The sequence below is a fragment of the Arthrobacter vasquezii genome (assembly GCF_029455255.1).
Lineage (GTDB): Bacteria > Actinomycetota > Actinomycetes > Actinomycetales > Micrococcaceae > Arthrobacter_D > Arthrobacter_D parietis.
The window spans coordinates 1-44,929 of record NZ_JAROKN010000025.1; the positions used below are offsets into that span (position 1 = coordinate 1).

The following is a 44,929-nucleotide window of genomic DNA, read 5'->3' on the forward strand; positions in this document are numbered from 1 at the left end:
CATGGTGGTTCTCGGATTCGAACGTCCGGCCAGCCCGCCGCCGTCCTCCCGGATCCGCCACAGCGCGGCCGCCTGTGCAGGACTGGTGATGATGCGGGAGTGGCGGGCAGTGGCAACCAGGCTCACCGCAGCAGCCCGGTCTGCAACCTCGGCTGCGTCATCACCAGAAATCTCGACGAACAGCCACGCCGCTCCGCCGGGCAGTTCAGGCACGGCCTGCGGTCCCTTCCGCGAGCGCACAACCTCGACGATGCGGGAATCCAGCCCCTCGCACGCCGTGGGTTTGAATGGCAGGACCGAGGTCACGGCGTCACCGGCCTCGCCGATGTTCTCGAATCCGAGTACCACCATGGTTTTATGCGGTGCATCCGTCACCAGCCGAACGCCGGCTTCCAGCACGACGGCGAGCGTCCCCTCGCTACCCACCAGCATCCGCCGCAGGTCGAACCCACGCTCCGGCAGCAGGTGCTCGAGTGAGTACCCGGACACCTGCCGGCCAAACCTGCCCAGTTCAGTGCGGATTGTCCCGAGATTAGCGCTCACTAGAGAGCGCAGTGCGTCTGTTTCAGCAGACGACGGCGTCTCCCCCGGTCCCAGTCTCAGCCGCGCGCCGGAGCCGGTCATCACGTCGAGGTGCGTCACGTTGTCGGCCGTCCGGCCGTAGGCGAGGGCGCGCGATCCGCACGCGTTGTTGCCGATCATTCCGCCCACTGTGCACCGCGTGTGCGTTGACGGATCTGGTCCGAAGCGCAGCCCGCTGGCAAGGGCCACCTTTTGCAGCGTGGCATGGACAGCGCCGGGTTCGACGACGGCGGTCCGGCTTTCGGCGTCGAACTCCAGGACGCGGTTGAGGTGGCGGCTGAAATCGATCACCACTCCGCGGCCGATTGCGTTGCCCGCCAAGGAGGTCCCGGCGCCGCGCGATGTGAATGGGATGCCACGTTCCCGGCAGACCTCGAGCGTGGTGAGCACCTCGTCGAGGTGGCGCGGAAAGACGACGGCGGCAGGTTGGATCCGGTAGAGCGAGGCATCGCTTGAGTAGACGGCACGCGAGGTTGCGTCGGCCCGCGCGTCCCCAACGCCACGGGAATGCAGTTCGGAGACAAGGGACCGGGGAGCTGTGAGCGTCGTCGCCATGGGTAACATGTTACTCCTCATCCCGCTCTCTTTCCGCGGCTACGCTTGGCTCATGCCTCCTGCACAGACGCCGCGACCACCGTCGCTCACTGAACGCACCATCGAAGCGGTGCGGGACGGCATCCGGAACGGCACTTTTGTGCCCGGCGAGCTGTACTCGGTGTACCAGTTGGCAGACAAGCTGAGCGTGTCCCGCAGCCCCGTCCGTGAGGCGCTGCTCCGGCTGGCCGAGACCGGAATGGTGGCGATCGAGAAGAACCGCGGCTTCCGGGTTGTCCTCCCGGGCGCCCGCGAACTGGCGGAGATCATGGCGGTGCGCGTGGCCCTTGAGGTCCCTGCGGCTGCCCAGGCCGCCCGGCGCGCCGGAGCAAGAGACCGCGCCGCCCTCGAAAGGGAACGCGAAGCCATGCAGCAGGCAGTCCGGAATGGCGACGAAGGGGCCTTCCTCCTGCACGACCAGCGCCTCCACGCGCTCCTGCTCAACCTAGCGAGCAACAGCCACACCATCCGCATTATCGAGAACCTGCGGGACGCGACGCGGCTGATCGGCATGTCCACCATCCGCACCTCCCGCTCCCTCGAGGACGTTTACGCCGAGCACCTGCCAATCCTCACCGCGGTCGAAAGCGGCGACGCGGACGCCGCAGCCCTCGCAATGCGCCGCCACCTCGAATCGACGGGGAAGCTTTTGCTGCGGGGTGCGGCCACCGAAAACGACGACGTCGATCGCCTTTGGGAGGACTACGTCGGCTGAGGGCGGCAGCGCAGCGATGGCGCCGGCACGCAGTGCACGGGTAGAACTGAGGTATGGACAGCTCGCTGGTACTCGGCCCCATGCTTCGGTATGTCGACGAAACGACGGCAAGTGTGTGGGTGGAAACGCGTGACACTGCACGGGTTCGGGTCAGCACTGCCGGCCGTGAATGGGAAGCGGGTACTTTTTCTGTGCACGGGCACCACTATGCGCTGGTTGAGGTGGAGGGGCTTGAGCCGGGATCCAGCTCGCCGTACACAGTGGCCATTGACGGCCAGCAGGTCTGGCCGGAGGAAGGGTCGCCCTTCCCTACGCCGATCATTCGAACTCTTGACCCGGAGCGACCCTTCCGGCTCGCATACGGCTCCTGCCGAACCAGCGAAGTGAACGACCTCGCAGCGCACAAGACACACGGCGTCGATTCTCTGCTGGCCTTCGCTCTGAACCTCGTCGCCCGGGATGAGGCAGTGCGGCCGGACCTCATCGCGTTCCTCGGCGACCAGGTGTACGCGGACATCCCAAGCGACGAGATGCTGCAATTGATCCAAGACGATCGCGGCATTGACACCAAACTGGACGCTGAGCTGCGCAACTACGAGGAATACACGCAGATCTACCGGTTCGCATGGTCCGGCCCTGCAATCCGCTGGCTGCTGTCCACTCTTCCCAGCGCCATGATCTTCGATGATCACGACATCCGGGATGACTGGAACTCGTCCCTGCTGTGGAAGAGGAAGGTTGCAACAATCCCCTGGTGGCGGGACCGCATTGTCTCCGGTCTGGCGTCCTACTGGGTATACCAGCACCTCGGGAACCTTTCTCCGTCAGAACGCGCGGCCGATGAAATCTGGCAAGCTATCAAGTCTCACCAAGGACCCGGCGAGCTTGAACTCAGCTCCATCGTCGAGGCGGTCGTCGAAGAGGCGGACCGGAATCCGGAACGCTACCGCTGGAGCTTCTGCAGGGACTTCGGCGATACCCGGCTCATTGTCCTGGATTCACGGGCTGCCCGCGTCCTGCAACCCGGTCAGCGCTCCATGCTGGACCGGAAGGAATTGCAGTGGCTCGACGAGCGGATTCAGGGCGACCGGCGGCATCTGCTCGTCGCCACGTCACTTCCGTTCCTGCTTCCGCGGGGGCTTCATCACATCGAGGACTGGAACGCCGTGCTCGCTGACGGCCGCTGGGGTGAACGTCTCGCGGCCGTCGGTGAGTGGGTCCGCCAGGCGATCGATCTGGAGCATTGGGCAGCGTTTCCCGAGAGCTTTCGCGCCGTCGCAACCATGGCCACGGAGGTAGCCACAGGCCAGCGCGGCGCGGCTCCGGAAACAGTGACGTTCCTGTCCGGTGACGTTCACTTTTCCTACATCGAGGAGGTGGACCAACCCATGCAGTCCCGCGTCCTGCAGGCGGTCTGCTCTCCGATCCGGAATCCGCTGCGGCCGGCACTGCGCTGGGTCGCAGCGCTTATGTCCACACGGGTGGCAGGTCCGCTCGGCGGCGTGCTGGCGCGATTTGTTCCGCAGCCGCCGTTCCACTGGTCAACGTTGAAGAAACCCTGGTTCGACAACAACCTCGCAAGCCTGGAAGTGACGGAGGAGGGGTTGAAGCTGCGGTGGGACACCGGCGTCGTCAGCGGTGGAAACCATGCCGCCCCTCAACTGAAGGAAGTCACCTCGATCACCATCGCTCCGCGGGCAGCTGAGGCTACGAACGCTCACTCCCGTTAGCACCCTGGCCACCGGGTAGCGGTTAACACCTACCGGCTGCCGCAACCCCTATCCGGTGCCCACATCACTATCGCAACGTGACCGCACCTAGGATCCCGCCGGCTCAAGCAACTTAGACGCAAGGTCAGCGAGCTGGTCCTGAGTGACGCCGTCGAGCTCGCCTTGGCTCATCGCCTGTACGTTTGCGATCACTCCGTTACCGCGCGCTGTAACTGAGAGGTTGTGGAAGACCGGCTGCCCGCCCAGCTCCTGGGTCACCCGAAGCGCGAAGGATTCTTCGCCGATCAGGTCCAGCGGCACCTCCTCCGTGATGGAGGTAATGGTGTTGCCCTGGATGGTCGCGGTCACTTCAGCACACTTCTCGAGCGCCTCGCGGCTGACGTTGAACCCCTGCTGAACTGCGTCCTCCGTTGAGCCGTCCATCACGACGACCGCCAGGTAGCCGCCCGATGAGTCAGCAGCTCCGACACCGCTGACCGCTCCAGCTGCCAGGTCCGCAGAGGCCGCAGCATTGCCGGTCGCGTGGTCCGTGCACTCGGCCGGCTGAATGTCTGCGCCCTCCATCGCGGACTGCACGATTTCAAGTCCCGCAGCGGCCTGCTCTGCAGAGACGAGCTGAAACGGATCGCCAAGCTCATCGGTCAGAGCAGTCACCCTCGCCTCAAGTTCTGCCTTATTTGGAGCCTCAACATCTACGGGTGCCGCAGCTGTCACCGAGGAGGCAGGCGCCGTCGTCGCTGCATTGGTGGGTGCCGGCGTCGCACTGTCAGAGGTTTGAGCCGAAGCCGGGGCGCTCGCGCTCGCTCGGCCGGCCTCCGGCTCGTCATCGAAGCCGCCGCTGCAGCCGGTCAACAGCAGCGCTGCTGCGAGCGTGCAGGAAGTTACCAGTGATGCCTTCATGAAGTCCCCCAAAAATCGGCCACGGCCGTTTCATCGACGGTCGAGCTGGTTCCCGATAGCAATTCGGCCATCGGATAGCGGTTGAATGCTATCGCATGGCGCAAGCGCTATCGCTGAGCGTGCCGCTGAGAAAACCGCGCAGGTAGTGGTCCAGGAATCTGCGGCCCTTGACGCTCCCGCCCGGCAGGAGTTTCGTTGACGCATGGAGTGGTTGAGCGGCGTGCTCGACGCCGAGGGGTACGAAGTGGGGCGGCAGATCCTCCAGCGCGGGGTGGCCGCCATCTACCTCCTCGCGTTCATCTCCGCCATCAACCAGTTCCCAGCTTTGCTCGGGGAAAACGGGCTGCTGCCTGCTCCCCGCTTCATTGAGCGGGCGGGGAAACGCGCCGGCCCCACGCTGTTCCGATGGCGTTACTCGGACCGGATGTTGCTTACGGTCTGCTGGGTCGGCGCTGGAATTGCGGCGCTGATCGTGATCGGAATTCCCCAAACCGGCCCGCCGTGGCTCCCCCTGCTCGCGTTTCTGGTCCTCTGGGGTTTGTACCTGTCGATCGTCAACATCGGTCAGGTGTTCTACGGCTTCGGTTGGGAGAGCTTGCTCCTCGAGGCCGGATTCCTCGTTGCCTTTCTCGGTTCCAACGAGGTAGCTCCGCCGCTGCTGGTCCTGCTGGCGATTCGCTGGCTCGTGTTTCGGCTCGAGTTCGGTGCGGGCATGATCAAGATGCGCGGCGACCGGTCCTGGCGAGACCTCACCGCTCTCTACTATCACCACGAGACCCAACCGATGCCGAATCCTGCCAGCCGCTTCTTCCACCTCCTTCCCAAGCCGCTGCACCGCATGGAAGTCGCCGGCAACCATTTCACCCAACTGGTAGTGCCGTTCTTCCTCTTCGCGCCGCAGCCGGTCGCGGGGGTCGCGGCCGTCATCATCATCGTGACTCAGGGCTGGCTGGTGATCTCCGGCAACTTCGCCTGGCTCAACTGGATCACCATCGTCCTCACCTTCGGCGCGGTGCCGGACTCCTTCTACGAAGCTGTGGGCTTCACCATCGCACCGACGTACGAAACGACGCCGATCTGGTTCGCCGCGGTCGTCGTTCTCATGGCCATCTTCATCGCCTACCTGAGTTGGCAGCCGCTGCGGAACCTCTTCGCGAAGCGGCAGCTGATGAACGCCAGTTTCAACCGCTTCCACCTCGTGAACGCGTACGGTGCGTTCGGCAGCGTCACCAAGGTGCGTTACGAGGTGATCATCGAAGGAACGAAGGACAATGTAGAGCACGACGGCGCTGCCTCCTCCCACTGGGAGGAGTATGGGTTTCGGGGCAAACCGGGCGATCCCGGCCGCATGCCGCGCCAGTACGCGCCGTACCACCTGCGCCTCGACTGGCTCATGTGGTTCCTGGCTCTCGGATCCGACGGCGGCTGGTTCACACCGCTGCTGGTGAAGCTCCTGCAAGCGGACCCGAAAATCCTCAAGCTTCTGAGACACGATCCGTTCGGCGGCGAGCCGCCCCGCTACGTGAGAGCGCGCATCTTCCGCTACCGATTCACCACGCGGGAGGAAAAGCGCACGACTGGGCTGTGGTGGATGCGCGAGGAAGCCGGAACACTCGTGGATCCGGTGTCGCTGAAGGGAGGCCAACCGCGCTGAGCGAGCACACGCCAACCCGCTGACCGGCACAGGATCCTCCTTTCGGTTGATGCCCGGACGCAGGCTCAGGACTAATCTGAAGTGCGGTTCTTTTGGTTCGACGCGCTGATCCCACCTCAACACAACGGGCCTCCCGCCACATCAGCCCACTATTCGAGGAACCGGCTTCATGCTGATCACCCTGGTCCGCTCATACCTGCGGCCCTACGCACCACTGGTTACGGCTGTCGTTGTGCTGCAGTTGGCCTCGACCATCGCCGCCCTCTTCCTGCCCAGCCTGAACGCGCAGATCATCGATGAAGGTGTAGCCGAGGGCGACACCGAGTACATCTGGAACATCGGCATGGTGATGCTCTGGGTCAGCCTCATCCAGGTGGCCGCAGCAATCGCGGCAGTCTTTTTCGGCTCCAAAGCAGCCATGGCCCTGGGCCGCGACCTCCGCAAGAGCGTGTTTCACCGAGTGTCCGGATACTCGGCGCAGGAAGTCAGCCACTTCGGGGCCCCCAGCCTCATCACGCGCGGAACCAATGACGTGCAGCAGGTGCAGATGCTCGTCCTGATGGGCCTGAACTTCATGGTTGCGGCGCCGATCATGTGCATCGGCGGCATCTTCATGGCGCTGCGTGAAGAACCGGCGCTCTCGTGGCTGGTGTGGGTGTCCGTGCCGGCGCTGTTCGTCGTCGTCGGTTTCCTGGTCTGGCGTCTGATGCCGCTGTTCCGCACCATGCAGGTCAAGATCGACAACATCAACGGTGTGCTGCGTGAGCAGATCACCGGCATCCGTGTGGTCCGCGCGTTTGTCCGTGAGCCGTACGAGGCGCAGCGGTTCGGCCGGGCAAACCGGGAACTCACGGACGTCTCGCTCGCCGTCGGCTCCCTTTTTGTCCTCATGTTCCCGGCCATCGGAATGATCCTCCACCTCGCCACTGCGGCGGTGCTGTGGTTCGGCGGCATCAGGGTCGCCGCCGGAGAAATGGAAGTGGGCGCGCTCACAGCGTTCCTGCAGTACCTGCTCCAGATCCTCGTGGCAGTCATGATGGGCACGTTCATGGCCATGATGATCCCCCGGGCGTCCGTCTGTGCCGAACGCATCGGCGAAGTCCTGGACATCGAACCTTCCATCCACGAAACGGACCGCCCGCTGCAACCCGCTTCCAAGGCCGGCGTGGTCGAATTCCGCGGCGTCACCTTCGCGTACCCGGGTGCTGAGGAGCCCGTCCTCAAGAACATCAGCTTCACTGCCCGGCCTGGGCAGACCACTGCCATTGTGGGGAGCACCGGCGCCGGAAAGAGCACGCTGATTTCCATGCTCCCCCGCCTTTTCGACGTCGGCAGCGGCCAGGTTCTGCTGGACGGCGTGCCGGTCACCGACATGGCCCGCCCGGACATCACGGACCGGGTGGCGCTGGTGCCCCAACGTCCTTATCTCTTTTCGGGCACCATTGCGCACAACCTGCGGTTTGGGAACCCCAACGCGCACGACGACGACCTCTGGGACGCGCTCACAGTCGCCCAGGCAGCCGATTTCGTCCGCGCGAAAGACCGCGGCCTGGAGGCTCCGGTCTCGCAGGGTGGCACCAACGTCTCGGGCGGGCAGCGTCAGCGGCTCTGCATCGCGCGGGCGCTGGTAGCCGAACCGAAGGTGTATCTTTTCGACGACTCGTTCTCCGCGCTCGACGTCACCACCGATTCCCGCCTGAGGGCCGCGCTGAAATCGAAAACCAGGGACGCCACGGTAATAATCGTGGCCCAACGCGTCACCACCATCACGGACGCCGACCAGATCCTCGTGATGGAGAACGGCGAGATCGTCGCCCGCGGTACGCATGAGGAGCTGCTGGAGACCTCGCCTACTTACCAGGAGATCGTTGAATCGCAGACGACGGCCGAGGAGGTGGCATGAGCACGGACAAAGATTACCGTCCCGATGAAGACCGGACCATCGACCCGGTTGTTGCCCCCACACCCGGCGCCGCGGCGGACGCCGAAGCACAGGTGCTCGACGAGGAGTTCCGGCCGTCCGAAGCTGACGGTGACATGTTCGGCGGCACCCCGGCAAAGAAGGCCAAGCATTTCTGGCCGTCCGCCAAGCGGCTCTTCAGCCTGCTGGCACCGGAAAGAACCGCCATCGTGGTGGTGCTCGCGATGGTGGTCATCGCCGTCGTACTCAATGTCATTGCACCGCGGGTGCTCGGCAGCGCCATGGATGTCATCTTCAGCGGCGTTATCAGCAGCAACCTTCCCGACGGCGCCAATCAGCAACAGGTTATTGAAGGGCTGCGGGCAGAAGGCCAGGATCAGTTCGCTGACATGCTCTCCGGTATGGAGCTGACCCCCGGCGCGGGCATCGACTTCACCCTGCTCGGCCGGCTCATTCTGCTTGTGCTCGGCATGTACCTGGTGTCTTCGGTCTTCATGTGGCTGCAGGGATACCTGCTGAACAAGGTCGTCATGCGGGTGGTCTACAACCTGCGCCGGGATGTGGAGGCCAAGCTGAACCGGCTCCCGCTGAACTACTTCGACACCCGGCAGCGCGGGGACCTGCTTTCCCGCGTAACCAACGACGTCGACAACGTCCAGCAGGCGCTGCAGCAGGCTTTCGCTCAGCTCATCATGTCGGCGCTGAGCCTGATCGGCATCACTGTGATGATGTTTGTGGTCTCGTGGCAGCTCGCGCTCATAGCGCTGGTTGCGCTGCCGTTATCGGCGCTGGGAGCGGGGCTGATCGGCGTCCGCAGCCAGAAGCTTTTCGCGGAGCAATGGAAGAACACAGGCCAGTTGAACGGGCACATCGAGGAGTCCTTCAGCGGTCATGACCTGGTTCGGGTTTTTGGCCGGGAGAAGGAATCGCTCGAGCAGTTCGACCAGAAGAACGAGGATCTTTACAAGGCGTCCTTCGGTGCGCAATTTGTTTCCGGGATGATCATGCCCGTCATGCAGTTCATCTCCTACCTGTCCTACGTGGGAATCGCAGTGGTAGGTGGACTGCGCGTCGCCTCCGGTTCGATGACCCTCGGCGAGGCGACGGCGTTCATCCAGTACTCGCGGGAGTTCAACCAGCCGCTGAGCCAGATGGCGGGCATGGCGAACATGCTGCAATCAGGAGTTGCTTCGGCTGAACGGGTGTTCGAGCTGCTCGACGCCGAGGAGCAGGACCCTGATACGGCCATAGCCTCGTTGCCGGCCCGGACAACGGGCCACGTTGAATTCGAGCAGGTGAGCTTCAGCTACACGCCGGATCGTCCGCTGATCGAAGACCTCTCCTTTGCGGCCAAACCGGGTGAGACAGTGGCGATCGTGGGTCCGACCGGCGCCGGCAAGACCACTCTGGTGAATCTCGTGATGCGCTTCTACGAACTCAATTCCGGGCGCATCACCCTGGACGGCGTGGACATCACCCGGATCAGCCGCGCGGAGCTGCGCTCCCGGGTGGGCATGGTGCTGCAGGATGCCTGGCTCTTTGGCGGGTCGATCTACGAGAACATCCGCTACGGCCATTTGGATGCCACCCACGAACAGGTGATGCACGCGGCAAAAGCCACCTTCGTGGACCGCTTCGTGCGCGCGCTGCCGGACGGCTATGACACCGTCATTGACGAGGAAGGCAACAACGTCAGTGCGGGTGAGAAACAGCTGATCACCATCGCGCGGGCATTCCTCGCCAGTCCGTCGCTGCTGATCCTTGATGAAGCCACCAGCTCGGTTGATACCCGGACGGAGCTACTGGTACAGCATGCCATGGCTGCGCTGCGGACAGACCGTACGAGCTTCGTCATCGCCCACCGCCTGTCCACCATCCGCGATGCGGACATAATCCTCGTGATGGAGGACGGCCGGATCGTGGAGCAGGGCAGCCATTCGGACCTACTTGAAGCACAGGGAGCGTACTACCGGCTCTACATGTCGCAATTCGCAGCGGCGGCTGATCCGGTTTGACGGGGTTTTCCATCTCCCTTGCGGCTGTTTGAATGGAATACGACCATTCAAGGGGGAACGTCATGACCTACACCAAACTTCTACTCACCGGCGGCACATCGCTGCTTGCCGGCTTTTTCCTATTCCTGGCCCCGCTTAGCACCATCCTTGAGGGCACAGCGGGCGGACTGGACTGGTTCCTTGCAGCTGTCGGCGCCTTTCTGCTGCTGGAGGGAATCGCAATGTTCTTCCTCGGTATGAAAGCACGCAAACGAGACCTCAGCCGCGCCCGCACCTACGGGGAAGAATCGAGTGACAAGCCGTTCAACGACGACCGCCCGCAGAACCCGCACCAATTTCCGGGAGCCGGCGTCCAGGGGCAGGTCGGAACGGGTGGAATGCCCTGAGGGCAGTCGATGAATTCCGGAAACGCCAAGTTGCCATCCTCCTGAGATAGTTCAGGTGCAGTCGACTGCAATGGCGAGCGCGGCGCAGATGTCGCGCATGCGTGAATCGGCTAAGCGCCCCATCCGCTCAACCAGCACCGCCACCGAGACGCTTTCGACTGAGTCAAGGTTGGCAGCGCAACGCCGGGGCACCGGATCTTCACCGGGCTCAAGAACAACTTCACTTGGGAGCGCCCGGATTGTGGTCGTGCAGGGCGCAACGAGAGCTCGCCCGAGACGTGGGATAGCAGTATCTCGCGATAGCACCACGACTGGACGCCGGCCAATCTTCGGCAATTCGCACCACCACACCTCTGCCCGCGCTGGCGAAGGGTTCATGAGCGGGCGGCCGACTGGCGGAAGGAAGCCAGATCGCCCCATTCGTCCGGCTCACTCAGTGGATGGTCGTCGTAAGCACGATATTTCCCATCGATCTCAGCTGACCGATGACGCACCAGCAAGGCGTGAAGAGCGGCATCAATCAGCACGGAATCAGTTACACCAGGAACTGCCTGCCGCGCATCGCTCAGCAGATCGAAGTCGACCGTGGTGCTCAACCGTGTTCGAGCCATGCCACAATGATGCCACAACTGGATGGCTTCAGCGGGAACGCGCGAATCATTAGCCATCACTGTGCGGGTTGGTCATCGCAACCACCAGGAACACCACGCCGCTGATCACCGCCTGAACAACAAGCACCGGCAGCGCAACCACGCCGAGGTACAGCGTGAGGACCACCGGCATCAGGCTCAGAACCGTCACGTCCACACCGCGCAGCAAGGCTGCCAGTTGCGCGCGAGGGACGGGGCCGAACGGCGTCTCGACCGGTGGCGCTGACCAGTCCGTCGCAGGGCGGCTGGCACCACGAACGGTACCCGCACCCATCCCGATTCCGGCGAGTGCCGACACCACGATCAACATCGGTCCAGCCGCTCCGAGGACCACCAGCACCCCGCCGAGCAGTGCCATCCACAGCACCATGGTGGCGGCTGGCATGACAGCCCGGCTGGCCCGAACCAGTGCCGGGTTCACCGGCACCAGCCCATCGAGCTCCGGCACCAGTGCCGCTCTCCGCGCTACCGTCCCAAGACCCGACGCGGCTGCGCATCCAGCGAGAACGACAGCGCCCAGCTGCACAAAGACCGGCATTCCGCCGTCCACAAGCATCACCGCAACACACGCAACCAGCCAGAGCACCGCCGTCGTCGGCGTAGGGTGCAGGCGCAGGAAGGCAACGACGTCGGCGCGCAGCAGTGCTGCGAGCGGCGCCCGCGTGGGCCGGGCAAAAAACCGGGCACCGCGGCGGTACGCGGTACGTGACTCAGCTCGGACGGCACGGAACAACTCATTCGAATCCATGAAATACAGCGATGATCCTATGTGCCCAGACACGGCTCCGGCACGGGTGAGCTCGCCGCCGGGGACAAACCCCGCGCGCGATGAAACGAGCACCAACAGTGCGCTGGCAATCACCAGTCCTACACCGAACGACCACGCTGACGGCAGCAGCACCGTGGCCAGCGCACCGGCAACCACAAGGCCTCCCGCCGCCACCTTCAACCCAACGGATTGGGGCCTCCCCTGGAGTAATGCGGCAATGCCTACCACGGCCACCACGAGAGCTCCGAACGTTGCGGCAGCATAGGCATGGCTCAGAGCAGTCCGATCCAGAGCACCCAGGACGCTGACCGGGGCGTAGGCCAGAGCCGCACCAACACCGGCAAGCACGGTCCTCCGCAGGAACGGATCCCACACCATCGGCCGCCGGTCCACGGGCAGCGAAAGCCACCACGTGCTCTCCGGACCGCCCACCGCGAGCGGTCCCAGCCTCCGGCCAAGAACGACGACGCCGGCAAGCGCCGCGAAGGTCAGCAGAACCTCCAGCGCCTGGCTGGGGAGGACGAGTACCGGGTCGGCGATGAGTCCATGGTCCGTGGTTGAGCGTTGAGCGAATTCACCACGCAGCGCGAGCACGAAGGACACCGCAAGGGCAACCGCACACCCGAGAGCAAGAACGCTGACATAAACGTCGACGAACAGGTCAGGCAGGGAGGTCCGGGACCGGTTGTAGCGGCGAGCGGACCGCCGAGTGAACCTGACGATTTCCCCGGCCCGACCGGCCGTGCCGGTCTCCGTCACCGTGCTCATCAGGCGCCCGCGATGATGGCCGCTGCCACCTCCGACGTTGCGAGGGTCACCTCGTCATCGATGACCAGGCAGGAGGTTGCCGTGTCCAGCAGGAGCTGCGGATCATGCGTGACGAGCACTACCGTTGCCCCGCCGTCCGCCAATGACCGGATGCGCCGGCCAAGCGCTTCGCGCATCACCGGGTCCAGCCGCTGTTCCGGCTCGTCGAGGATGAGCAGCGAGGCCGGCCGCATCAAACCGGCAGCGAGCAGGGTGCGGCGGCGCTGGCCCGATGAGAGCGATTCAGGCACGACGTCCGCCCGCTCCTGCAGGCCGAAGAAGCTCAACTCCTCCTCCACCTGCTCCTCAGGATCGGGGAGGGAATGCCCGCGTGCAACCAGCAGCAGGTGTTCGCGGACGGTAAGGGACGGGAAGAACAGGTCCTCGTCGAAGACGGCGGACACCTCCCGGCGGAAGGCAACGGCGTCGGGATTTGCCAGCAATCCGTGGACTTTCACTTCCCCCGAAATCGGGAGCTGCCGGCCGGCAAGCGTGCGTGCCGCCGTCGACTTCCCCGCCCCATTGAATCCGACGACGCCGAGTATCTCCCCGGCGCCGACTGCCACCGACATCTCACCGCAGACCGGCGCACCGGCGTAGCCGACAACGAGGCGCTCGGCCTCCAGGACAGTCCCCCGTGAACTCACCCTCCAACCCTAGCGGGGAGGCAGGCGGTGGCCGCGTAACGTTTCAACTCCCCCGCCGCGCGGCTCATAATCGGTTTACAGTTGATCGGGTGACTGAACTGCCTGCGCGCCAGGCCCAAACTCCCCGCTATGTACCCGGGATCAAGTACATCCTGATGCTGGGCGCCTTGGCCGCGCTGCCCGCGGTCACCACCGACATGTATCTACCCTCGCTTCCCGCGGTAGCGGAGGACCTACAGGCGAGCCAGGCGGCCGTGCAGTTCACGCTGTCCGGCATGCTGCTGGGCGGCGGTGTCGGGCAACTGGTGATCGGCCCATTGTCCGACCGCTTCGGTCGGCGGCTCCCACTCCTTGTCGGGATCACGCTGCACGTGGTCATCTCGCTGCTCTGCTCGATCGCTCCGGACATCGGCACGCTGATTGTGCTGCGGGTGCTGCAGGGCTTCTTCAACGCTGCCGCCGCCGTCGTCGCCATCGCGGTCATTCGTGACCGGTTTGTCGGGTCTGATGCGGCACGGCTCCTCTCCCGCCTCATGCTCGTGATCGGCGTTGCACCGCTCTTCGCTCCCACCATCGGGCAAGCCATCGCCGGCGTCTGGGAATGGCGCGCGGTGTTTTACGCGCTTGCGCTCATCGGCGCAGCCCTCGTGGTGATCGTCTGGCGGTTCATGCCCGAAACGCTTCCGGTTGAACGGCGCCGGCCCGCACGGCCCGCCCGGGTGGCCGGTGGCTACTGGCAGCTGCTGAGGAACGTCCGCTTCATGTCCCTCGCTGTGATTCCCGGACTGGGGCTGGGTGTGATCATGAGCTACGTGGTCGGTTCCCCCTTTGTATTTCAGGACCAATACGGCCTCAGCCAGGGCCAGTTTGCACTGGTGTTCGCGCTTAACGGCGTTGCCCTGGTGCTGTCCGCCCAGCTGAACGCGTCGCTGGTCCGCAAGGTTGCGCCGGCCAGGCTGCTGCGCACCGCGTCCGTTGCGCAACTCGTCTTCGCACTGATCCTTGTCGCCGTGGCGGCGACCGGCTTCGGCGGTGTCATCGGGCTGTGCGCAGCGCTGTGGCTGGTCCTTGGCACCCAGGGCATGATTCCGGCCAACGCATCGGTCCTTGCGCTCAACTCCTACGGGCACATGGCCGGAACGGCGGCCGCAGTCATCGGCGCGCTGCAGTCCGGGGTCGCAGGAATCGTGAGCCCGCTTGTGGGGCTGCTCGGCGGCGACGCCAGATCCATGGCGATTGTCATGCTCGGCACAGTGGCGCTCACCGTCGTCGTACTGCTCCTGGGAACCCCGGTTTTCCGCAAAGGCGGCTGGCGCGCGTTCGACGTGCCTGAGGATCAGATCTCCGGGCAGCGCTAGTCGCTGGGGCTGGTGTCCGTCGTCAGTTTCCGGTCGTCGTCCCCTTCGGTATCCTCATCCTCGGCAGGACCGGGTGCTTCATTGACGCCCTCAGCAGTGCCCTCCGCCTCACGCTCGGCTTCATCCTCGGCCGTATCTGCTGCCCGATCCTCCGCCCGCTCATCATCGGTACGCTCGGGATCCCGCGAGATGGGGCTATGCGCGTTTTGAAGACCGTCCTGAACGGGGTTCTGGTGGTCGTCCACTTCGCTGTCCATGATTTCCTCCTGCGATTTCCGCCGCCGTGGTGCATCAACGTTACCGCTCGTCGCGGGCCGGTGGGGATGAGTGGGACGAACCGGCCATCCGGCGCGCAGGCACTTGTAGGCTGAGCCCATGACAGCTCCCCAGATCTATGTCAGCTTCCCCGGTACTGCGCGTGAAGCCCTGAGCTTCTACGCCGGCGTCTTCGGCGGAGAGCTCGCCCTGTATACGCATGAGGAGTTCAGCAGGAGCGAGGGCACTCCTGATGCCATTGCCCACGGAGAGCTCAACGGCGTAGTTGCTTTGGCCGGTTCGGATGCTGGAGCCGGGGACAAGAGCGTCCGGTTCGAGGGCATGATGCTCTCTTTGCTGGGAACCGCTGAACCGGCTGTTCTCCATACCTGGTTCAACAAACTGGCCGACGGCGGCACCGTGGTCGATCCCCTCGCACCAAAACCGTGGGGCGCCTCCGACGGACAGGTCATTGACCGTCACGGGCTCCACTGGCTCATCGGCTACGAACCCGAAGTGTGAGCTGACAGACTCGACTCCATGCGCGAACTCGTGATCCTCGGCACCGCCTCCCAGGTTCCCACCCGGACCCGCAACCACAACGGGTACCTCCTGCGCTGGGACGGCGAGGGGCTGCTCTTCGATCCGGGCGAGGGCACCCAGCGCCAGATGACCTATGCCGGAGTCAGCGCGTCCAGCGTCACCCGCATCTGCCTGACCCACCTGCACGGCGACCACTGCTTCGGCCTGCCGGGCGTACTCTCGCGCATGGTGCTCGACGGCGTCACCCACCCGGTGCATCTGCACTACCCCGCGTCCGGCGAGGAAGCAGTCCGCGCCCTCGTCTCCCTCGCGACGCCGGGTCTCGACCTCCGGCTCAGCCCACACGGATCCGCCGGTGCCGTCGCCGACGGGCTTGAGGTGCAACCCTTGCGGCACCGAATTGAGGCCTACGGCTACCGGCTCAGCGAACCGGCGTCGCGGAGCCTGGTGCCGGAACGCCTGATCGCGGCAGGAATCACGGGTCCGGACGTCGGCCGCCTGCAGCGTGAGGGGCGGATCCGCGACACTTCGCTTGAGGACGTCAGCGTGCCTAGGCCGGGGCAAACCTTCGCTTTTGTCATGGACACCGCTGAGTGTGAGGGAGCCGAGGCACTCGCCGAGAACGCGGACCTTCTGGTTGCAGAGTCCACTTTCAGCGACGACGACGCCGGCCTCGCCGCCGAGTACCTGCACCTCACCGCGGGGCAGGCAGGCGCGCTGGCTGGGAACGCACACGCACGCACGCTGGTGCTCACGCACTTCTCGTCCCGCTACCCGGATGTCGGAGTGCTGAAAGATCAGGCAAGTGCCGCCGTCGTCGGTGCAAATGCCAACAGCACGTTGGTTATCGCGGCCAACGACCTCGACCGCATCCCGCTCCCCAAGCGCCGCCGGCTGACGTGACGCTTTCTCTGATCAGCGCTTGGAGAGAACCTTTCCCAGCTCCGGATGGTGCAGTTCGGCGACGTCGGGGTGGGCACGCACCCGCCCCTTGAGCACGTTCATGCCGTAGGAGGACAGCATGGGGTTGTCTGGATCATCGGAGATCCCGCGGGCTGCAGCCTGCAACTCGGGCGGAAGCGAAACGGGCTGGACCACCGCGTCAAGGCGCGGCGACCAGAAGAACGGGACGGAGTAGCGGTCCACTCCGGGCGGCGGCGCCTGCACCTGGTGAATTGTCGCTGCGAGGTAGCCTCCGGTGGCCACTTCCAGCATCTCGCCGAGATTCACCACCAGCGCCCCCGGAATGGGCTCGACCGGAATCGGGGTGTCCGTACCGGGCGGAAGCACCTCAAGTCCGCCCACCTCGTCCTGCAGGAGCAGCGTCACAAAGCCGTAGTCGGCATGGAGCCCGACGCCCTGGCTGCCGGCACCCTCCAGCCCGCCGACATAGTGCACGAGCTTGGCCATCCAGGCCGGAGTGGACTCGAAGAGGTCCGCAAAGTGCTCCTCCGGCTGGCCCAAGGCAACGGCGATCGCCGACAACAGCTCCGCACCGACCTCGGACATCAGGTCAGCCCAGCCCATCGCCTGGCTCTCGAGCTCCGGCAGGCTCTCTCCCGGCCACTGGTTGGGCCCCTGAAGCAGCCAGTACGGCTGGTCCTCCGGGTAGTCGGGAACCGGCTCGCGCTCGGGGGAAAAGTCGATCTGCTCGCGGGAGTCCGCGCGCCCGCGCGTCACCTCGGTTCCGAGCCGGGCATAGCCCCGGAAGTGCGGGGAGTTGCGGTTATCGAGTGCGAGCCGCTCCTCCACCGGTAGATCAAAGAACTGCTTCATCCCGCTGAACAGGTCATCCACCTGGGATGGAGCGGCGCCGTAGTTGATGATCTGGAAGAACCCCACGGCATGGGCGGCTTCGCGCAGCTGCTCGATGAAGTCCTGGTCGAAAGAGCCGTCGGGGCGGCGGGCTGTGCTGAGATCGAGCACGGGGATCGATCGCTGGGTATGCGTCATTGATGGAGCCTAACGCGAATACCCCTACCTGATACTTCTCTTTATGACGCAATGTTTCATTCAGGCGGGAAGGGATTGCCGGACCACTTCTGCGGCCCGGCGCAGCATAGGTTCCTGGTCCTGTGCCCAACGGCCGACGACGGCCAACGCCTTCATGCGCTCCTGTCCCGTGAGGCGTGCAACCAGTGGCCGGACGACGTCGGCCGCCAGCGGAGCGGCCAGAGATTCCGTCCGCGACTCCCGCAGAAAACCTTCAATCCTCGTCAGGTCAGTGTTCCGGAGCATGAGAACGCTCGACTGCAGAAGGACCACTGCAGCGAGCCGCCGCTCGAACACCGGCGAGTTGCCCCAGAGCTCGGAGCTGAGAAAGGCCACCTCATCGTGTGTCAGATCCCGGAACTTGCGGCGGGCATCACGAACGGCGCCCCGGATAGCGCCGACCGAAGCGCCGTAGTAAAAGAAGCCGTCTTCCAGCGAGTTCAGCGCTTCTGCCCGCTCCCACGAGGCTTCCCGCTGGAGCGCGGCATCAATGAAATCCGCTGCCTCGCTCAATGCTTAGGGGCGCGGGCCCTGGCGTTCGTCCCCCGGTCCGCCCAAATGCTTCTGGGCCTGACCGCGGGCGTTCTGGATCTTGTCCTGGTGCTTCCCCTTGGTGGCTTTGTCTGCGGCCTCGGCTACCCGATCCACAACCTTGCTGCCCATCTGCCTCGCCTGAGGGCTGTTGAGGGCTTCCCTGACCTTGGGATTACGCGCAAGTCCCATTGCGATTTTGCCGAGCGATCCAAATCCAGCCATGACCGTTTCCTTCTTTCGAGTGCGTGGGCGTCCTGCGATGACAACGTAGTTCCACAGGGAATTGTCCCCCGCGAACGGCCCGGGCGGAAAGCGGAAACTGCAACCAGACCCCTACTGCTCCAGCTTCATGGCCTTGCGTAGTGACAGCGCGCCGCCGCCCTGCATGACTGCCCGGCGGTAAATCTTCTCCCCGAGGTGCAGCAGAGCTGCCGCGGCCGCGAGCGCGATCCCCAGGGACAGGATCGGCTCCCACAGCGCGACCTCGGAGTTCAGCATGCGGATCGGCATGGCCACCGATGACACCACCGGCACGTAGGACGCCACCACCAACAGTTGCCCCGAAGCGAACAACCCCGCGCCCAGCGCGGCGAAGATCAGCGCCATCACCGGCGTCGAGCTGCTGGTCAGGTCCTCCGGCCGGCTGGCCAGCGAACCGAGTACCGCCCACATCGAGGCGAGGATCAGGAAACCGAAGAGGAAGAACACCATGAACCATCCCGACGCCGGAATGATGCTCCCCACGAGGTCCGCCGTATCAGTCAGGTTCAGGGCCAACAGTGCCGCCCCGCCGTACAGCGCGAGCTGCACCATGGCCAGGATGGTATTTCCCAGGACCTTGCCGTACAACAGCTGCCGCACGGGTATCGCAGTCGCGAGGATCTCGACGACCCGGTTCTGCTTCTCCTCCACAACCGAATTGGCGATGGCCATTCCGAAGATGATGGACGCCATGTAGAAGAGGAAGCTGAAGGCAAAACCGGCCACGTCTGCCACGGCCTGATCCTCCGCGTTCCCGTCGAGCAACGATTCCTCCAGCTCGGAACCTGCCAGTAACTCCTCTGCTGACGTTCCGGCCGCAGCTGCATTCGCTTCCAGCATGTAGGCCTCCAGCGACGCGCTGATCCCGGCACTCAGACTCCTGGGAATCTCGTTCCTGCCCGTCAGCGTCCACGCACCGTCATCGTCCCGAATGAGCGCAGCGTCGGCTTCCTCTGACCGGACTTCATCGAGTGCTGCTTCCTCCGACTCAACGACGATCGCCGTGAACGTCGTGTTGCCGTCGTCGGCCCGGCCGTCCTCGTCCGCGAGCGCGGTCACCGACTGTTCAGCCTCCGAGGTCACAGCCACCGTAAAGTCCTCACCGCGGCTGGACATGTAGGCGTTGAACACGACGCCGGCAACAATCAGTACCAGCGTCACGATGGTGGAGATCGCGAATCCGCGGTCCTTTGCCTTCACCATCACCTCACGCAGGGTGACAATCAGCCAGGCCGGCTGGGCGTTGCGATCCGACGAGGACGACGACGGCGCCCCCGGCTGCACGCGCCGCTCAGTTGTTTCGGTGCTCACTGGGATACCCCCCGGTAGATTTCGCTCAGGCTCGGCCTGATCCTGCTGAATTCATGCACGCTTCCGCGTGCCATGGCGGCGACAAGCAGCCGCTGCGCGTCGTCGTCGTTCTCCAGCTCGACGACGGCATCCCGGCCCGCGACGTCGATGACCGTCACTCCGGCTTCCTCCCGGACCCACCCGGCGTCGGGCGAGACCGTCAGCCTGTGCCGGCGGGGAGCCGTGGCGCGCAGGTCATCCCCGGTGCCGGCAGCGACCAGCCGCCCCTTTTGCAACACCACAAGGTTGTCGCAGAGGCGGTCCACCAGGTCGAGCTGGTGACTCGAGAAAAGGACCGGGACACCCTGCGCGGTGTGCTCGCGAAGCAGGTCCACCATGGAGTCCACGGCAACGGGATCGAGCCCGGAGAACGGTTCATCGAGGATGAGGACCGATGGCCTGTGCAGGAGCGACGCCGCGATCTGGACGCGCTGTTGATTGCCGAGTGAGAGGGACTCCAGCTTGTCCTTCCCGCGGTCGCCGAGCTGGAACCGCTCGAGCAGGTCCTGCGCGCGGGACCGTGCATCCGCCTGGCTCATCCGGTGCAGCTGGCCCAGGTAGACGAGCTGGTCGAGGATGGGCTGTTTCGGGTAGAGGCCGCGCTCTTCCGGCATGTATCCGAAAGTGGCGCGGTCAGCCGCCGTGACCGGGCGATCGTCCATCAGGACTGCTCCGGCATGCGCGGTGAGCACACCCATGATCATGCGCATGGTGGTGGTTTTTCCGGCGCCATTGGCACCCACGAACCCGGTCATCTTCCCCGAAGGGACTGTGAAACTGACGTCGTCGACGGCGGTGTTCTCACCGAAGCGCCGGGTCAGGTTCTGCACCTGCAGCATTGGTTTCCTCCCGATTGAGCCTTCTGTCATCAACAGTAGGCAAACAGGATGCAGGGCGGATGAGCCGTAAGGCGGAACCGTCAGTCCCCCGGACGGATGAGCCCGCTCTCATAGGCGAAGACCACGGCCTGTACCCGGTCCCGGACCTGGATCTTGGCCAGCAGGGAGGACACATGGGATTTCACGGTGGCCTCGGCGAGGAAGAGCTTCCGTGCCAGCTCGGCATTGCTCAGGCCCGCGGCCATGCACTCGAGGACTTCCTTCTCGCGCTGGGTCAGTAAGGCAAGCAGGCTCTGCTGTCGGAGCTGCCCGGCGCTTGGCTGCTTCGCCACCGGTGCCGGTGCTTCGGATTCCAGATGGTGGGCAAAGCGCTCGATCACGCGGAGGGTGACCTCAGGCGCCAGCAGCGCGTACCCGCCGGCGACTGCCTGAACCGCCGCGACAAGGTCATCCGGATCGGCATTCTTCAGGAGGAAGCCGCTTGCACCGGCGCGGATCGCGTCGAATAGGTAGTCATCGCGTTCAAAGGTGGTCAGGATGATGACCTTCCCCCGGCCCGCTGCCGTGATCTGCTCAGTGGCCCTGATTCCGTCCAGTACCGGCATCTGCACGTCCATGAGGATGATGTCGACGTCGTTGGCTGCGGCGAAGTCCACCGCCTCCTGCCCGTTGGTCACCTGGCCGACCACCTCGATGTCCTCCTCGATGGACAGGATGGTAGCGAAGCCGGCACGGACCAGCCCCTGGTCATCGGCGAGCAGCACGCGGATGGTGTTCATCACGTTCTTTCCTGAGATTTCGGTGGAGGGGGGAAGGTCGGTTGGATTCGTGGGTTGCTCACTGCAGCGGGAAGCGGGCACGTACCCGCCAGCCGCCGTCGGAACGGGGACCGATCTCAGCCGTGCCGCGGTGCAGAGCAACGCGTTCGCGGATACCCTGCAGCCCGTAACCGGAGCCGGCCGCCACGCGCTGCCGAGGCCTTCCGTTGTCCACGGTTTCCAGTTCTACCCAGCGCTGCTCGCCCGTGCGTCCGGTGCGCAGCGTCATCACCGCGGCCGAGGCTGTGGAGTGCCGGCGGACGTTCGTCAATGATTCCTGCGCTGTCCGGTACAGCGACAACGCGAGCGGTGCAGAGACCTCATCGAGTGCCCCCGGCACGTCCTCCACCCTCGAGAAGGTGACTTCGGGGCCGCCGTCCTGCTGGTTCCCGGCCAGAGCCGCGATGTCGGCGAGTCCGGGCTCCGGATGGCGACCGTCGTCGTCGTTGTGGGGGTTCTGTACTGACGTCTCGGACCGGAGCACGCCGAGCAGGTTGCGCATGTCGGTGACGGCCTGGCGGCTGGCCTGCTCGATGGTGCGCAAGGACTCGGCGGCGACCTCCGGTTTCCGGTCCATCACCCGGCGTGCGGCAGCGGCCTGCACACCGATGACCGACACGTGGTGTGCAACGACGTCGTGCAGTTCGCGGGCAATGCGCAGCCGCTCCTCGATGACCGCACGGCGTGCAAGTTCTGCTGACTGCCTGGCGATCTGCGTTGCCTGGTCGGCCAGTTGCGTCCGCTGGAGAGCATTGCGCCAGGAGGACATGCCCGCCAGGATGGCGCCGCCGAAATAGGCGAAGTTCACCATGAAGTAGTAGAGCGCCGCGGAGGTCAGTGGGTCGAAGATCCCGCGCCAGGTCTCGTCCCCCTCTGCCACCCGCTCCAACAGTCCGTCATACGTATTCGCGACCGTCAGCGAGAGGATGAGCCACAGCGTCATGGCGACCACAACAACCGTGGTTCCGAGCCACAGCACCCTGCGGTCCTTCGCCCAGGCAACCGCCGAGTACAGCGACGCGAAGTACGCCACCTGATAGGAGAGCTGCAGTGAGAGCGCCGGAATCCAGAGGCTGAGGATGATGAACAGCGCTGACATGACGAGCATGACCAGCACCGGAAAGCGCCGCCTGAACACGAGCGGGAAGATCATCAGGGCAAGAACCGCGTGCTGGAGCCAGACTGGGCTGCGCTCCTCGGCCATAGCCCCTACGCCGCGGCTCAGTTCCAGTGCGAGGGCGCTCACCAGGAAGAAAATGACGACGCCGATCACATCCCGGCGCAGGTGGTCACCGGTAGGGCCGGGCCGCTCCCACCGCCGCTCCTCGGAGTCCAACCCGAAGGTGAGCCGTTTGAGTATCTTCACCATGTTGACGTGCAGCACCCTCCGCATTGTTCCTGCGCCAGTGTAGCCAGCGGAGGCGCAGGACCGGCTCCCCCGGACGGTCTAGTTCGTTTGGATGAGGGCCTGCTGTGGATCCCGCAGCTAGCAGTAGCTCGCTTCAAGTTCGCGCTGCGCCTGGCCGGCCAACATGCGCAGGGCCATTTCATCCTCCAGGGAGAAGGCACGCGGCTTGTCATCGATGATGCAGAGGGACCCGATGCGCCACCCCTCGGGACCGGTGAGCGGATAGCCCGCGTAGAAGCGGATGTGCGGCTGTTCGAGCACCAGCGGGTTTGTCCGGAACTGCTCATGCACCAGCGCATCCCTCACCACGAGCATGCGCTCCTCCCCGATAGTCTCGTTGCAGAAGGAGATGTCCCGCGGCACGTTCTGGCCGATTGGTCCCGTCACCGACTTGATGAACTGCTGATGCTCGCCGATCAGCGCCAGGGATGCGGAACTCACGCCGAACACCCGCTGCGCTTCGCGGGTGATCCGGTCAAACCGCTCTTCCGCGGGCGTTCCGAGGAGGCCCGTCTGTGTCAGTGAGTCGAGCCGGCGCCGCTCCGCGTCAGCGCCTTCAAGATACGCGTACGACGACGTCACGAACCTTCGCAGCGCAGCATCCGTGCAGCTCTCGAAACTGCTCTCCGTGATCACCCCGGTAGCCAGGGATACGTCGTCCGTCGAGTAGGCGGCGCGCCGGGCAGGCGAACTGACGCCGTCGAGTGTCTCGTTCACGGCGTGCGACACCATGTCCCGCTGAAGTTCGTCAATCAGCGCCAGGCCGGAGAGGTAGGCCTGGAATTCCACGCGATCGCACCAACCGCCCAGGTTGGTGTAACCCGTCCATACGTCATCGAGATCGAGAGCCGTATCAGCTACCGCACGGGCGGTGAACCACTGCTGCAGATAGGGATTCATTGCCGCCTTCCAGCTATCCGTTTTACACATGCTTGGAGCCGGGTCCAGCGGACCCGGTAGAGATCCATTGTGCTACCTCGAGCGCGCTCCGTAGCCATCGGCTTCCATTGCGTGGCGCAGGCACACCAGTCCGGACTGGATACGGGACTTGGCGGTCGGAACTTTCACCTGCAGAGCTTCAGCCACTTCGGTGTAGGTGAGACCGCCGTAGTAGGCAAGCCTGATCGCTTCCGCCTGCAGGTCAGTCAGGGAGGAGAGGCAGCGTTTCACGCTCTCGCTCATGAGGGTGTGATGAACCCGCTCATCCACGGGCTCCTGAACGAAGTATTCCTTCTGCGCGTACTGCGCATCCCGTGCCACCGACCGTTGCTCGCTGCGCACACGGTCCACCGCACGCCTGTGTGCAAGCGTGAAGATCCAGGCCTCAGGGGAACCGAGCTCGGCTTTGTACCGGTCAGCAGAGACCCACAGCATCAGGAACACTTCCTGGACCACTTCGGCAGAGATCGCGTGGTTACGCACAACACGCAGCACCAGTCCATGGACCCGCTTGGAAATCTGTTCATAGAGCCCGGCGAAAGCGCTCTGGTCCCCCTCCGCCACACGAAACAGCAGATCGCTGAGCGTCTCTGTGCCTGGTCCTGCTTTGTGCATCGCTACCCCGTCTATCGCGACGACGGCGCAGGAAGCGACGTCGACCGTTCACCGCTGATGCCGCCGAGTACGAGCCGGCCGCACAGGCATCCCCCGATATGCCGTTCATCACAGAGCCTAACAACATCCGGCGTAAATCCGCGCCCCGTGTGGCGCACGGGCCATCTCGCGGCCTCCCGCGTTCCGTCCGCGTCGCAGGGTCAGTATCCTAGATTTACGTCACCGCCGGACACCCCGGCGAAAGAGAGGACCTGATCATCGTGGATCACAAACCTTCCGTCACCCGCGACACCTGGATGAGCCGGGAGGCTCTCGCCGAAGGGATGATTCCCGTCATCGGCCGCCTCTACCGCGAGAACAACGTGGTGACCAGCATCCATGGACGCAGCCTTATCAACAAGTCCACCATGGGCATTCTCAAGGCACACCGGTTCGCGCGCCGCATGAGCAAGGAAGAGCTGCTCCTCGAAGAGACCGCACCTCTGCTGCGTACGCTCGCCGACCTGGAGTTGGGAGCAGCAGCCATTGATGTCGCCCGCCTGGCCCAGAAGTACAGGTCGCATCAGGAGGAGGGCGGCACCTCCTCCTTGGAGGAATTCCTCCGTGCAGAACTCGCCGACGTCGTCGGGAAGCGCGGTGCCGACACACGGACGAGCACCGACGTCGTCCTCTATGGTTTCGGCCGGATTGGACGCCTGGTGGCCCGGCTGCTCATCGAGAAGGCAGGCGGTGGGCACGGACTGTGCCTGCGCGCGATCGTGGTCCGCAAGGGCGCCGACAATGACCTCATGAAGCGCGGAAGCCTGCTGCGCCGAGACTCGGTGCACGGCTCCTTCGAGGGCAGCATCCAGGTGGATGAGGAAACCAACACCATTACCGCCAACGGTGTGCGGATCCAGGTCATCTACTCGAATGATCCATCCACCATCGACTACGCCGCCTACGGCATCAACAACGCGCTTGTCGTCGACAACACCGGCCGCTGGCGTGATGAGGAGGGCCTCGGCCAGCACCTGCAGAGCAAGGGTGTTGCGAAGGTCCTCCTGACTGCACCGGGCAAGGGCGGCCTGAAGAACATCGTCCACGGCATCAATCACACGGACATCGCGGCCGGGGACACCATCGTCACTGCCGCATCGTGCACCACCAACGCCATTACCCCCGTACTGAAGGCGATCAACGACGAGTTCGGCGTAGTGCACGGGCATGTGGAGACGGTGCACTCCTTCACCAATGACCAGAACCTGATCGACAACTTCCACAAGGGCGACCGCCGCGGCCGTTCGGCTGCCCTGAACATGGTCATCACCGAGACGGGTGCGGCCAAAGCCGTGGCCAAGGCTCTGCCCGAACTGCAGGGCAAGCTCACGGGCAGCTCCATCCGCGTACCCACCCCGGACGTCTCCATCGCGATCCTGAACCTGTCGCTTGAGAACGTGACCACCAAGGACGACGTCAACGACTACCTCCGGGAAATGTCGCTGCACTCCGACCTGCGCAAGCAGTTGGACTACATCGATTCCCCTGACGTCGTCTCCACCGACTTCGTCGGTTCACGCCGCTCCGGCACGGTCGACGGCCTCGCAACCATCTGCAATGACAAGAACCTGGTCCTCTACGTCTGGTATGACAACGAGTTCGGCTACAGCTGCCAGGTAGTACGCGTCATGGAGGAGATGGCGGGCGTCCACCCGCCGTCGTTCCCCGCGAAGGAAGCCATCCCGACGGCGGAGCTTGCCTCCACGCGCTGACGTCCGCGCAGAAGCGCCGGTGAATAGCTCCCGTCGACGCAGAAGCGCCGGTGAGTGACACGATCGTGGGGATGTCCCCACGTTCCTGCCACGCACCGGCGCTTTTGCTGTTTCGCTGCTGTCGCGTTGCGCTGCCCTCGACCGCGGCGGCGTCTCCGTTCTAGGGTGAAAGGACGTATACCCGAACAGAATGGAGATTCACCGATGAATGACCTCAGTGAAGTTCGAGAAGGTATGGACGTCATCAATGCCGAGGGCAAGAAGATCGGCACGGTGAAGAGCGTCAAAATGGGTGATCCGCAGGCAGTCACCCCGGAAGGCCAAACGCAGGAGCGAGGCGGACTCGTCAGTTTCCTCGCAGGCGCCTTCAGCACGGAGGAGGTGGACGAGGAACGCGCGCAGCGTCTCCTTCGCCTCGGTTACATCCATGTGGATGGCACCGGCATCGGCAACAACTTCTATGAGGCCGCCGACGCCGTCGAACGAATCGACGACGCCGGCGTACACCTCAGTTCCAGCGCAGCTAGCCGGTAAAGAGCGCGGCAACCCTGGTGAGGGTGGTGAAGATCCCGTAGGCCAGGGGCACTGCAACCAGCGCCCAAACAAAAGTCAGTCGAGCGTTGCTCATTTCCATCTCATGCCTCCATTGCGGGTTCGGCGGTCTTCTTCGGTTCGTGGAATCGTGAGTCCACGGACTTGATCATCAGGTTGGCGATGAATCCGATGATCAGTAGGCCAACCATGGTCAGCAGGGCCGGCTGATAGTCGGCGGCGACAAGCTCTCCGGGGGTGCCTCGTGCATCGAGGAAACCATTCACGATCAGCGGTCCGGCAATACCGGCGGCTGACCAGGCGGTCAGGAGGCGGCCGTGGATTGCACCCACCTCAAACGTGCCGAAGAGATCGCGGAGGTACGCGGGCACCGTGGAGAAGCCGCCGCCGTAGAAGGAAATGATCACGAAGGCCAACAGCACGTAGAGCACCGTGGTGGAGGAGCCTGCGAGAGCAAGAACGGTATAGAGGACAGCGCCGACGCCCAGATAGATCATGTAAATGCGCTTGCGGCCAATGTGGTCGGACAGGGTCGACCATCCGAAGCGACCCGCCATGTTGCCGATGGACAGCAGGCCTACGAAGCCGCCCGCTACAGCCGCGGACACGGCGCTGACGCCGTCTGACTGCCGGAAGAAGTCCTGGATCATTGGGGCAGCCTGCTCAAGAATTCCGATTCCCGCGGTCACGTTGCAGAACAGCGCGATCCAGATCAGCCAGAACTGCTTGGTACGGATGGCGTTCTTCGCGGAAACATTGTCGCTGGTGACCAGTGCACTGGTCTTCCGGGTGCTCGGGTCGAAGCCGTCCGGCCGCCAGTCGGCAGCGGGAACCTTGATGGTGAAGGCTCCGAAGACCATGTAAATGAGGTAGATCACCGCGAGGGTCACGAAGAGCATGCCGACAGCCTCACCGCTGGCGACCCAACCCTCGGTACCCGACTCCGGGTCGAACATCCTCAGCAGCTGGGTGGACAGTGGGCTCGCGATCAGCGCACCGCCGCCAAAGCCCATGATCGCCATTCCGGTAGCCAGTCCCGGCCGGTCGGGGAACCATTTGATCAGTGTGGAGACAGGCGAGATGTAGCCGATACCCAGCCCGATTCCGCCAATCACGCCGTACCCGAGGTATACGAGCCAGAGCTGGTTGGTGAAGATGCCGAGGGCTCCAACGAGGAACCCGCTCACCCAGAACATGGCCGAGGTGAACATGGCCTTGCGCGGACCGTTGCGGTCCACCCACGTGCCCATCACCGCGGCGGACAGTCCGAGCATGACGATCGCTATGGAGAAGATCAGGCCTATCTCAGTCAGGCTCGCATCGAAGTGCTCCACGAGGGCAGTCTTGTAGACGCTGGTGGCGTAAGCCTGGCCGATGCACAGGTGCACCGCGAGTGCCGCGGGCGGGATCAGCCAACGGTTGAATCCGGGTGGAGCTATTGTGTGTTCCCTATCGAGCCAGCTCATGAACGGAATGCCTCTCCCTCTACTTGTGGACGCCGTCGTCCCCTTGGCCCCCACCATGGAATATTGTGCATTAGCTCACATATTGCCTGAGGCAAACAACATCGGTGTGCGGTGAACGGTCACTCTGGTGCGGTAAGCGGTAGAACCGGTTCACCGTTGAAGAGCGCGCACCAGGTCATCGAACCGCTCCAGGTCCGGCAGGTCCTCAACGAGCACGACGCCGGCCGGCCCCGCCAGCGGAACCTGCCAGTTGGGATACTGCTCGGCGGTGGTTCCCGGCTGGTTCTGCGTGCGTTCCTCGCCTACCGCGTCGGTGAGCGCCACCCCGAGCAGCACCGACGGGGTTTGCGCAATGAAGGAGTGCATTGCCTCGACTGTCTCCTGCACGGTCGCGGGCACAGAGCCGGTCGTGGACCGTACAAGCGAAAGCACCCGCTCCTGAGCCTGCCGGTCGGCGGACTTCTCTTCCTCCACAGGCCGGCCCAGCAGACCGAGCTGCTCGCGCAGTTCAACGTGCCTGCCCGCGAGATAGCCCGCGCTCGGCGGCAGGTCATGGGTGGTGACGGTGGTGAGGCACGCCGTCCGGTACTGCTCGGCAGGGCGCGGCTCGTCGTCGTCGTACTCGAACCAGAGGATGGAAGTCCCGAGCACCCCGCGCTCTGCCAGGTACTCCTGGACGCCCGGCTCGAAGACGCCCAGGTCTTCACCGACAACAACGGCACCCGCCCGCGCCGCCTCAAGGGCAAGAATGCCGATGAGCGCCTCATGGTCGTAGTACACGTAAGCGCCGTCGCCGGGCATCGAACCCTGCGGGATCCACCACAGGCGGAACAGGCCGAGGATATGGTCGATCCGGATGCCGCCCGCGTGGCGCAGGATGGTGCGCAGCATGTCTCGGTATGCGGCATAGCCGGACTCTGCGAGCCGCTCCGGGTGCCAGGGCGGCTGCGCCCAGTCCTGGCCCTGCTGATTGAACATGTCCGGCGGCGCGCCGACGCTGATGCCGGACGCCAGAACGTCACGCAGGCTCCAGGCGTCAGCACCTGCGGGGTGAACGCCCACCGCGAGATCATGCATGATGCCGAGGTTCATGCCGGCTTCCATCGCGGCCTGCTGAACGGCTTCGAGCTGCTCGTCGCACAACCACTGCAGCCAGGCGTGGAACTCAATGCGGTCCTCGAGCACGGTCCGCTGTGCCTCAAGGAACTCCGGATCGCTCCACTCCGCAGCACCTTCGGCGAGCGTTTCTGCGAGCGCGGACCACAGGGCGAAGTTCTCCAGCCCGGGACCGGCTTCGGAACGGAAGCGCTGGAACGCCTCCTCCCGCTGCGGCTGCCTTGGGACAGCGAACACGAGTTCGAGTGCCTGCAGCTTGGCAGCGTAACTGGGATCACGGTCAATGATGTCCGCGTTCTCGTTTGCGGCCCGGAACTCTGCCGCCAGATCGTGGATGGTGTGCGCCTGCGCCTCCGGTAGGTCCCCCAACTCGACGACGTTCTCCACGCGCAGGTAGATGGGATTGAAGAACCGGCGCGTTGTCGGCAGGTAGGGGGACGCCTCGACCGGCGGTTTGGGCTGGGCGGCATGAAGCGGGTTGATCAGCACGAACCCGGCGCCCTTGTCAGCTGAGATTTCCGCCAGCCTCGCAAGGTCATCGAGGTCCCCGATGCCCCACGAGGACCGTGACCGCACCGAGTACAGCTGGGCCATCAGTCCCCACGTCCGCGTCAGGGAATCGGCGGTGGTGAGCTTTCTCGGTGTCACAACGAGCGAGCAGTCGGCGGTACCGGATTCGAACCCAACCGTGAGGGTGTGCCAACCAAGCGGGAGATCGAGCGGGATCTCCACCGTGAACCGGCTGACCTCTGTCCCGTTCACCTCCCGGGTGCGTGCGGAACCCGCAGGCAGCGTCCGCTCGGTTCCGTCTTCCAGCAGGACGCGGATGGAGGGCGTGGTGCCGGCCGGCACGGTGACCGGAACTGTGGTGGCGTCACCGTCCCGGATAACGACGGCGGGAGGCAGCGTACGCAGCCACGGCGCACGTTCGGCTTCGCGGAGGGAGGCGGCGACGTCGTCGTTCGTTGCGCAGGGCACACCAAGCGCGGTGAGGACTGCAATCAGCGTTTCATCGCTCACCGTCTGGGGCGTGCCGTCCCAGCCCTTGAAGGTGATTCCGACGCGGTGCTGCTCGGCAAGTTGCTGGAGCGGTGTGAGCTGGGCCATGGTCCTAATCTATTGGCTAGCGGGGCTTGGTGCTCGCACGCCGAGGTCCCCTCCCGCACCCGCGGGAGGGGACCTCGGTTATTCGGTTGTACTCGTTCAGCTACTGCACGATGGTGTAGCCGTTCCAGCCGTTGCCGATCTGGGTACGTGATCCGGAGAAGCCGCCGGCACCATTTCCGTTGTAGAGCCACAGCACTCCGGCGGTGTCCCGCGCGATCAGGTCCCGGGTGGCCCCGGATCCAAAGGCGCCCGGTGCCGTCAGACCGGTCATGGCGTTCCAACCGGTTCCGTAGACAAGGCGGGAAAGGAATCCTCCGGTGCCGTTTCCGCGGTACAGGTAGAGCCTTCCGCTGGCATCGCGGGCAAACAGGTCTGCCCTGGCGTCACCGCTGAAGTCGCCGGTTCCGACGATGGCTGTCATGCCATTCCATCCACTGCCGGGCTGAGTGCGTGTGCCCCAGGTGCCGTTGCCGTTGCCCGGGTAGAGGAAGAGCCGTCCGGCGCCGTCACGGGCCAGCAGATCTACCCCGCCAGTGCCATTGAAGTTACCGGGCGTGACCAGTGCGGTCATCCCCTGCCACCCCTGGCCGATCTGGACGCCATTAGTGATTCTGCCGGTGCCGGTACCGGCGTAGAGCCAGAGCCGTCCGGAGGTGTCCCGGGCCATGATGTCCGAATGCCGGTCGCCGTTGAAATCACCCGGCTGCAGGATGGCGTTCATTGAACCCCACCCGGTGCCGATCAGGACCCGGGCCCCGAAACCGCCGGTGGCAGTTGAGGGGTAAAGGTACAGGCGGCCGCTGGAGTCACGAGCCACGATGTCGGGATTGCCGTCTCCGTTCATGTCCTTTTGCTCGGCGGTGCCGGCAGGAGGCGGTGGTGGCGGCGGCGTCGTTGTTGCGCCGATCCGCCAGGCGAAGGTTGCGTTCGCTCCGGTGTTACCCGCGACGTCGGTAGCCCGGACATTGAAGGTGTAGTTGCCCGCGAGCTGCTGATCGTAAGTGTGTGGCGAAGTGCACGCCCTGAATGTTGCGTTGCTCGGCAGCAGTTGGCATTCGAACGTCGCCGAGGCCTCACCGGTGAAAGTGAACGCGGGGGTTGTATCCGCACTTGGGTTTGACGGGGTACTGGTCAGTGTCGTTGCGGGGGCCGCGGTGTCCACCGTGATGGCAAGCACGCCGGAGTCGAGGGCCGGCGCCGTTTCCGTTGCCGGGATTCTAGCGGCAATCCGGTTGGGACCCGGCAGGAGTGCTGTGGTCGGCACTAGCGAGTAGCTGCCATCGGCCGCTGCGACGGTGGTCACGGTCGTAGCACTTCCGTTGACAATCAGTTGCACCGTGGAGCCAGGCGCGGCCGTACCGGTGAAGGTCGGCGTACTGACATTGGTGATGTTGTCAGTGGTCGAACGCCCGCTGTCGCTCGCCACTGCGAGGTCGGGAGTCGATGGCGCGCCGTCGACGCTCGAGTCGATAACGCCTTGAACGTTGAAGGTGCTGACCCTGAGGACATTCACGCCGGGACCGCCCGCGTTCGGGCCGACAACCTCGACGTAGTTGAAACCGGACGGAGCACCGGTGATGGGACCCGGAGTCGCGATGCTGCCGAGTGCCCCCGCGGGTGCGTTCGTCTGACGGATGAACGGCGCTGTCGTGCCGATTCCACCGTAATCACCCAAGAAGGCGGTCTTCGCTTGGTTGAAGTCGCACGGTGTACCGCAGACACCCTCGTCAATGGTGACTCTGATTTCGGTCGGACGCGCAGTGTCCGCACCCGCCCGGAAAGTGTGCACACCATAGGGATGACTGATCGTGTAGTCGGCGCCATTGACGAGCCCGGTCAACCGGAAACGCAATCGAGCGAAGGCGATCTGGGTACCAGGTGCCGCTTCCTCGCCAGTGTGGGCAGCCTCCAAAGCTGCCTCATACAGTCCGAGATTACCGCCGGCCGCTTCAGCGGCGAACCAGAACGCTTCACCGGGAAAATTTCCGGGGTAAGAGATCGGCTGATCCGGGAATGGCAGTTCAGCCAGGCACCCTTCGGCGGGATCAACGCACAGCTTCAGACGTACGTTTCCGTCCGAGTACCAATCCGGAAAGCCGTCGGCATCCGCCGCTGTGACGGGTGCGAAGGAGACGAGCTCCGCCTGCGCGGGCGCAGCGGCTAGAGGAGCCAGCGCAGTGATGAGCAGTGCGCCGGTGATAACAGATGATGTGAGACGTAGTTGGCGGCGGCCCTTCGGCGGATCCACCGCATTGTGATGGTTGGACATTTCAAAGCTCCCTTGTTGGAAACCGAAACCATGCTTACTACCGGTCTCGGTGTGCCGCCCACTGTGCGCTTCATTCCTTGGGTAATTCTTGGGAAAACATCAAAGTCGTTCTGATAACTCCATCCGTGCCGCTATGATTCGCTTTTCCTACCGGCGAGTAGCTTCTACCCTCGGCTGGATGCACCGATCCTGGGTGGCCTGGGATGCAGAAGATCCCCTCCCGTTGGAACGGAAGGGGATCCCCTGCTCTTCAGTTGGATCACCGCTTACGGTGCGATGGTGAATCCGCCCCAACCGGTGCCGATCTGGGTGCGTGCTCCGGCGAAGCTACCCGTTCCGCTGCCGTTGTAGGCGTAGAGCCTGCCAGTGCCGTCACGAGCCACCAGGTCGCTACTGGTATTTGCAGTGCCCCAGGCACCCGTGCCGGTCATAGTGAATCCGTTCCAGCCGGTTCCGATCTGGGCCCCGGCGTTGAGCCTGCCGGTTCCGGTTCCGGTGTAAAGGAACAGAGCACCACTCGAGTTGCGGGCGATGACATCGGATCGATTGTCGCCGCTGAAGTCTCCGGTGCTGAGGATGGCCGTGAAGCCACCCCATCCGGACCCTGGCTGGGTGCGGGTGCCAAAGCCACTAGCGCCGTTGCCGGGGTAGAGGTACAGCGCGCCGGTGGTGCTGCGAGCCAGCAGGTCTGCTCTGTTGTCTCCGTTGAAGTCGCCCGGTGTGATCAGAGCGTTCATACCGCTCCAGCCGGTGCCGATCAAAGCGCCGCCGTTGATCCGGCCGGTCCCCGTTCCGGTGTAGAGCCAGAGCCTTCCGGACGTGTCGCGGGCCATGATGTCGGACCGTCCGTCGCCGCTGAAGTCACCTGGCTGCAGGATGGCGTTCATTGAACCCCACCCGCTGCCGATGAGAACCCGGGTCCCGAATCCACCTGCGGCAGTCGAGGGGTAGAGGTAGAGATTGCCACCCGAATCACGTGCCACGAGGTCGGGATTGCCGTCCCCGTTCATGTCCTTCTGCTCTGCCGTGCCGGCAGGAGGCGGTGGCGGAGTGGTCGTGGCGCTACCGATCCGCCAACCGTAGGTTGCGTTCGCTCCGGTATTCCCAGCGACATCGGTAGCCCGGACATTGAACGTGAAGTTGCCGGTCAATTGCTGGTCGTAAGTGTGCGGCGATGTGCAGGCACGCCATGTCGCGTTGCTGGGGAGTAACTGGCATTCGAACGTCGCCGACGCCTCACCGGTGAAGGTGAATGCAGGGGTTGTATCGGCGCTGGGATTCGACGGGGTACTGGTTAATGTTGCGGCGGGGGCCGTCCTATCTACAGTGAGCGCCAGGGCCCCGGACACAAGCTCGGAAGTGGTTCCGGCCGCGGGGGTTCTAGCCGTGACACGATTTGCGCCATCGGCGAGTACGTTCGCTGCGTTCGTCGCATTACTCACAGTGATGCTGTAACTGCCCTCCGCCGTCGCGGTAGTGCTGCCAAGAACCCTGGTCCCCGCGAGAAGCTCGACTATGGAGCCAGGCGTGGCCGTGCCGGTGAAGGTCGGCGTATTGACGTTGGTGATGTTGTCAGTGTTCGAGCGCCCGCTGTCGCTCGCCACTGCTAGGTCCGGAGTTGAAGGTGCACCGTCCACACTGGAGTCGATGACGCCCTGGATCGCAAATGTACTCACCCTGAGCACGTTCACACCCGGGCCACCTGCGTTCGGGCCTACAACCTCGACATAGTTGAATCCGGATGGAGCACCGGTGATGGGACCCGGAGCAGCGATGCTGCCCAGGGCTCCCGCGGGTGCGTTCGTCTGACGGATGAACGGCGCTGTCGACCCGATTCCACCGTAATCACCCAAGAAGGCGGTCTTCGCTTGGTTGAAGTCACACGGCGTACCGCAGACACCCTCGTCAATAGTCATGTTGATGTCGTTGGGACGCGCGGTGTTGTGGCCGGCCCGGAAAGTGTGCACGCCGTAAGGATGACTGATCGTGTAGTCGGCGCCATTGACGAGACCGGTCAACCGGAAGCGCAGCCGGGAGAAGGCGATCTGGGTCCCCGGTGCCGCTTCCTCACCGGTGTGAGCGGCCTCCAAAGCTGCCTCATACAACCCGAGGTTTCCACCGGCCGCTTCCGCAGCGAACCAGAACGCCTCACCGGGGAAATTACCGGGATAGGAGATCGGCTGATCCGGGAAAGGCAATTCGGCCAAACAGCCCTCGGCCGCGTCGACACACAGCTTGAGACGGACATTCCCGTCTGAGTACCAGTCCGGGAAACCGTCGGAGTCGGCGGTCGTAACGGGCGCAAAGGAAACGAGTTCGGCATTCGCCGGTTGTGCTGCCAGCGGTGCAAGCGCAACGACCAGCATCGCGCCTGCCAACACCGAGGCAGTGACTTTCTTGGGATGATGCGTGCGGCGCCCCGTGGCGGGACCAGCCGCCGGTTGATGGATTGACATTGTGAGCTCCCTCGTGTGAGACCGAAACCATGCTTACTACCGGCTCGGTTCAGAAAGGTTGCGTCGTGCTCCTTGGACATTCCTTGGGAAATGATAAGGACTGTTCTTTTAACTCGGATTGTGACGGTAGGATTCCGTTTTCCTACTGGGGAGTAGCATTTACCCATGGCCGGGTTCCGGCTGGCGGAGCCTGCCGTTGAAGGGGGCTGCCATGAGCGCCGAAGCACTTCAGGACAACGTCAACGAGCGCACGTCCCGGGAGGTGGCAGAATCCGCCCGGGAAACGGAATGGAACCGGCCCAGCTTCGCAAAAGGCCTCTATCTGGGCCGCTGCGACATCTCCCTCATACACCCGCACCCCACTTCTTCACATGCTTCTTCACATGCCGACGACGACGGCGAGGAGTTCCTCGCACAGCTCACCTCGCTGCTGGCCACGATGGACGGTCAGCGAATCGAGGGGGACTCGCAAATCCCGGACGAGTACCTTCGGGACCTCGCCGGACTCGGCGTTTTCGGCATCAAGATTCCCAAGGAATACGGTGGTCTGGGCCTGTCACTGGCCTACTACGGGCGCGCACTGATGCTGCTCACCTCCGTTCACCCAAGCCTCGGTGCGCTGATCTCAGCGCACCAGTCCATCGGAGTGCCTGAACCCGTGCGTATGTTCGGCACCGACGAGCAAAAGCAGGAGTACCTCCCCCGTTGCGCAACCGGCGCAATTTCGGCCTTCCTGCTCACGGAGCCGGACGTCGGATCTGACCCCGCCCGCATGAACGCAACAGCAACCCGTAACGACGACGACGGCACCTACGTCCTCAACGGCAGCAAACTCTGGACCACCAACGGAGTGATTGCCGAGCTGATCGTGGTGATGGCGAAGGTGCCTCCGCACAGCGGCGGTCGGGGAGGCATCTCCGCTTTCGTCGTGGAGGCGGACGCCGCAGGGATCACGGTGACGCATCGGAATGCCTTCATGGGCCTGCGCGGTATCGAGAACGGTGTTACCCGGTTCGAGAACGTCAGAATCCCGATCGGGAACCGGCTGGGCAGGGAAGGCCAGGGACTCAAGATCGCACTCTCCACCCTGAACACCGGGCGGCTCTCCATTCCCGCAAACTGCGCGGCCGCGGGTAAATGGTCGCTGAAGATCGCGCGCGAATGGTCGAGCGAACGAGTCCAGTGGGGCCGGCCCATCGGCAGACACGAGGCAGTCGCACAGAAGATTTCCTTCATCGCGGCAACCGCTTTCGCCCTCGAGTCCGTCTTCGAACTATCCGCAGCACTTGCTGATTCCGGGCAAAAGGATGTTCGTATTGAAGCTGCGTTGGCGAAACTGTGGTCCAGCGAAATGGCCTACCGGATCGCTGATGAACTGATGCAGATCCGCGGCGGTCGAGGTTATGAGAGCGCAGCTTCCCTCAAGGCGCGCGGGGAACGGGCCGTCCCGGTGGAACAGCAGCTGCGGGACTTGCGCATCAACCGGATCTTCGAAGGTTCCTCGGAGATCATGCACTTGCTCATCGCCCGTGAGGCAGTCGACGCGCACCTTGCGGCGGCAGGTGACCTGGCGTCGTCGGACGCTGACCTCAAAGCGAAGGCGAAGGCGGCGGCGGGCGCCAGCAGCTTCTACGCGGGGTGGCTTCCGCACCTTCTTGCCGGGCCCGGCTTGTCGCCGCGCTCCTACTCCGATTTCGGACGGCTCGCCGGGCATGTGCGTTACGTTGAGCGGTCATCCCGGCGCCTTGCCCGCCACACCTTCCTCGGCATGGCGCGGTGGCAGGCGAAGCTTGAGCACCGGCAGGTGTTCCTCGGAAGGATTGTGGACATTGGAGCGGAACTGTTTGCGATGGCAGCTACGTGCTCCCATGCCAAGCACCTTGAGGGGCAGGGCCGTCGGGAGGCAGGCGAGCTTGCCGAGGTGTTCTGCCGGCAAGCACGGATGCGGATCGAGCAGCTTTTCACCGACCTGTGGAGGAACACTGACAACTCGGACACGCGCCTCGCGGGGAAGGTGCTCGATGGCCGCCATACGTGGCTTGAAGAGGGCGTCCTTGACCAGTCCGAAGGAACCGGCCCCTGGATTGCCGATCACCCGGTGGGCACAGCCGGCGGAGAAAATCTGCACCGGAACTACCGCTGAAAATTACCGAACCCAGTCGTGGAGGGCAGGACGCCGGGTGCTGGGGAGCGCGGTATTGATGCGCCACTCATGAATCCACTCCGGAAGCGCCATGTCCGCCGGCGGATTGCCCATCGCTTCGAAGATTTCGGCATTCGACACCGGTCCTTTTGAGCTGAGCAGGCGGGTGGCAATGTACGCGCGGGCGTAGATCTCGCCGCCATGCACCATGCGCTGCTCAAAGTAGATGGCGCGCTCATCGAAGCCCATGATCCGCGTCTCGATGGTGTAGCGCTGACCGAGCTGGAGTGACTTCCGAAAAGTGATTGTCTCGGCGTTGACCACGGGCGTCCAGCCCTTACGGCGCATGAGCTTCCAGATGCCACTTCTGATCATGAGGTCGAACCTGCCCAGGTCCATCAGGGAGAGGTACATGCCGTTGTTCACGTGCATCGCAATGTCGATGTCCGTCAATTGAACGCGTTGCGGGAGGGAGGTTGAATCCCAGATGCTCACCTTCGCCCGGCGGCGTGAGGCAAACAGAAGCCAGAGGGTCCGAAATAACAGGTGCATTGTCCTATATTACCCGCGGGTAACTTCTCTTTTTTGTGCAGAAATCACGGTGAACCAGGTCACTTTATTAGCCAAACTGGGTGCTGGCTTGGAATAGTGGGCGGCTGCACTCAGCCAGTTCCAAGAATTCTGTGAAAGGAACCCATGACTGACCAGACCTTCCAATACCTTGCCATGGCGCTCTACATGGCCGCCATGCTGGGAATCGGCTGGTACGCGTACCGGAAAACGTCCGATCTCGATGATTACATGCTCGCCGGCCGCGGCCTCAAGCCCGGGGTAGCTGCGCTCAGCGCCGGCGCCTCCGATATGTCGGGGTGGCTGCTGCTCGGACTGCCGGGCGCTATCTATCTATCAGGCCTGATTGAGGTCTGGATTGCCATTGGCCTGACCATCGGAGCCTGGCTGAACTGGAAGTTCGTGGCTCCGCGGCTGCGCAGCTACACCGAGGTGTCCAACAACTCGATCACCGTGCCGAGCTTCCTGGAAAACCGGCTTAAGGACCGCTCACGCGTTCTCCGCGTTGTCTCCGGCGTCATCATTCTGGTGTTCTTCACGTTCTACGTGTCCTCGGGCATGGTTGCAGGCGGTGTCTTCTTCGAGTCCTCCTTCAACTCCAGCTACACCCTCGGCATGATCCTGGTTGCAGCGGTCACCATCTCCTACACGCTGTTCGGCGGATTCATGGGAGCCACCTTCACTGACGTGGCGCAGGGAATCCTCATGCTCATTGCGCTGATCGTCGTTCCGATTATCGGGTTCGTTCAGGTTGGCGGATTCACCGGACTGACCGACTCCATCCGCGCCATCGATCCGTCGATGCTCGAGTTCGTAGCCGGCGGGTCCATCCTCGCCATCATCTCCGCCGCAGCGTGGGGCCTTGGCTACTTCGGCCAGCCGCACATCATCGTCCGCTTCATGGCGCTGCGTTCCCCGCAGGATGCCACGGCCGGCCGCCGGATCGGCATCAGCTGGATGATCCTCACCGTTCTCGGCGCCGTTGCCACCGCCCTTGTGGGCATCGCGTACTTCGAGCAGAACCCGCAGCTGACGCTCGAGGACCCCGAGGCCGTGTTCCTGGCGCTGTCGCAGGCGTTCTTCCACCCCTTCGTGGCAGGCATTGTCCTGGCGGCCGTCCTCGCAGCGATCATGAGCACCATCTCCTCGCAGCTCGTCGTGTGCTCTTCCGCGCTCGTTGAGGACCTCTACAACATGGTCTCGAAGCGGAACCTGACCGCCAAGCAGGGGGTCGTCCTCGGCCGTCTCGGCGTGCTGGTGGTCGCGATCGTCGCGATCGTCCTCGCCTCGGGCCGCAACGAATCGATCCTCGCGCTCGTCGCCTTCGCCTGGGCAGGCTTCGGTGCGTCCTTCGGCCCCACCGTGCTGCTCTCGCTCTTCTGGCGGAAGCTAACCATGCCGGGCGCGCTGTCCGGGATGATCGTCGGCGCCGTCGTCGTCTTCGCCTGGGGCAACTCCCCGCTGGCGGCCACGATGTATGAGATCGTGCCGGCGTTCTTCGCCAACCTGATTGTCGCCGTCGTAATCAGCCGCCTGACCTGGAAGCCGAACGCGGAGATCGAAGCCGAGTTCGACGCAGCGGTACGCGGCGTCTCCGAGCGCAAGGAACCGGTCACGGTTTCCTAGTTACCTTCGCTCGATCGCATGACCAGCGGCTCCCCGGTTGCTTCCGCTTCCGGGGAGCCGCTGCTGTTGAAGGAGCAGGCTCCAGGTCAAGCGCACGACGGCGGCGCACTCACCAACCGCTGCGCGTTGGCGTATGTCCCTTCCGGGCTTCCTCCGGCATGGACATTTCGGCCCGGAAACCAAGTAGCCGGATCGGCCGGTCGGGCTCGATCTTCGCAACAAGGTCAAACGCACCGGCAAGCACGAGGTCACGGTCGAACGTCTCGTGGATTCGCTTGGCGTACGTCTTGGTGAAAAAGGGCGCGTACCGCACCTTGAGGGTCAGCCCGATCACCGGCCGGCCCTCGGCGATGACATCCTCAAGCACATGGGCCACGAGTTCCCGTACGGCGTCATCCACCTGTGCAGGCTCGGTCAGATCCTGTTGGTAGGTCGTTTCCCTGCTGTGCCCACGGGCAACCCACGGGGTGTCATCAACCACCCGCTCGCCGTCCCCGCGTCCCAGCTGCGCGTACCAGGGACCCATCTTCGGGCCGAACTCAGGAACGAGGTCACCCGGATTGGAGGCGGCGAGCTCAGCAACCGTTGTGATGTTGAGCGTCGCGAGGCGGCGGGATACTTTCGGTCCCACGCCCCACAGGTCAATGGTTGGCCGGCTACCCATCACCTCCAGCCAGTTCTCCTTCGTGAGACGGAAGACGCCGGCGGGTTTGGCGAAACCGGTAGCAACCTTAGCCCGCACCAGAGTGTCTCCGACCCCCACGCTGCAGTGCAGCTGCGAAGCGTCCAGCACCGCCTGCTGCACCCGCCGCGCGTAGGTTTCGGGTTCATCGGTTGTCACACCGACGAAGGCTTCGTCCCACCCCAACACCTGAACGGTGGCCTCCGGTTGGGCCCGCAGCGCCGCCATAACGGTGTCGGAAGCGGCCAGATACGCCTCGGAGTCCACTGGCAGGATCACCGCTTCGGGCACTTTCCGGGCTGCGATGCGCAGGGGCATGCCGGACCCCACTCCGAACGCACGGGCTTCGTAGGACGCGGTGGAGACCACGGCCCGCTCGGTCGGATCTCCGCGGCCGCCCACGATCACCGGTTTGCCCGCCAGCTCGGGCCGCCGCAACACTTCGACGGCGGCAATGAACTGGTCCAGATCGACGTGCAGCACCCAGGTGCTGTGGCCTTGACTCACGGTCCCAGTCTGCCCTCAGGTTCCTTCCGGCACCACCGTTTCTTCCGGCCATAATCGGTCGCCGGATTGACGCATCACGGTCCCAGCTAGAAAGCTGGGAAGAAGTTGCACACCCGAACGATACGAGGAGAACATGACTGACGCAGCGGCACCAACCATAGAGCTCCTCAGCGGTGCATCCATTCCGGTGCTCGGTCTCGGCACCTGGCCGCTTGATGATGAGGAGGCGACCACCGCCGTCGAGCATGCAGTGTCCGTCGGGTATCGCCTCTTCGACACCGCGGAGAACTACGGCAACGAGGCCGGGGTCGGGGAAGGAATCCGGCGGTCCGGGATTGAGCGGGACCAGGTCTTCATCACTACCAAATTCAACAAGCAGTGGCACGGCGTGGACGGCGTCCGGAAAGCCTTCGAGCAGAGTGCGGCCCGGCTGGGCGTCGACTACATCGACCTGCTGCTGGTGCACTGGCCCAACCCGGAGCAGGACCGCTACGTGGACGCGGTCAAAGGACTCGCCGGGTTGCGGGAGGAAGGCCTGATCCGGGCCTTCGGCGTCTCCAACTTCAAGCCCGCCCATCTCGAGCGGGTCCTCGACGCGGGTCTCGTTCCGGAGGTCAACCAGATCCAGCTCGACCCGCGCCACACGCGGCCGGACTCACGGCACTTCCACTCCAAGCACGGGATCGTGACCGAGTCATGGAGCCCATTGGGCAAGGGCAGTGACCTGCTGCAGAGTACCGCCGTGGATCAGCTTGCGGACAAGTACGGCATGACTCCGGCGCAGATTGTGCTGCGCTGGCACATTCAGCTGGGACTGGTGGCCATCCCGAAGTCCGCCAATCCACTGCGCATCAAGCAGAACATCAACCTGTTCGGGTTCGAACTCACCCAGGACGAAGTCGAGTTCCTCTCGGCTCTGGACACCGGCGAGGGCGACATCACGGACTCCGACTCCTTCGGCCACTAGCGTTCAACCGGAAGTTTTGTGCACCTCCGGTGACTTCCGTCGAAGTGGAGTCACCGGAGGTGCACAAAACTTCAGGGCCAGAGGAGCTCGCGCCGCCAGCCCTCGCCGCTGCGCACGTAGAGCAGGCGGGTATGGCGTCGCTCCGGGTCCGCCTGCCAAAACTCCACCCGCTCAGGTGCCACCGTGTAGACAGTCCACGTCGCAGAGCCCTTGTCCTTGATCCCTTCCAGTTCGCGTTCGACGGCGGCGCTCACGGACTCTGAGGGCCGGATAGTTGCGCTTTGCTCGCCGGCGAGCACCAGGGCACGTGCGCTGGGATGACGACGGCGGAAGTCGGCGTCGTTCTCTGCCGCCGTTCCTGGCGTCACGGTGCCACTGACGCGGACCTGCCTGCCGACTGACTGCCAGAAGAAAGTCAGGGCGGCATGCGGTGTATTCCGCAGCTGTCGGCCTTTCGGGCTTTCGCTGCTGGTCGCGAAGGAAAAGCCGCGCTGGTCGAGGTCCTTGAGGATGACAACGCGGGCGGCGGGATGGCCGTCGTCGTCGGTCGTTGAAACGGTGACTGCGTGCGGAGCTGGGACTCCGCCGTCGATCGCGGCGCTGAGCCAGTCGGTGAACAGGTCCAGCGGAGAATTCGGGGCGGCAGCAGTGTTGAATGAGGCCATGTCTGTGGGGAAGACGGGCAGTCCGCGCAGCAGGTTCTGGACCGGTGTGTACATGGTGGCCAGCCTACGCCCGGCGCGTTCGCAGCCCTGCAGGGTTCGGGCCGCGTTGCTAACCTCGAAGGATGTCATTCCAGGACCCGGAGAACGAAGACCATCACGTCGGCACGCGAGACCTTACCCGGTGGACTACCCCGCTCGGCCGGTTCCTCGTCACGTGCGTCCGGAGTGTGGCGCAGTGGATCGGGCCGCGCTGGGCGCTGTTGCTGCTGCTCGTGGTGGGCATCGGCGCTGCTGTGTCCCTCACGGTTGCGTCCGCGGAGGTTTACGAGGCGGTGGTGGAGGAGGACGGGATCGCCGCCCTGGACCGGCCTGCACTCAACGCCGCGCTTGAGCTGCGCGAGCCCTGGCTCAATGGTGCGGCCACAGCGTTCACCCATCTGGGCGGACCGATCGGCATGCCCATCCTTGCTACCTGTGCAGTACTCGCGCTGACCCTGGTCCGCCGGTCCGTCACGCCGCTGATTCTCATGGTTGTCGCCGCGGGAGGTTCCCTGCTGATGACGGTCCTCGGCAAGGATGCCATCGGGCGGCTGCGGCCCGACCTCCAATACGCGGTGCCGCCGTTCGAGATGTCACCGTCATTCCCCAGCGGTCACACCCTGAACGCAGTCGTCATTTCGGGGATCACCGCGTACCTGCTGGTGCTGCGCCAGCATTCAAAGCGGGCGCGGGCGCTGACCATTACTGCCGCCGTCCTCTTTGCCTTCATCATGGGACTCACGCGTGTCTACCTGGGGCACCACTGGGTCACCGATGTCGCCGTGGCGTGGACGCTGGGACTGGCGTGGCTCGCGCTCGTCATCACGGCGCACCGCCTGTTGCTGACGTTCCGCAACTACCGGCGGGAGCGACGGGCGTAGCTCAGTCCCGGGGCTGCGACTCCGCCTCCAGCCTGACGTACTCGCGGAGCAACTCCAGGGCGTGGGAGTTTCCCTCCGTTTCCAGCGCCTCTTCCATTGATTTGGCCAGTTCCTGGCCGGCGGGGAAAGGCGGAAGCAGCGGCACATCGGCGTCCGTGCGGATATCCAGCACATAGGGACGGTCAGCGGCAAGCGCGCGGTCCCAGGCCGGCCCGACGCCATCAGCAGACTCAACCCGCTCCCCGTCCAGGCCGAGCAACTTTGCGTACCCCGAGTAGTCCACGTCAGGCAGTTCCTGGCTGTCCCCGAAGCGCGGTTCAGATTCGGTTTCCCGCTGTTCCCAGCTGACTTCGGCCAGGTCACGGTTGTTGAGGATGCAGATGGCAAAGACCGGGTTTGTCCAGGACTTCCAAAGCCGGCTGACGGTGATGAGTTCGGCCATCCCGGTCATCTGGAAGCCGCCGTCGCCGGTGAGTATCACCAGCGGCCGGTCCGGCGCAGAGAGCTTTGCCGCCAGGCCGTATGGAAGACCGCAACCCATGCTCGCGAGCGTGCTGGAAAGATGTGCCGGCACTCCCGGCGGCAGGTGCAGCTGCCGCGCGTACCAATAGACGCAACTGCCGACGTCGACCGCCACCTGTGCGTTCCCGGGGAGCCGCCCGTTCAGCTCACGGATGGCCCGCTCAGGGTTCACGGGGCTGGCAGCGGTGAAGGCCCTCGCTTCGGAAAGAGTCCGCCACGCGTCGACGTGGCGTTCGACCTCGCCCCGCCACCCGAGACGCTCGTGGACAAGCGGCAGCAGCGCCCGGAGTGACTCGGCGGCGTCCCCCGTCACCGCCACCTCCACGGGGTAGCGGTTTCCGATGGCCTTGGCGTCACTGTCGATCTGCACCGCGCGGGCGGCTCCCGGCGGCGGATAGAACTCCGTCCATGGGTCGTTGGATCCGATGATCAGCAGGGAGTCGCAGTTGGCCATGGCCCATCCGCTGGCGCTTGTCCCCAGATGGCCCATGGTGCCCGCCGCCCACGGCATGGTCTCGTCGACGTACGGTTTGCCGAGCAGGCTGGTAACGACGGCGGCACCCAGCTTCTCAGCGAGCGCCGCCACCTCCGCCTGCGCACCCCGGGCGCCCTGCCCGACCAGCAGCGCAAGTTTTGATCCCGCGTTGAGGAGGGCGGCGGCGTCGTGCACGTCCTGATCCTGCGGGATCACAGTCCCACGGCTCCACAGCGGAGCGGACGGGATCACTCCGTGCTCGTGTTCCAGTTCGGGTGCAGGCTCCTGCTGCACGTCGTGGGGCAAGATGACGACGGCGGGAGACCGGGTTGCGAGCGCTGCCTTGAACGCGCGGTCAATCACCATGGGCGCCTGGTCCGGGCTGTTGACCTGCTGGCGGAAACCGGAGGCGACATCCTTGAACAGGCTCTGCAGGTCGATTTCCTGCTGGTACGCAGAACCCAGTACGGTCTGGCTCTGCTGCCCCACCAATGCAACCACGGGCACGCTGTCCATCCGGGCGTCATACAGGCCGTTGAGCAGGTGCACGGCTCCCGGGCCCTGCGTGGAGAGCACCACGCCAACGCGGCCGGTGTACTTGGCATGGCCAACCGCCATGAAGGCGGCGTTCTCCTCGTGGCGGGCCTGGATGAACTCCGGTGACCCGGCGCGCCGAAGCGCGCCGAGCACCGGGTTGATCCCGTCACCGCTGTAACCGAACACGCGATCGACGCCCCACGCCGCCAACCGCTCAACAACGCCGTCAGCTACCAGCCGGTCCGCCATCAGCCGGCTGTCGGTACCGTTGGCCCGACTGGCCAGCGCAGCAACGCCGCCACCGGTCCGCCGTCGA

The 44,929-nt window shown here is 64.3% G+C and carries 40 protein-coding genes; 15 read left to right on the forward strand and 25 right to left on the reverse strand.

Translation table 11 applies throughout. From position 1 onward, the window contains the following. Window positions 1–1,137: FAD-binding oxidoreductase (locus tag P4U43_RS10280; RefSeq protein ID WP_277358656.1), on the reverse strand; the 1,137-nt coding region annotated here is incomplete at its 3' end. On the opposite strand from P4U43_RS10280, the gene P4U43_RS10285 reads away from it, so the two are divergent. Together P4U43_RS10285 and P4U43_RS10290 are read left to right on the forward strand one after the other, a co-directional pair. Continuing rightward, window positions 1,136–1,891 carry a GntR family transcriptional regulator gene (locus P4U43_RS10285; protein ID WP_277358657.1) on the forward strand — a complete coding sequence of 252 codons (756 nt, stop codon included), beginning with the start codon at window positions 1,136–1,138 and terminating at the stop codon, window positions 1,889–1,891. The genes P4U43_RS10280 and P4U43_RS10285 overlap by 2 nt on opposite strands. A gap of 53 nt (window positions 1,892–1,944) precedes the next feature. Next, window positions 1,945–3,621, forward strand: a complete 1,677-nt coding sequence (locus P4U43_RS10290; RefSeq protein WP_277358658.1) for an alkaline phosphatase D family protein — start codon at window positions 1,945–1,947, stop codon at window positions 3,619–3,621. A gap of 87 nt (window positions 3,622–3,708) precedes the next feature. Here P4U43_RS10290 and P4U43_RS10295 read toward each other — a convergent pair whose 3' ends face one another. Further along, complete coding sequence (locus tag P4U43_RS10295; RefSeq protein ID WP_277358659.1) at window positions 3,709–4,521, reverse strand: hypothetical protein; 813 nt, start codon at window positions 4,519–4,521, stop codon at window positions 3,709–3,711. Between the two features lie 202 nt (window positions 4,522–4,723). On the opposite strand from P4U43_RS10295, the gene P4U43_RS10300 reads away from it, so the two are divergent. The 4 genes from P4U43_RS10300 (at window position 4,724) to P4U43_RS10315 (ending at window position 10,497) form a co-directional block, all read left to right on the forward strand. After that, entirely contained in the window at window positions 4,724–6,175 is a 1,452-nt protein-coding gene (locus P4U43_RS10300) for a lipase maturation factor family protein (RefSeq protein ID WP_277358660.1), read from the forward strand. A gap of 169 nt (window positions 6,176–6,344) precedes the next feature. After that, complete coding sequence (locus tag P4U43_RS10305; RefSeq protein ID WP_277358661.1) at window positions 6,345–8,078, forward strand: ABC transporter ATP-binding protein; 1,734 nt, start codon at window positions 6,345–6,347, stop codon at window positions 8,076–8,078. Further along, entirely contained in the window at window positions 8,075–10,111 is a 2,037-nt protein-coding gene (locus P4U43_RS10310; RefSeq protein WP_404800723.1) for an ABC transporter ATP-binding protein, read from the forward strand. The genes P4U43_RS10305 and P4U43_RS10310 overlap by 4 nt, the downstream gene beginning before the upstream one ends. A gap of 62 nt (window positions 10,112–10,173) precedes the next feature. Further along, complete coding sequence (locus P4U43_RS10315) at window positions 10,174–10,497, forward strand: hypothetical protein (RefSeq protein WP_277358662.1); 324 nt, start codon at window positions 10,174–10,176, stop codon at window positions 10,495–10,497. Between the two features lie 51 nt (window positions 10,498–10,548). Here P4U43_RS10315 and P4U43_RS10320 read toward each other — a convergent pair whose 3' ends face one another. Genes P4U43_RS10320 through P4U43_RS10335 form a run of 4 tightly spaced genes read right to left on the reverse strand, consistent with a single transcriptional unit; the run spans window position 10,549 to window position 13,370 of the window. Beyond that, entirely contained in the window at window positions 10,549–10,917 is a 369-nt protein-coding gene (locus P4U43_RS10320) for a type II toxin-antitoxin system PemK/MazF family toxin (RefSeq protein ID WP_318533021.1), read from the reverse strand. Then, window positions 10,872–11,108, reverse strand: a complete 237-nt coding sequence (locus P4U43_RS10325; protein ID WP_277358664.1) for an antitoxin MazE5 — start codon at window positions 11,106–11,108, stop codon at window positions 10,872–10,874. The genes P4U43_RS10320 and P4U43_RS10325 overlap by 46 nt, the downstream gene beginning before the upstream one ends. A gap of 49 nt (window positions 11,109–11,157) precedes the next feature. Further along, window positions 11,158–12,684, reverse strand: coding sequence for a DUF6297 family protein (locus P4U43_RS10330; RefSeq protein WP_277358665.1), 1,527 nt, complete (start codon window positions 12,682–12,684; stop codon window positions 11,158–11,160). After that, a complete protein-coding gene (locus tag P4U43_RS10335; RefSeq protein ID WP_277358666.1) occupies window positions 12,684–13,370 on the reverse strand; it encodes an ABC transporter ATP-binding protein in 687 nt (228 codons plus the stop codon). The genes P4U43_RS10330 and P4U43_RS10335 overlap by 1 nt, the downstream gene beginning before the upstream one ends. Before the next feature lie 89 nt (window positions 13,371–13,459). Here P4U43_RS10335 and P4U43_RS10340 point away from each other — a divergent pair, with 89 nt between their 5' ends. Further along, window positions 13,460–14,728 (forward strand): multidrug effflux MFS transporter, encoded by a 1,269-nt coding sequence (locus P4U43_RS10340; RefSeq protein ID WP_318533022.1) that lies wholly within the window; start codon window positions 13,460–13,462, stop codon window positions 14,726–14,728. Here the strand turns inward: P4U43_RS10340 and P4U43_RS10345 are convergent. Further along, complete coding sequence (locus P4U43_RS10345) at window positions 14,725–14,985, reverse strand: hypothetical protein (RefSeq protein WP_277358667.1); 261 nt, start codon at window positions 14,983–14,985, stop codon at window positions 14,725–14,727. The genes P4U43_RS10340 and P4U43_RS10345 overlap by 4 nt on opposite strands. 118 nt (window positions 14,986–15,103) lie before the next feature. Here P4U43_RS10345 and P4U43_RS10350 point away from each other — a divergent pair, with 118 nt between their 5' ends. Together P4U43_RS10350 and P4U43_RS10355 are read left to right on the forward strand one after the other, a co-directional pair. Then, window positions 15,104–15,505, forward strand: coding sequence for a VOC family protein (locus P4U43_RS10350; RefSeq protein ID WP_277358668.1), 402 nt, complete (start codon window positions 15,104–15,106; stop codon window positions 15,503–15,505). Window positions 15,506–15,523: 18 nt separating this feature from the next. Then, a complete protein-coding gene (locus tag P4U43_RS10355; protein ID WP_277358669.1) occupies window positions 15,524–16,429 on the forward strand; it encodes a ribonuclease Z in 906 nt (301 codons plus the stop codon). 12 nt (window positions 16,430–16,441) lie between these two features. Here P4U43_RS10355 and P4U43_RS10360 read toward each other — a convergent pair whose 3' ends face one another. The 9 genes from P4U43_RS10360 to P4U43_RS10400 form a co-directional block, all read right to left on the reverse strand. Next, window positions 16,442–17,479 carry an isopenicillin N synthase family dioxygenase gene (locus tag P4U43_RS10360; RefSeq protein WP_277358670.1) on the reverse strand — a complete coding sequence of 346 codons (1,038 nt, stop codon included), beginning with the start codon at window positions 17,477–17,479 and terminating at the stop codon, window positions 16,442–16,444. Window positions 17,480–17,539: 60 nt separating this feature from the next. Continuing rightward, window positions 17,540–18,031: a DNA alkylation repair protein gene (locus P4U43_RS10365; protein ID WP_277358671.1), complete on the reverse strand. Its 492-nt coding sequence runs from the start codon at window positions 18,029–18,031 to the stop codon at window positions 17,540–17,542. A 3-nt stretch (window positions 18,032–18,034) separates the two neighbouring features. Then, complete coding sequence (locus P4U43_RS10370) at window positions 18,035–18,274, reverse strand: antitoxin (RefSeq protein WP_277358672.1); 240 nt, start codon at window positions 18,272–18,274, stop codon at window positions 18,035–18,037. A 111-nt stretch (window positions 18,275–18,385) separates the two neighbouring features. Next, window positions 18,386–19,624: an ABC transporter permease gene (locus P4U43_RS10375; protein WP_277358673.1), complete on the reverse strand. Its 1,239-nt coding sequence runs from the start codon at window positions 19,622–19,624 to the stop codon at window positions 18,386–18,388. After that, window positions 19,621–20,502, reverse strand: coding sequence for an ABC transporter ATP-binding protein (locus P4U43_RS10380; protein ID WP_277358674.1), 882 nt, complete (start codon window positions 20,500–20,502; stop codon window positions 19,621–19,623). Before P4U43_RS10380 ends, P4U43_RS10375 begins: the two co-directional genes overlap by 4 nt. A gap of 80 nt (window positions 20,503–20,582) precedes the next feature. Then, window positions 20,583–21,281 carry a response regulator gene (locus tag P4U43_RS10385; protein ID WP_277358675.1) on the reverse strand — a complete coding sequence of 233 codons (699 nt, stop codon included), beginning with the start codon at window positions 21,279–21,281 and terminating at the stop codon, window positions 20,583–20,585. Window positions 21,282–21,339: 58 nt separating this feature from the next. Further along, the gene (locus P4U43_RS10390; RefSeq protein ID WP_277358676.1) at window positions 21,340–22,704 is read right to left on the reverse strand and encodes a sensor histidine kinase; all 1,365 of its coding nucleotides are present in this window, start codon (window positions 22,702–22,704) and stop codon (window positions 21,340–21,342) included. A gap of 102 nt (window positions 22,705–22,806) precedes the next feature. Next, a complete protein-coding gene (locus P4U43_RS10395; protein ID WP_277358677.1) occupies window positions 22,807–23,628 on the reverse strand; it encodes a GAF domain-containing protein in 822 nt (273 codons plus the stop codon). 72 nt (window positions 23,629–23,700) lie between these two features. Then, complete coding sequence (locus P4U43_RS10400; RefSeq protein WP_277358678.1) at window positions 23,701–24,282, reverse strand: sigma-70 family RNA polymerase sigma factor; 582 nt, start codon at window positions 24,280–24,282, stop codon at window positions 23,701–23,703. A 260-nt stretch (window positions 24,283–24,542) separates the two neighbouring features. On the opposite strand from P4U43_RS10400, the gene P4U43_RS10405 reads away from it, so the two are divergent. Beyond that, complete coding sequence (locus P4U43_RS10405) at window positions 24,543–26,033, forward strand: glyceraldehyde-3-phosphate dehydrogenase (protein ID WP_277358679.1); 1,491 nt, start codon at window positions 24,543–24,545, stop codon at window positions 26,031–26,033. A gap of 204 nt (window positions 26,034–26,237) precedes the next feature. Then, window positions 26,238–26,567 (forward strand): hypothetical protein, encoded by a 330-nt coding sequence (locus P4U43_RS10410; RefSeq protein WP_157358981.1) that lies wholly within the window; start codon window positions 26,238–26,240, stop codon window positions 26,565–26,567. Here P4U43_RS10410 and P4U43_RS18140 read toward each other — a convergent pair. The 5 genes from P4U43_RS18140 to P4U43_RS10430 form a co-directional block, all read right to left on the reverse strand. Continuing rightward, window positions 26,557–26,661, reverse strand: a complete 105-nt coding sequence (locus P4U43_RS18140; RefSeq protein ID WP_449658169.1) for an MFS transporter small subunit — start codon at window positions 26,659–26,661, stop codon at window positions 26,557–26,559. The two genes, P4U43_RS10410 and P4U43_RS18140, sit on opposite strands and share 11 nt — an antisense overlap. Before the next feature lie 7 nt (window positions 26,662–26,668). Continuing rightward, entirely contained in the window at window positions 26,669–28,051 is a 1,383-nt protein-coding gene (locus P4U43_RS10415) for an OFA family MFS transporter (protein ID WP_056544968.1), read from the reverse strand. 150 nt (window positions 28,052–28,201) lie between these two features. Next, window positions 28,202–30,274 carry a 4-alpha-glucanotransferase gene (gene malQ / locus P4U43_RS10420; RefSeq protein ID WP_277358680.1) on the reverse strand — a complete coding sequence of 691 codons (2,073 nt, stop codon included), beginning with the start codon at window positions 30,272–30,274 and terminating at the stop codon, window positions 28,202–28,204. 100 nt (window positions 30,275–30,374) lie between these two features. Then, window positions 30,375–32,543: an FG-GAP-like repeat-containing protein gene (locus P4U43_RS10425; protein ID WP_277358681.1), complete on the reverse strand. Its 2,169-nt coding sequence runs from the start codon at window positions 32,541–32,543 to the stop codon at window positions 30,375–30,377. 266 nt (window positions 32,544–32,809) lie between these two features. Further along, window positions 32,810–34,999, reverse strand: a complete 2,190-nt coding sequence (locus tag P4U43_RS10430; protein ID WP_277358682.1) for an FG-GAP-like repeat-containing protein — start codon at window positions 34,997–34,999, stop codon at window positions 32,810–32,812. A gap of 211 nt (window positions 35,000–35,210) precedes the next feature. On the opposite strand from P4U43_RS10430, the gene P4U43_RS10435 reads away from it, so the two are divergent. After that, the gene (locus P4U43_RS10435) at window positions 35,211–37,142 is read left to right on the forward strand and encodes an acyl-CoA dehydrogenase family protein (protein ID WP_277358683.1); all 1,932 of its coding nucleotides are present in this window, start codon (window positions 35,211–35,213) and stop codon (window positions 37,140–37,142) included. Window positions 37,143–37,145: 3 nt separating this feature from the next. Here P4U43_RS10435 and P4U43_RS10440 read toward each other — a convergent pair whose 3' ends face one another. Next, complete coding sequence (locus tag P4U43_RS10440) at window positions 37,146–37,694, reverse strand: acyl-CoA thioesterase (RefSeq protein WP_277358684.1); 549 nt, start codon at window positions 37,692–37,694, stop codon at window positions 37,146–37,148. Window positions 37,695–37,838: 144 nt separating this feature from the next. Here P4U43_RS10440 and putP point away from each other — a divergent pair, with 144 nt between their 5' ends. Beyond that, window positions 37,839–39,338 (forward strand): sodium/proline symporter PutP, encoded by a 1,500-nt coding sequence (gene putP / locus P4U43_RS10445; protein ID WP_277358685.1) that lies wholly within the window; start codon window positions 37,839–37,841, stop codon window positions 39,336–39,338. A gap of 109 nt (window positions 39,339–39,447) precedes the next feature. On the opposite strand, the gene P4U43_RS10450 is transcribed toward putP, so the two are convergent. After that, window positions 39,448–40,527 (reverse strand): DNA polymerase IV, encoded by a 1,080-nt coding sequence (locus P4U43_RS10450; RefSeq protein ID WP_449658170.1) that lies wholly within the window; start codon window positions 40,525–40,527, stop codon window positions 39,448–39,450. Window positions 40,528–40,660: 133 nt separating this feature from the next. On the opposite strand from P4U43_RS10450, the gene P4U43_RS10455 reads away from it, so the two are divergent. Next, window positions 40,661–41,494 carry an aldo/keto reductase gene (locus P4U43_RS10455; RefSeq protein WP_277358686.1) on the forward strand — a complete coding sequence of 278 codons (834 nt, stop codon included), beginning with the start codon at window positions 40,661–40,663 and terminating at the stop codon, window positions 41,492–41,494. 71 nt (window positions 41,495–41,565) lie between these two features. Here P4U43_RS10455 and P4U43_RS10460 read toward each other — a convergent pair whose 3' ends face one another. After that, a complete protein-coding gene (locus tag P4U43_RS10460; RefSeq protein ID WP_277358687.1) occupies window positions 41,566–42,213 on the reverse strand; it encodes a pyridoxine/pyridoxamine 5'-phosphate oxidase in 648 nt (215 codons plus the stop codon). Window positions 42,214–42,281: 68 nt separating this feature from the next. Here P4U43_RS10460 and P4U43_RS10465 point away from each other — a divergent pair, with 68 nt between their 5' ends. Continuing rightward, window positions 42,282–43,079 (forward strand): phosphatase PAP2 family protein, encoded by a 798-nt coding sequence (locus P4U43_RS10465; protein ID WP_277358688.1) that lies wholly within the window; start codon window positions 42,282–42,284, stop codon window positions 43,077–43,079. Between the two features lies 1 nt (window position 43,080). Here P4U43_RS10465 and P4U43_RS10470 read toward each other — a convergent pair. After that, a partial coding sequence (locus P4U43_RS10470) for a thiamine pyrophosphate-requiring protein (protein WP_318533023.1) occupies window positions 43,081–44,929 on the reverse strand: 1,849 nt, incomplete at its 5' end.

What these genes read in the sequence shown, in the direction of transcription:
- P4U43_RS10355 (WP_277358669.1), top strand. Translation starts at nt 15,524, where the DNA reads ATGCGCGAACTCGTGATCCTCGGCACCGCCTCCCAGGTTCCCACCCGG.
- P4U43_RS10455 (WP_277358686.1), top strand. Translation starts at nt 40,661, where the DNA reads ATGACTGACGCAGCGGCACCAACCATAGAGCTCCTCAGCGGTGCATCC.
- P4U43_RS10285 (WP_277358657.1), top strand. Translation starts at nt 1,136, where the DNA reads ATGGGTAACATGTTACTCCTCATCCCGCTCTCTTTCCGCGGCTACGCT.
- P4U43_RS10330 (WP_277358665.1), bottom strand. Translation starts at nt 12,684, where the DNA reads ATGAGCACGGTGACGGAGACCGGCACGGCCGGTCGGGCCGGGGAAATC.
- P4U43_RS10290 (WP_277358658.1), top strand. Translation starts at nt 1,945, where the DNA reads ATGGACAGCTCGCTGGTACTCGGCCCCATGCTTCGGTATGTCGACGAA.
- P4U43_RS10360 (WP_277358670.1), bottom strand. Translation starts at nt 17,479, where the DNA reads ATGACGCATACCCAGCGATCGATCCCCGTGCTCGATCTCAGCACAGCC.
- P4U43_RS10295 (WP_277358659.1), bottom strand. Translation starts at nt 4,521, where the DNA reads ATGAAGGCATCACTGGTAACTTCCTGCACGCTCGCAGCAGCGCTGCTG.
- P4U43_RS10315 (WP_277358662.1), top strand. Translation starts at nt 10,174, where the DNA reads ATGACCTACACCAAACTTCTACTCACCGGCGGCACATCGCTGCTTGCC.
- P4U43_RS10395 (WP_277358677.1), bottom strand. Translation starts at nt 23,628, where the DNA reads ATGAATCCCTATCTGCAGCAGTGGTTCACCGCCCGTGCGGTAGCTGAT.
- P4U43_RS10460 (WP_277358687.1), bottom strand. Translation starts at nt 42,213, where the DNA reads ATGTACACACCGGTCCAGAACCTGCTGCGCGGACTGCCCGTCTTCCCC.
- P4U43_RS10310 (WP_404800723.1), top strand. Translation starts at nt 8,075, where the DNA reads ATGAGCACGGACAAAGATTACCGTCCCGATGAAGACCGGACCATCGAC.
- P4U43_RS10425 (WP_277358681.1), bottom strand. Translation starts at nt 32,543, where the DNA reads ATGTCCAACCATCACAATGCGGTGGATCCGCCGAAGGGCCGCCGCCAA.
- P4U43_RS10325 (WP_277358664.1), bottom strand. Translation starts at nt 11,108, where the DNA reads ATGGCTCGAACACGGTTGAGCACCACGGTCGACTTCGATCTGCTGAGC.
- putP (WP_277358685.1), top strand. Translation starts at nt 37,839, where the DNA reads ATGACTGACCAGACCTTCCAATACCTTGCCATGGCGCTCTACATGGCC.
- P4U43_RS10410 (WP_157358981.1), top strand. Translation starts at nt 26,238, where the DNA reads ATGAATGACCTCAGTGAAGTTCGAGAAGGTATGGACGTCATCAATGCC.
- P4U43_RS10440 (WP_277358684.1), bottom strand. Translation starts at nt 37,694, where the DNA reads ATGCACCTGTTATTTCGGACCCTCTGGCTTCTGTTTGCCTCACGCCGC.
- P4U43_RS10370 (WP_277358672.1), bottom strand. Translation starts at nt 18,274, where the DNA reads ATGGCTGGATTTGGATCGCTCGGCAAAATCGCAATGGGACTTGCGCGT.
- P4U43_RS10385 (WP_277358675.1), bottom strand. Translation starts at nt 21,281, where the DNA reads ATGAACACCATCCGCGTGCTGCTCGCCGATGACCAGGGGCTGGTCCGT.
- P4U43_RS10380 (WP_277358674.1), bottom strand. Translation starts at nt 20,502, where the DNA reads ATGCTGCAGGTGCAGAACCTGACCCGGCGCTTCGGTGAGAACACCGCC.
- P4U43_RS10415 (WP_056544968.1), bottom strand. Translation starts at nt 28,051, where the DNA reads ATGAGCTGGCTCGATAGGGAACACACAATAGCTCCACCCGGATTCAAC.
- P4U43_RS10300 (WP_277358660.1), top strand. Translation starts at nt 4,724, where the DNA reads ATGGAGTGGTTGAGCGGCGTGCTCGACGCCGAGGGGTACGAAGTGGGG.
- P4U43_RS10305 (WP_277358661.1), top strand. Translation starts at nt 6,345, where the DNA reads ATGCTGATCACCCTGGTCCGCTCATACCTGCGGCCCTACGCACCACTG.
- P4U43_RS18140 (WP_449658169.1), bottom strand. Translation starts at nt 26,661, where the DNA reads ATGAGCAACGCTCGACTGACTTTTGTTTGGGCGCTGGTTGCAGTGCCC.
- P4U43_RS10320 (WP_318533021.1), bottom strand. Translation starts at nt 10,917, where the DNA reads ATGGGGCGATCTGGCTTCCTTCCGCCAGTCGGCCGCCCGCTCATGAAC.
- P4U43_RS10465 (WP_277358688.1), top strand. Translation starts at nt 42,282, where the DNA reads ATGTCATTCCAGGACCCGGAGAACGAAGACCATCACGTCGGCACGCGA.
- malQ (WP_277358680.1), bottom strand. Translation starts at nt 30,274, where the DNA reads ATGGCCCAGCTCACACCGCTCCAGCAACTTGCCGAGCAGCACCGCGTC.
- P4U43_RS10435 (WP_277358683.1), top strand. Translation starts at nt 35,211, where the DNA reads ATGAGCGCCGAAGCACTTCAGGACAACGTCAACGAGCGCACGTCCCGG.
- P4U43_RS10400 (WP_277358678.1), bottom strand. Translation starts at nt 24,282, where the DNA reads ATGCACAAAGCAGGACCAGGCACAGAGACGCTCAGCGATCTGCTGTTT.
- P4U43_RS10430 (WP_277358682.1), bottom strand. Translation starts at nt 34,999, where the DNA reads ATGTCAATCCATCAACCGGCGGCTGGTCCCGCCACGGGGCGCCGCACG.
- P4U43_RS10350 (WP_277358668.1), top strand. Translation starts at nt 15,104, where the DNA reads ATGACAGCTCCCCAGATCTATGTCAGCTTCCCCGGTACTGCGCGTGAA.
- P4U43_RS10345 (WP_277358667.1), bottom strand. Translation starts at nt 14,985, where the DNA reads ATGGACAGCGAAGTGGACGACCACCAGAACCCCGTTCAGGACGGTCTT.